Annotated in this window: 51 protein-coding genes (1 of these 51 only partly in view); 35 read left to right on the top strand and 16 right to left on the bottom strand. The window is 62.7% G+C overall.

Annotated elements, in window-relative coordinates:
* Positions 1-77 precede the first annotated feature (77 nt).
* Positions 78-1178: an acyltransferase family protein gene (locus BM438_RS07030; protein ID WP_093633572.1), complete on the top strand. Its 1101-nt coding sequence runs from the start codon at positions 78-80 to the stop codon at positions 1176-1178.
* Between the two features lie 112 nt (positions 1179-1290).
* Here the strand turns inward: BM438_RS07030 and folD are convergent, their stop codons facing one another.
* From folD to fixL, 5 genes are all read right to left on the bottom strand, one after another.
* Positions 1291-2151, bottom strand: a complete 861-nt coding sequence (gene folD / locus BM438_RS07025; RefSeq protein ID WP_093633571.1) for a bifunctional methylenetetrahydrofolate dehydrogenase/methenyltetrahydrofolate cyclohydrolase FolD — start codon at positions 2149-2151, stop codon at positions 1291-1293.
* A gap of 243 nt (positions 2152-2394) precedes the next feature.
* Entirely contained in the window at positions 2395-3336 is a 942-nt protein-coding gene (locus BM438_RS07020) for a DUF2950 domain-containing protein (RefSeq protein ID WP_093633570.1), read from the bottom strand.
* 20 nt (positions 3337-3356) lie between these two features.
* Positions 3357-4673, bottom strand: coding sequence for a DUF3300 domain-containing protein (locus BM438_RS07015; RefSeq protein ID WP_093633569.1), 1317 nt, complete (start codon positions 4671-4673; stop codon positions 3357-3359).
* Positions 4674-5201: 528 nt separating this feature from the next.
* A complete protein-coding gene (gene fixJ / locus BM438_RS07005; RefSeq protein ID WP_011488992.1) occupies positions 5202-5846 on the bottom strand; it encodes an oxygen response regulator transcription factor FixJ in 645 nt (214 codons plus the stop codon).
* Positions 5843-8359, bottom strand: coding sequence for an oxygen sensor histidine kinase FixL (gene fixL / locus BM438_RS07000; protein ID WP_054038009.1), 2517 nt, complete (start codon positions 8357-8359; stop codon positions 5843-5845). Before fixL ends, fixJ begins: the two co-directional genes overlap by 4 nt.
* A 275-nt stretch (positions 8360-8634) precedes the next feature.
* Between fixL and aceE the strand changes: the two genes are divergently transcribed.
* The 3 genes from aceE (at position 8635) to lpdA (ending at position 15127) form a co-directional block, all read left to right on the top strand.
* The gene (gene aceE, locus BM438_RS06995; RefSeq protein WP_093633567.1) at positions 8635-11331 is read left to right on the top strand and encodes a pyruvate dehydrogenase (acetyl-transferring), homodimeric type; all 2697 of its coding nucleotides are present in this window, start codon (positions 8635-8637) and stop codon (positions 11329-11331) included.
* Positions 11332-11417: 86 nt separating this feature from the next.
* Positions 11418-13070 carry a dihydrolipoyllysine-residue acetyltransferase gene (gene aceF / locus BM438_RS06990; protein WP_093633566.1) on the top strand — a complete coding sequence of 551 codons (1653 nt, stop codon included), beginning with the start codon at positions 11418-11420 and terminating at the stop codon, positions 13068-13070.
* A 281-nt stretch (positions 13071-13351) separates the two neighbouring features.
* Positions 13352-15127, top strand: a complete 1776-nt coding sequence (lpdA, locus tag BM438_RS06985; RefSeq protein ID WP_093633565.1) for a dihydrolipoyl dehydrogenase — start codon at positions 13352-13354, stop codon at positions 15125-15127.
* A 339-nt stretch (positions 15128-15466) separates the two neighbouring features.
* On the opposite strand, the gene BM438_RS06980 is transcribed toward lpdA, so the two are convergent.
* Positions 15467-16039 (bottom strand): phasin family protein, encoded by a 573-nt coding sequence (locus tag BM438_RS06980; RefSeq protein WP_054038013.1) that lies wholly within the window; start codon positions 16037-16039, stop codon positions 15467-15469.
* 779 nt (positions 16040-16818) lie between these two features.
* On the opposite strand from BM438_RS06980, the gene pbpG reads away from it, so the two are divergent.
* Positions 16819-18003, top strand: coding sequence for a D-alanyl-D-alanine endopeptidase (pbpG, locus tag BM438_RS06970; protein WP_093633563.1), 1185 nt, complete (start codon positions 16819-16821; stop codon positions 18001-18003).
* Positions 18004-18109: 106 nt separating this feature from the next.
* Here pbpG and BM438_RS06965 read toward each other — a convergent pair whose 3' ends face one another.
* Positions 18110-18916, bottom strand: a complete 807-nt coding sequence (locus BM438_RS06965) for an IclR family transcriptional regulator (RefSeq protein ID WP_093633562.1) — start codon at positions 18914-18916, stop codon at positions 18110-18112.
* Positions 18917-19096: 180 nt separating this feature from the next.
* Between BM438_RS06965 and BM438_RS06960 the strand changes: the two genes are divergently transcribed.
* The gene (locus BM438_RS06960; RefSeq protein ID WP_093633561.1) at positions 19097-19819 is read left to right on the top strand and encodes a (Fe-S)-binding protein; all 723 of its coding nucleotides are present in this window, start codon (positions 19097-19099) and stop codon (positions 19817-19819) included.
* Between the two features lie 157 nt (positions 19820-19976).
* Positions 19977-21392, top strand: coding sequence for a lactate utilization protein B (locus BM438_RS06955; RefSeq protein ID WP_093633560.1), 1416 nt, complete (start codon positions 19977-19979; stop codon positions 21390-21392).
* An 82-nt stretch (positions 21393-21474) separates the two neighbouring features.
* Here the strand turns inward: BM438_RS06955 and BM438_RS06950 are convergent, their stop codons facing one another.
* A complete protein-coding gene (locus BM438_RS06950) occupies positions 21475-22026 on the bottom strand; it encodes a hypothetical protein (RefSeq protein ID WP_093633559.1) in 552 nt (183 codons plus the stop codon).
* A gap of 275 nt (positions 22027-22301) precedes the next feature.
* Here BM438_RS06950 and BM438_RS06945 point away from each other — a divergent pair, with 275 nt between their 5' ends.
* From BM438_RS06945 to iscX, 10 genes are all read left to right on the top strand, one after another.
* A complete protein-coding gene (locus BM438_RS06945; RefSeq protein WP_093633558.1) occupies positions 22302-22541 on the top strand; it encodes a hypothetical protein in 240 nt (79 codons plus the stop codon).
* 119 nt (positions 22542-22660) lie between these two features.
* Entirely contained in the window at positions 22661-23158 is a 498-nt protein-coding gene (locus BM438_RS06940; RefSeq protein ID WP_093633557.1) for a low molecular weight protein-tyrosine-phosphatase, read from the top strand.
* A gap of 142 nt (positions 23159-23300) precedes the next feature.
* Positions 23301-23831, top strand: a complete 531-nt coding sequence (gene iscR, locus BM438_RS06935; protein WP_028199491.1) for a Fe-S cluster assembly transcriptional regulator IscR — start codon at positions 23301-23303, stop codon at positions 23829-23831.
* Between the two features lie 74 nt (positions 23832-23905).
* Positions 23906-25129 (top strand): IscS subfamily cysteine desulfurase, encoded by a 1224-nt coding sequence (locus tag BM438_RS06930; protein ID WP_093633556.1) that lies wholly within the window; start codon positions 23906-23908, stop codon positions 25127-25129.
* 72 nt (positions 25130-25201) lie between these two features.
* A complete protein-coding gene (gene iscU, locus BM438_RS06925; RefSeq protein ID WP_093633555.1) occupies positions 25202-25615 on the top strand; it encodes a Fe-S cluster assembly scaffold IscU in 414 nt (137 codons plus the stop codon).
* Positions 25616-25776: 161 nt separating this feature from the next.
* Positions 25777-26100 (top strand): iron-sulfur cluster assembly protein IscA, encoded by a 324-nt coding sequence (iscA, locus tag BM438_RS06920; protein ID WP_028199494.1) that lies wholly within the window; start codon positions 25777-25779, stop codon positions 26098-26100.
* 188 nt (positions 26101-26288) lie between these two features.
* Complete coding sequence (gene hscB / locus BM438_RS06915; RefSeq protein ID WP_093633554.1) at positions 26289-26816, top strand: Fe-S protein assembly co-chaperone HscB; 528 nt, start codon at positions 26289-26291, stop codon at positions 26814-26816.
* A 113-nt stretch (positions 26817-26929) separates the two neighbouring features.
* Positions 26930-28801 carry a Fe-S protein assembly chaperone HscA gene (gene hscA / locus BM438_RS06910; RefSeq protein ID WP_093633553.1) on the top strand — a complete coding sequence of 624 codons (1872 nt, stop codon included), beginning with the start codon at positions 26930-26932 and terminating at the stop codon, positions 28799-28801.
* 140 nt (positions 28802-28941) lie between these two features.
* A complete protein-coding gene (fdx, locus tag BM438_RS06905) occupies positions 28942-29283 on the top strand; it encodes an ISC system 2Fe-2S type ferredoxin (protein ID WP_012433562.1) in 342 nt (113 codons plus the stop codon).
* A 15-nt stretch (positions 29284-29298) separates the two neighbouring features.
* On the top strand, positions 29299-29496 hold the full coding sequence (iscX, locus tag BM438_RS06900) for a Fe-S cluster assembly protein IscX (RefSeq protein ID WP_007181290.1): 198 nt from the start codon (positions 29299-29301) through the stop codon (positions 29494-29496).
* Positions 29497-29620: 124 nt separating this feature from the next.
* Here the strand turns inward: iscX and BM438_RS06895 are convergent, their stop codons facing one another.
* From BM438_RS06895 to BM438_RS06875, 5 genes are all read right to left on the bottom strand, one after another.
* Positions 29621-30340 carry a glycine zipper 2TM domain-containing protein gene (locus BM438_RS06895; RefSeq protein ID WP_093633552.1) on the bottom strand — a complete coding sequence of 240 codons (720 nt, stop codon included), beginning with the start codon at positions 30338-30340 and terminating at the stop codon, positions 29621-29623.
* Between the two features lie 318 nt (positions 30341-30658).
* Positions 30659-32185 carry a lysine--tRNA ligase gene (lysS, locus tag BM438_RS06890; protein ID WP_093633657.1) on the bottom strand — a complete coding sequence of 509 codons (1527 nt, stop codon included), beginning with the start codon at positions 32183-32185 and terminating at the stop codon, positions 30659-30661.
* A gap of 132 nt (positions 32186-32317) precedes the next feature.
* Positions 32318-33422 (bottom strand): peptide chain release factor 2 gene (prfB, locus tag BM438_RS06885; protein ID WP_143131658.1). Its coding sequence is split into 2 segments (ribosomal slippage): positions 32318-33340 and positions 33342-33422, totalling 1104 coding nucleotides; the frame shifts between segments, so codons are not numbered across the junction.
* Positions 33423-33573: 151 nt separating this feature from the next.
* The gene (recJ, locus tag BM438_RS06880; RefSeq protein WP_093633551.1) at positions 33574-35280 is read right to left on the bottom strand and encodes a single-stranded-DNA-specific exonuclease RecJ; all 1707 of its coding nucleotides are present in this window, start codon (positions 35278-35280) and stop codon (positions 33574-33576) included.
* Between the two features lie 28 nt (positions 35281-35308).
* Positions 35309-36454 (bottom strand): regulator, encoded by a 1146-nt coding sequence (locus tag BM438_RS06875; RefSeq protein WP_093633550.1) that lies wholly within the window; start codon positions 36452-36454, stop codon positions 35309-35311.
* On the opposite strand from BM438_RS06875, the gene BM438_RS45395 reads away from it, so the two are divergent.
* The 10 genes from BM438_RS45395 (at position 36422) to ftsB (ending at position 48552) form a co-directional block, all read left to right on the top strand.
* Positions 36422-36820, top strand: coding sequence for a hypothetical protein (locus BM438_RS45395; protein ID WP_167378305.1), 399 nt, complete (start codon positions 36422-36424; stop codon positions 36818-36820). The two genes, BM438_RS06875 and BM438_RS45395, sit on opposite strands and share 33 nt — an antisense overlap.
* Positions 36821-37191: 371 nt before the next feature.
* Positions 37192-38445, top strand: coding sequence for a lipoprotein-releasing ABC transporter permease subunit (locus tag BM438_RS06865; protein ID WP_093633548.1), 1254 nt, complete (start codon positions 37192-37194; stop codon positions 38443-38445).
* On the top strand, positions 38438-39181 hold the full coding sequence (lolD, locus tag BM438_RS06860; protein ID WP_093633547.1) for a lipoprotein-releasing ABC transporter ATP-binding protein LolD: 744 nt from the start codon (positions 38438-38440) through the stop codon (positions 39179-39181). Before BM438_RS06865 ends, lolD begins: the two co-directional genes overlap by 8 nt.
* Before the next feature lie 56 nt (positions 39182-39237).
* Entirely contained in the window at positions 39238-40026 is a 789-nt protein-coding gene (locus BM438_RS06855; RefSeq protein WP_093633546.1) for a TatD family hydrolase, read from the top strand.
* 121 nt (positions 40027-40147) lie between these two features.
* Positions 40148-42880, top strand: coding sequence for a DNA internalization-related competence protein ComEC/Rec2 (locus BM438_RS06850; protein WP_093633545.1), 2733 nt, complete (start codon positions 40148-40150; stop codon positions 42878-42880).
* A gap of 107 nt (positions 42881-42987) precedes the next feature.
* Entirely contained in the window at positions 42988-43791 is an 804-nt protein-coding gene (locus tag BM438_RS06845) for an alpha/beta fold hydrolase (protein WP_093633544.1), read from the top strand.
* Between the two features lie 152 nt (positions 43792-43943).
* The gene (locus BM438_RS06840; protein ID WP_093633543.1) at positions 43944-45617 is read left to right on the top strand and encodes a CTP synthase; all 1674 of its coding nucleotides are present in this window, start codon (positions 43944-43946) and stop codon (positions 45615-45617) included.
* Positions 45614-46468 carry a 3-deoxy-8-phosphooctulonate synthase gene (gene kdsA, locus BM438_RS06835; RefSeq protein ID WP_093633542.1) on the top strand — a complete coding sequence of 285 codons (855 nt, stop codon included), beginning with the start codon at positions 45614-45616 and terminating at the stop codon, positions 46466-46468. Before BM438_RS06840 ends, kdsA begins: the two co-directional genes overlap by 4 nt.
* A gap of 260 nt (positions 46469-46728) precedes the next feature.
* Positions 46729-48012, top strand: coding sequence for a phosphopyruvate hydratase (gene eno, locus BM438_RS06830; RefSeq protein WP_054038196.1), 1284 nt, complete (start codon positions 46729-46731; stop codon positions 48010-48012).
* Positions 48013-48120: 108 nt separating this feature from the next.
* On the top strand, positions 48121-48552 hold the full coding sequence (ftsB, locus tag BM438_RS06825) for a cell division protein FtsB (RefSeq protein ID WP_093633541.1): 432 nt from the start codon (positions 48121-48123) through the stop codon (positions 48550-48552).
* A 155-nt stretch (positions 48553-48707) separates the two neighbouring features.
* Here the strand turns inward: ftsB and BM438_RS06820 are convergent, their stop codons facing one another.
* From BM438_RS06820 to BM438_RS06810, 3 genes are all read right to left on the bottom strand, one after another.
* Positions 48708-49088, bottom strand: a complete 381-nt coding sequence (locus BM438_RS06820) for a hypothetical protein (protein ID WP_093633540.1) — start codon at positions 49086-49088, stop codon at positions 48708-48710.
* 169 nt (positions 49089-49257) lie between these two features.
* A complete protein-coding gene (hslO, locus tag BM438_RS06815; RefSeq protein WP_093633539.1) occupies positions 49258-50208 on the bottom strand; it encodes an Hsp33 family molecular chaperone HslO in 951 nt (316 codons plus the stop codon).
* Between the two features lie 63 nt (positions 50209-50271).
* Positions 50272-50796, bottom strand: a complete 525-nt coding sequence (locus tag BM438_RS06810) for a gamma carbonic anhydrase family protein (protein ID WP_093633538.1) — start codon at positions 50794-50796, stop codon at positions 50272-50274.
* A gap of 319 nt (positions 50797-51115) precedes the next feature.
* Between BM438_RS06810 and BM438_RS06805 the strand changes: the two genes are divergently transcribed.
* The 8 genes from BM438_RS06805 to dapA form a co-directional block, all read left to right on the top strand.
* Positions 51116-52039, top strand: a complete 924-nt coding sequence (locus BM438_RS06805; protein ID WP_093633656.1) for a ferritin-like domain-containing protein — start codon at positions 51116-51118, stop codon at positions 52037-52039.
* Between the two features lie 85 nt (positions 52040-52124).
* Positions 52125-53009, top strand: a complete 885-nt coding sequence (locus BM438_RS06800; RefSeq protein WP_093633537.1) for an alpha/beta fold hydrolase — start codon at positions 52125-52127, stop codon at positions 53007-53009.
* 103 nt (positions 53010-53112) lie between these two features.
* Positions 53113-53943, top strand: coding sequence for a 3',5'-nucleoside bisphosphate phosphatase (locus BM438_RS06795; RefSeq protein ID WP_093633536.1), 831 nt, complete (start codon positions 53113-53115; stop codon positions 53941-53943).
* Positions 53944-54094: 151 nt separating this feature from the next.
* Positions 54095-54730 (top strand): L-threonylcarbamoyladenylate synthase, encoded by a 636-nt coding sequence (locus BM438_RS06790; protein ID WP_054038207.1) that lies wholly within the window; start codon positions 54095-54097, stop codon positions 54728-54730.
* Between the two features lie 47 nt (positions 54731-54777).
* Entirely contained in the window at positions 54778-55440 is a 663-nt protein-coding gene (locus BM438_RS06785) for a site-2 protease family protein (protein WP_093633535.1), read from the top strand.
* Between the two features lie 6 nt (positions 55441-55446).
* Complete coding sequence (locus BM438_RS06780; RefSeq protein WP_093633534.1) at positions 55447-56649, top strand: tryptophan--tRNA ligase; 1203 nt, start codon at positions 55447-55449, stop codon at positions 56647-56649.
* 16 nt (positions 56650-56665) lie between these two features.
* Positions 56666-57277: a class I SAM-dependent methyltransferase gene (locus tag BM438_RS06775; RefSeq protein ID WP_093633533.1), complete on the top strand. Its 612-nt coding sequence runs from the start codon at positions 56666-56668 to the stop codon at positions 57275-57277.
* 43 nt (positions 57278-57320) lie between these two features.
* Positions 57321-57671 carry the start of a 4-hydroxy-tetrahydrodipicolinate synthase gene (gene dapA / locus BM438_RS06770; protein WP_093633532.1) on the top strand. 564 nt of this gene lie beyond the right edge of the window, so 351 of the gene's 915 nt are visible here — the first part of the coding sequence; it begins with the start codon at positions 57321-57323; the stop codon falls past the right edge of the window.

Below are 57671 nucleotides of genomic sequence, written 5' to 3'. Positions count from 1 at the left end.
CGAACGGTGCAAATTGCTGCCATGCCACATTCTGGCGCGTCGGCACCCATTAGTGACGCTTTCTGTAAGAGGTATCGATGAACCCGCTTTCGCACGCCCTTTCGCGCAACGGCAACAATTTCGATCTCGTGCGGCTCCTTGCCGCCATCGCCGTGGTGTATGGCAATTCATATCTGATACAGGCGCCCGACGGCACGACGGATTGGGTCCGGAACGCGCTCGGTTTCGACGGTTTTGGCGCACTCGGCGTCTATGCGTTCTTTCTGCTGAGCGGCATGCTGGTGACCGCCAGTTTCGACCGGCAACGCTCGGTGCCGCGTTTCGCCGCGTTGCGCATCGCGCGCCTGTGGCCGGCGGTGGCGGGCGGCTCGCTGGTGACCGTGTTCATCGTCGGGCCGCTGTTCACGACACTGCCGCTGCGCGACTATTTTGCTTCCGGCATGACGTGGGCCAACCTCGACAACTTTTCCAGCATCGTGCTGAAAACCGGCTGGGTGGTGCCCGGTGTATTCGAGCACAACCGCTTTCCAGTCGACGTCGCTGCGCCGCTGTGGACGTTGCCGCTCGAAGTGCGCTGCTATCTGATCGTGATGGCGACCGGCATGCTGGGCTTGTTGTCCAGCGCGCGGGGGGCGGCACTGGCGGCGGTGCTCGGGTGCGCCGCGTTCGTTCTGCGCGTGCATCTGCCGCATCTGCAGATCGGCCTGCGTGACTTCAGCGAAACGCCCGGCGGCTATTCATTCTGGCCGGAGCCGTTTTTCATGCTGGGGATGCTGCTGTATGGCTGGCGCGAACGGATCGACATCAACGGCCTGACGGCCGTCGCGCTGGTGATGGTGTTTCTGGTGTTCCGCGACACGGCCGGCGCTCAACCGCTTTTCTATCTGGCGTTTGTTTACGGCGTGCTATGGGTGGGCGCGACGCCGCTCTTGCGGCGCTTCGTGCCGCGCCACGATTACTCGTATGGGATTTATCTGTACGGTTTTATGGTGCAGCAATGCGTCGCGAATATCGCGCCGCAGTTGAGCCATGTGACGGCGGTGCTGATCGCGGCGCCGTTCATCCTGCTGTGCGCGGCGCTGTCGTGGCACTTCGTGGAGAGGCCGGTGCTGAGGTGGTGCCGCGGGCGTCTTGCGCGCCGGTCAACGACGCTTGGCGCTGGGGTAGTGACGCGGTGAGAGTCGTGTTTGACGCCGACGTGTGCAACTGGCGCTGGCTGCCCCGGTTTGACGCCGGGGTTTGACAGTTTGAACGCCGGCGAAATCACTCCGCCGGCATGAACCCTCAGCTTTACGCCTTTGCCGCCGCTTCGCGCTCGGCGGCTTCGATCGTGTTGACGAGCAGCATCGTGATCGTCATCGGACCGACGCCGCCCGGCACCGGCGTGATGTAGCCGGCCACTTCCTTGACACCCGCGAAATCGACGTCGCCGCACAGCTTGCCGGCTTCGTCGCGATTCATGCCGACGTCGATCACGGCCGCCCCCGGTTTCACCATGTCCGCCGTGAGAATGTTGCGCAGGCCCGTCGCGGCGACCACCACGTCGGCGTTGCGGGTATGGGCAGCCAGATCACGCGTCTTGCTATGGCAGATCGTCACGGTAGCGCCCGCTTCGAGCAGCAGCAGCGCCATCGGCTTGCCGACGATGTTCGAGCGGCCGATCACCACCGCGTTCGCGCCTTGCAGCGGAATCTCGTAGGCCGCCAGCATTTTCATCACGCCGTAGGGCGTGCACGGGCGGAACAGCGGGCGGCCGGTCATCAGCGCACCGGCATTGGCGACGTGAAAACCGTCGACGTCCTTTTCCGGGGCGATCGCCTCGATCACCTTGTGGCCGTCGATATGCGGCGGCAACGGCAGTTGCACCAGAATGCCGTGGATGCGCGGATCGCGATTCAGCTCGTCGATGCGCGCCAGCAGCTCGGCTTCCGGCAGATCGGCCGGATAGCGGTCGAACGACGAACCGAGGCCGTTGTCATGGCACGCCTTGACCTTGTTGCGCACATAGACTTCGCTGGCTGGATTGTCGCCGACCAGCACCACGGCGAGGCCCGGCTGATGCCCGCGGGCGGTGAGGGCTGCGGCGCGCGTGGCGACGTCGGCGCGCAGGGTCTTGGAAAGGGCTAGGCCGTCGATCAGTTTGGCTGTCATGGTCGGTCGAGAAGGGCGGTTTGGAAAGCGGAGCAGGGCACAGGCGCGCGTGCGCGGCACGTGCGATGGCGCTTTTCACCGGAAACGGGTCGGCACATGAAAAGCGCGCGGCGCGAATCAGGGATAAGCAGCGCTGCAAAGTCCGTCATTATACCGGCCCGGCTTGCCGTGCCATGTACGGATTCCGGATGCGCCGGCGCGCCGGAATCCGCGATGCCTCCAATCGTCGAGCGACTTTTCCCGCTACTCCTGCACTGCCTGCCAGCTATCGTCCGGGTCGAACGATTTAATGGCGGCCGCGGCACGCGCGGATTGCGGCCCGAGGTTCTTCTGATAGACCTGACCGTCCTGATTGACGATAAAGCTCATCACGCCGGTCTTGCCGTACTCGGCCGGCGAGGCGACCAGACCGAACCCTTTGGTCAGCACGCCGTTCTCGACGTAGTTCTGCGCGCCCCCCTTCGCGTGCGCACCTTGCGCCGTCAGGATCCGGTAGTGATAGCCGTGGTACGCCTCTTTCGGCAGGGTGCCGTTGGGCATGGTGGCGGCGAGCGGTCCGAGCGGGCTTTCCGTTTCGCCGGGCGCCGTTGCCCAATACAGGCCGTCATGCTGGCCCTGCGTACTGACGAAGCGCTGTGCGTAGTGCTGGGTCAGGTTGTGATAATCGTTCTGCGCGTCGAGATAGGCGAGCGAGGTCAGGATCGCCGCGTGTTCGTTGCGGCCGATGCGGCGCGTCAGCATCTCGTCCTGCGCGGCGGGCGGATCGAAACGCCAACCCTTGCCAGCCTGCACGAGCGGAATCGGCAAGGTCCAGCCACTGTCGCCGACGGCCAGATGCGCGGTTGCGCGACCCTTGCTCTTCGCCGGGTCCTCGATGATCTGATGTCCCTTCGACCATGCGCCGAGGAACTGGTAGATGTCGTCCTCGCCGATTCCTTCGGAAGGAATGTAGCGATGAAAATCATTGCCGAGTACGTGCTTGAGTGCACCTTCGTCGTTGCGGGCCAGGGCGTCGACGAACGCATTGGCAGCGTCGTCGGCCGTGGGATAGACCGCCTGCGCGTGTGCGGCGGTCGTGCCAAGCAGAAGTACCGGCGCCACCAGCAAGGTGCCGGTCGTGCCAAGGGCGACGGCGAGTGTCAGAACGTGGGCGCGCAAGGCGCCGCGTGGGAATAAGCGAATCATCAGAAACTCCTCTTGATCGTTCAACGGTTGCGGCCGAGATGGCGCTCACCGCCGCCGCCACCGCCCAGTCTGCCACCACCACCGCCGAAGTTGCCGCCACCGCCGCGCTGGACGCCGCCGCCGTTTGCACCGAGGCCGCCGCCCGTGCGTTGCTGACCGCCGCCATTGGCGCCGAGGCCGCCGCCGGAACGGTTCGCGGCAGCGTTGCGGCTCGCCTCGCCACGCTGCGTATCCTGGCGCGCGGCATTGCCGTCGCCGGCGCCGCGTAACGCGTTATCGCGATTGGCGTTCTGCGCGCGGTTCTCCAAATCGGCGTTCTGCGTGCCACCCTGATGAATCCCTTGCACGCGTTGGCTCGCATTGCCGCTCAGGTTCTGGCCGGTTCGGTTCTGCAAGGTCTGCTGCGCCTGGGCACGCGCGGCGTCGTCACGTCCGCGATAGGCATCACGCTGTGCGCCGCTGATATTGTTATTGACGTTGCGGTTGATGTTCGCGTTGTTGACGTTGCGATTGACGTTGGTGTTGCGGTTCCAGTTCGTCGTGCTGCTATTCACGTTGAGCCGGTTGTTCACATTGATGTTGTTGTAGTGGTTCACGTTGATGTTGACGTCGTGCGTGTTCCAGTTGAAGCCTCCCCACAGCGAATTGGCAACCGCGACACCGGCGCCGAACGCGAGGCCGGCCGCCAACCCGCTTGCGATTGCATAACCGGGCGGCGGTGGCACATACACGGGTGGGTAGGCGGGATAGGGCCATGTGCCGTAGACCACAGTCGGGTTATAGGTAGGCACGTAGACCACTTGTGGATTGGCCGGCACGATCTGAATCGTGCTTTGCTCGACCACAACCTTTTGTTGCGAGCTCGTCTTCAGATTGCCTGCTGCTTGCGCCTGTTTGCGCAGGCGTTGCACGGAGTCCATCACGTCATTCGACTGGCCAAGAAAGGCCGTGCCGAGTTGCGCGACCCAATCGGGTTTCGACGCCATCGTTGCGAGGACCTGCGGGAAGGCGACGAGTGACTGCACGCTCGGGTCCCAGGGCTCCGACGCGACCGCTTTGACGGCGTCGTCGCCTTGCAACTTCGAGTTTGCTTTCGACCACGCGGCTGCGGCCTGCACGTCTTGCGGGAAGGTGGCGGCCATCAGCACTTGCGCAAGCAGTGCATCGGGATAAAGCGCGATGGGCGCAGTCAGCGAATCGAGTTGCTGGTTCGACAGCTTCGCGGCGCTTTGCGCATAGACCGCGCTCGGCATGGTCAGACCGACGAAGAATGGTGCGCCCGCAAGTGCGGCGCACACAAGCAACACACGCGAACGGTGTGTTCCGGATCGTTTCACGATGAAATCCTCCCGGCTGCGTTAGACGCGCGAGATCGATGCGCAGCGCATGCTGCGTTGCTTTCGCGCGATGGAATGGAGAAGGCAGCGAATAAAGCGAGTAAAGGTCGGCGCAGCTTCGCTTGAACCGTTCGATAAGACTGATGCCTCAGCAATGCGGTCGAATCGCTTCAACTGATTTGAGCCGCAAGGCGACGCCGCATACGACAACGACAGCACATGTGTCCTGCGTTCATCGGGCATCAAAGATTCCTGCTAAGGAGTTCTTTATAAATTAAGGGGCGCAGTGAAGCTTGTCAATCTTGTCGGAGGAAAGAAGTTATTGCTGCGCAGCGTAAGCGTTTGCTGAGTAATGCGTAATGATTACGGGATAAAAATGCGGTGCGGATGCGCACGCGTCGAACTATGCCGCGCATCGCTGTAGCGAAGCGGGAGAAGGGGGAAGGAGAATGGAACAGACCGGACTTTTCGACAGTCCGGCCGTTGAAACTCAGTAACGAGCCGCGGGCCGCGCCGCGGTCGTTAAGTTTATTGCGCCGGTTGCGGCTTGTTCGACAGCGCCAGTCGCAGCAGATCGGCGACCGTGTTGACGTTGAGCTTTTCCATGATGTTCGCGCGGTGCGCTTCAACCGTCTTGATGCTGATGCCGAGGTCGTCGGCGATCTGCTTGTTCAGGCGGCCGGCGATGATGCGCTCAAGCACCTGGTGTTCACGCGCGGTCAGCTTGCCGAGACGTTCGGCCGCTGCGCGTTGCTGCTGCACGCTGGTGCTTTCGCTGCGTGCCTTGTCGAGCATGCGCTCGACCAGCTTGCGCAGTTCGGCTTCGTCGAAAGGTTTTTCGATGAAGTCCATGGCGCCTTTTTTCATCGTCGACACAGCCATCGGCACGTCGCCATGGCCCGTCACGAAGATGATCGGCAGCGACGCGTTGTCGGCGATCAGGCGTTCCTGCAACTCGAGCCCGCTCATGCCGGACATCCGCACATCGAGAATCAGACACGCGATCTGGCCCGGATGCGTATGCGGCTGCCATGCGTCGATGAACTGCTCGGCGCTGGAGAAGCATTGCACGCGGTAGCCGTTCGCCTCCAGCAGCCAGCGCAGCGAATCTCGCACGGCCTCGTCGTCGTCGACAACAAATACCGTTTCCTGTGTGGTGACTGGGCTGTTCATATCTCTCCCGTAACGGTTTGTGGTTTCGGCGCCTCTGACCCGCCGTTGCTCGGGCCGTCAGGCTCTCCAATGGGCAGACTGCAATGGAACGTGGCGCCTGTGATGTGGCCGTCAGATTCGACGTTGTTAACCACCCACAGACGGCCGCGGTGCGATTCGATAATCGAACGGCAAATGTTCAGCCCCATGCCCATACCATCGGACTTGGTGCTGTAAAACGGTTCAAACAGACGCTCGGCTGTCGCTTCGTCGACACCCGGTCCCTGATCGACGACGCTGATGCAGACAAACCCGCTCTCCAGCCGCACGACGACGCGAATCACCGGGTCGACCGCATTCGGACGCGCATCGTGCATGGCCTCGACGCCGTTCTTCAGCAGGTTCACCAACACCTGCTCGATCAGCACCGGGTCGACGTAAATCACCGGCAGGCGCGAGCGCAGATCGGTCACGATGCGAATCTTGCGCTTGCGCGCTTCGAGTTCGGCGAGACCCACGGCATCGGCGACGATATCGGCCACGCGCGTAGCCTGGCGTTTCGGCTCGCTGCGTTTCACGAACTCGCGAATGCGCTTGATGATCATGCCAGCCCGCACTGCCTGTTGGGCGGTTTTCTCGAGCACGGGCAGAAGATTGTCAGGCGTCGTTCGACCGGATTTAACCAGTGCCACGGTTCCAGAGCAATAGTTATTGATCGCGGCGAGCGGCTGATTCAGTTCGTGCGCGAGCGAGGAGGCCATTTCACCCATCGTCATCAGGCGGCTGGTGAACTGCAGCTTCTCGTCCTGCTGACGCGAGAGTTCCTGAGCCTGCTTGCGGGTGGTGATGTCGGTCGCGATCTGCATCTGCGCGAGGTGGCCGTCCACCCATTGGATGTACTGGCGGCGCACTTCGAACCATTTCTGAATGCTTTGCACGTAGACTTCCTGCGCGTCGGCGGTGCTTTCGGTCAATGCGGCGGCCGGCAGACCCGCGTATGCATCCACCATATCGATCGAATCAGACGACGCCTGTGCGCTATCGAACCCGCCGCCCGCCAATTCCAGATGGCCGTCCGGGCGAATGCCGAAGAGATGCCGGTAGTAGCGGTTAGCGAACAGTAGCTCGGCTTCGTCGGCGGCCAGCACGGAGACGGCGGCGTCAAGACTTTCGAGGACGGTTGTGAAGCGTTCGTGTGCTGCGGCGAGCTCCTCGCGCGCGCGCTTCGGTTCGGTAATGTCGGTCATCGACGACATCCAGCCGGTCTGGCGGCCCGAACTGTCGATCAGCGGCGACACATAGAGGCGCGCATGGAAGAGCGATCCGTCCTTGCGGCGCACCCGCAATTCGAAGCCCGAAGAGGGTGCTTTGCCGCGCAGCGTCATGTCGAGCTGACGTTGCATTTCAGGGTAGGCGTCGCGCGGCCAGTAAGCGAACGGCGCGTTCTTGCCGACCAGATCGCTTTCGTCCCAACCGGTCATGCGGCAGAAGGCCGGATTGACGTGAGTGATACGGCCGTGCATGTCGAGCACGCGCATACCGATCAGCACCGAGTTTTCCATTGCGCGGCGAAAGAACGCTTCGGCGTAGAGCGCCTGCTGCGCCTCGAAACGTTGCCGCGTGTGCTTCCACAAGCTCCACAGACTCCACAACACGAAGCACGACAGGCCGGCCACCAGCCATACCAGTGTGTTGTTGGTGAAGTTGGTCATCTGCGGGAACGCGTAGACGCGTACCGAGACGCCCTGGCCCGGCGGGTCGAGCGGCAGATCGTAGAACATGTCGCGCGGCAGGCGCGGGCGGGTCGACGTGGTGGTCAACTCGCGGTTGTTCACGTCGATGATCGAGATTTTGTATTTCGCCGACAACTCGGGCGGAATGTCGTGTTTCAGGATGCCTTCCACCGAGAACACCGCGGCAATCGTGCCGAGGAAGTCACGGTCGCGGTAGACCGGCGTCTGCAGCGTGATGTAGCCGTTGCCGAGGTCGTCGTAGATCAGCGGTGAGTACACCTGGCGGCGCGTATTGCGCGCCTCGTTGAAGGCGGCTTTGACGGCCTCGTCCATCTGCGCGTCGTTCGGCTTGGCAAGACGCTGGCCGAACACGGGGAGTGCGGTATTGGGCCAGCGGGGTTGCTGCAGGCTCGTGTACCAGTTCATGTAGAGGATCTCGGGATGCCCCTGCATGATGTCCGTGGTGGACACCTGGAATGAATGCGGATCGGCGTGGCCGGCGACGAGATCGCGGGCGAGGGCCTGAATCTGTTCCTGCGCGCCCGTCATGGACAGGCGGATCTGCTGCTGCGCCCACGCGACGTTGCGATAGAGCGTGTCTTCCTGCTGCTGCTGTTCGCGCCGGTTCAGGCTCCACAGAATCAGGCTCATGACGACCAGGAAAACCAGGATCGACAGCAGCGGCGTGAGCAAATAGGAGTTCGACCACCACGGTCCGTGGTGCCAGCGGGAGGACGGCGTCGAATCCGCCGGCGAACCAGCGGTGCGCGCCGAGCGAGCGAAAAGCCGTTCGGTCAACATGCGTGGCATTGTAGCGCAGCGAGTCACTAGCAAATGGCGCAAAAAAGCGCTGAAAGAACCGTTATTCGGCGCAAACTAGCCGACGTATCGGTCGATCGGCAGTCAAATCAGGTTGCGCCGCAACAATTTTCCGCATTATGAGATTCGATCTCGTGATTCGAAATTTTTGTTGCGCAGACGTCGGGACCCCTTTTACAATCGGCCGAAGCTGCCGCGGCCGTGCTTCGTCCGCGTCGTCTGTTCAAAGAGCGTTCCTCTATATCCAGGAGACGAGCATGTCCGCTGTACCCGACGAAGTCATGAAATATGTCGCTGCCGAAAAAGACGACGATCCCCAGGAAACCGGCGAATGGCTGGAAGCGCTGGATGGCGTGATTTCTGCTGTGGGCCCCGATCGCGCTCACTACCTGATCGAGAAACAGATCGAATTCGCCCGCGTACATGGCGAACATCTCCCGTTCTCTGCAAACACCCCCTACATCAATACGATTCCCGTGTCGCGTCAGGCGCCGATTCCCGGCGACCAGGACCTCGAACACCGGATTCGCTCGTACACGCGCTGGAACGCCATCGCCATGGTGCTGCGCGCGGGCAAGGACACGAACGTCGGCGGTCACATCGCTTCGTTCGCGTCGGCTGCCACGCTGTACGACGTCGGCTACAACCATTTCTGGCACGCACCGTCGGCTGAACACGGCGGCGACCTCGTGTTCGTGCAGGGCCATTCGTCGCCGGGTGTCTACTCGCGCGCGTTCCTGCTCGGCCGTCTGACCGAGAACCAGCTCGACAACTTCCGTCAGGAAGTGGGCGGCGAGGGCATCTCGTCGTACCCGCACCCGTGGCTGATGCCGGACTTCTGGCAATTCCCGACCGTCTCGATGGGCCTTGGCCCGATCATGGCGATCTATCAGGCGCGCTTCATGAAGTACCTGCAGGCGCGCGGCATTGCGAAGACCGAAGGCCGCAAGGTCTGGGCCTTCCTCGGCGACGGCGAAACGGATGAACCGGAATCGCTCGGCGCAATCGGCATGGCCGGTCGCGAACGCCTCGACAACCTCGTGTTCGTGATCAACTGCAACCTGCAGCGCCTCGACGGTCCGGTGCGCGGTAACGGCAAGATCATCCAGGAACTCGAAAGCGAATTCCGCGGCGCCGGCTGGAACGTCATCAAGGTCGTCTGGGGCAGCCGCTGGGATGCGCTGTTCCAACGCGACAAGTCGGGCGCGCTGATGCGCCGGATGATGGAAGTCGTCGACGGCGAATATCAGACGTACAAGTCGGAGTCGGGCGCGTATGTTCGCGAACACTTCTTCAATACGCCTGAACTGAAGGCGCTGGTTGCCGAGTGGTCCGACGAAGAAATCTGGAACCTGAACCGCGGCGGCCACGATCCGCACAAGATCTACGCAGCGTTCTCGGAAGCTTCGAACTCGCAGGGCCAGCCGACCGTCATCCTCGCGAAGACGATCAAGGGCTACGGCATGGGCGAAGCCGGCCAGGCGATGAACATCACCCACCAGCAGAAGAAGCTGCACGTCGATCAGCTGAAGAAATTCCGCGATCAGTTCCGTCTGCCGATTCCCGACGAAGACCTCGTCAACGTGCCGTACCTCAAGTTCGAAGAAGGTTCGAAAGAACTCGAGTACATGCGCGCTCGCCGTCAGGACCTCGGCGGCTATCTGCCGGCGCGTCGTCAGAAGGCCGAGTCGCTGCCGGTGCCGGCGCTCGACGCGTTCGAGCCGCTGCTGAAGGGCACGGGCGAAGGCCGCGAGATCTCCACGACGATGGCGTTCGTGCGGATCCTGAACATCCTGCTGAAAGACAAGGCGCTCGGTAAGCGCATCGTGCCGATCGTGCCGGACGAGTCGCGTACCTTCGGTATGGAAGGCCTGTTCCGTCAGATCGGTATCTGGAATCAGGAAGGCCAGAAGTACGTGCCGGAAGATTCCGACCAGCTGATGTTCTACCGCGAATCGGAAACCGGCCAGATCCTGCAGGAAGGGATCAACGAAGCCGGCGGTATGTGTGACTGGATCGCAGCCGCGACGTCGTACTCGACGCACGGCGAGATCATGATCCCGTTCTACATCTTCTACTCGATGTTCGGCTTCCAGCGTATCGGCGACCTGGCATGGGCGGCGGGCGACATGCGTTCGCGCGGCTTCCTGCTGGGCGGCACCGCTGGCCGCACGACGCTGAACGGCGAAGGTCTGCAGCACGAAGACGGCCACTCGCTGCTGTGGGCGGCCTCGGTGCCGAACTGCATCAGCTACGACCCGACGTTCGGTTATGAACTCGCGGTCATCATGCAGGATGGTCTGCGTCGCATGGTTGCTGACCAGGAAGACGTGTACTACTACATCACGGTGATGAACGAGAACTACGAGCACCCGGCGATTCCGCAGGGCGATGCTGTAGCGGCCGACATCATCAAGGGTATGTACTCGTTCAGGAAGGCCGATGCCGATAAGAAGGCACCGCGCGTTCAGCTGATGGGCGCAGGCACGATCTTCAACGAAGTGATCGCCGCTGCGGATCTGCTGAAGAACGACTGGGGCGTCGCTGCTGACCTGTGGAGCGTGCCGAGCTTCACCGAACTCGCTCGCGAAGGTCACGAAGTGCAGCGCTGGAACCTGCTGCATCCGACGGAAGAGAAGAAGGTCTCGCACGTCGAGAAGCTGCTGAAGGACGCACAAGGTCCGGTCATCGCTTCGACCGACTACGTGCGCGCGCTGACCGAGCAGATCCGCGCGTTCGTGCCGCAGAAGTTCGTCGTGCTGGGCACGGATGGCTACGGCCGTTCGGACACGCGCGAAAAGCTGCGTCACTTCTTCGAAGTCGACCGCTACTGGGTCACGGTTGCCGCGTTGAATGCACTGGCAGATGAAGGCACGATCGAACGCAAGGTCGTCGCCGAGGCGCTCAAGAAGTACAACCTTGATCCCGCCAAACCCAACCCGATGACCGTCTAAGGCATCATTCCCCGTGTGCCACGGCGTGCGCGCCTGCTCCTGATCGACAGGAGCGGGCGGCGTGCGCGGCCCAGGAGACACTAACAATGAGTCAAGCGATCGAAGTCAAGGTGCCGGACATCGGCGATTACAAGGACATTCCTGTGATCGAGGTGCTGGTGAAGGCGGGTGACACCGTCGAGAAAGAGCAATCGCTCGTTACGCTGGAGTCCGACAAGGCGACCATGGACGTGCCGAGCTCGGCTGCCGGCGTCGTCAAGGAAGTGAAGGTCAAGGTTGGCGATAACGTGTCGGAAGGCTCGCTGATCGTCGTGCTGGAAGGCGCGGGCGCGGCGGCTGCCGCACCGGCTCCGGCGCCTGCTGCTGCACCGGCTCCGGCTGCTGCGCCTGCCCCGGCTGCCGCACCCGCTGCTGCCGGCGGTGGCCTGCAGGAAGTCAAAGTGCCGGATATCGGCGACTACAAAGACATTCCCGTGATCGAAGTCTCGGTGAAGGTCGGCGATCGCGTCGAGAAAGAGCAGTCGCTGGTGACGCTCGAATCCGACAAGGCGACCATGGACGTGCCGAGCTCGGCCGCCGGTGTCGTCAAGGAACTGAAGGTCAAGGTCGGCGATACCGTGTCGGAAGGCTCGGTCATCGTCGTGCTGGAAGCGGATGGCGCGGCTGCGCCGGCTGCGGCTGCCGCACCTGCGGCGAAGCAGGAAGCGCTCGAGAAGCCGTCGGATGCGCCGGTTGCTCCTTCGCCTGCGCCGGCTTCGCCGTCTGCGCTTGCACAAGCGCCGCTGATTCAAGCTGGCGAGGGTGGTGCTCGCCGCGCGAGCCACGCTTCGCCGTCCGTGCGCAAGTTCGCGCGCGAACTCGGTGTCGACGTGACGCAGGTACAGGGCACGGGTCCGAAGGGCCGTATTACGCAAGCGGATGTGACCGGCTTCATCAAGGGTGTGATGACGGGTCAGCGTGCTGCACCGGCAGGCGCTGCTGCGCCGTCTGCTGCGGGTGGCGGCGAATTGAATCTGCTGCCGTGGCCGAAGGTCGACTTCACCAAGTTCGGCCCGGTCGATCCGAAGCCGTTGTCGCGCATCAAGAAGATCTCGGGCGCGAACCTGCATCGCAACTGGGTCATGATTCCGCACGTCACGAATAACGACGAAGCGGATATCACCGATCTCGAAGCGCTGCGCGTGCAGTTGAACAAGGAAAACGAAAAGGCCGGCGTGAAGTTCACGATGCTGGCGTTCGTGATCAAGGCGGTGGTTGCTGCCTTGAAGCAATTCCCGACGTTCAATGCGAGCCTCGACGGCGACAACCTGGTGTTCAAGCAGTACTACCACATTGGGTTTGCTGCTGATACGCCGAACGGCCTGGTCGTTCCGGTGATTCGCGACGCGGACAAGAAGGGCTTGATCGATATCGCGAAGGAAATGACCGAGCTGTCGAAGGCTGCGCGTGACGGCAAGCTGAAGCCGGATCAGATGCAAGGCGGCTGCTTCTCGATTTCTTCGCTGGGTGGGATTGGCGGGACTAACTTCACGCCGATTATCAATGCGCCGGAAGTCGCTATTCTCGGCTTGTCGCGTGGCGCGATGAAGCCGGTTTGGGATGGCAAGCAGTTTGTGCCGCGTCTGATTCTGCCGCTGTCGTTGTCGTATGACCATCGGGTGATTGATGGTGCTGCGGCGGCGCGGTTCAATGCGTATCTGGGTGCGATTCTTGCCGATTTTCGGCGTGTGATTCTTTGATCGAGTGACGTCGCTGTAGCGCCGGGAGCGTGGGGTTTGTTGGTAATCCACGTCTCTCGTTGAACTTGTTTTCGTGTCGGTCTATTAGCGTCGCCCCTGTGCGGGGCGGCACTTACTTTTCTTTGTCTTCCAAAGAAAAGTAAGCAAAAGAAAGGCGCGTCCTTGGGCGGACGGCAAAGGATGTTTCTGTCCAGCTCGCTGCCAGTTTTTGCGCTGTTTTTAGACTGCATGGTTCCGTTCGCGCTGCTTCATCATCACGATCAATAAGAGAAGGGGACACTATGAGTCTCGTCGAAGTAAAAGTGCCGGATATCGGTGACTTCAAGGACGTCGATGTCGTCGAAGTCAATATCAAACCGGGTGATGTCATCGAGAACGAGCAGGCGCTGATGACGCTCGAGTCCGATAAGGCCTCCATCGAAGTGCCAAGCGACACCGCCGGCACCGTCAAGGAAGTACGCATCAAGGCCGGCGACAAAGTCTCGCAAGGTACAGTCATCGCGCTAGTCGAAACGTCCGCAGACGCAGCACCGGCTAAGGCGCCTGAGAAAGCGCCAGCTCCGGCAGCAGCGCCTGCACCGGCGCCGGCGCCTGCGTCCAAAGCGGCAGCGCCCGCGCCGCAAGCCGGTAGCTTCTCCGGCAGCGCGGATATCGAGTGCGACATGCTCGTGCTTGGTTCGGGCCCCGGCGGTTACTCGGCTGCGTTCCGCTCGGCCGATCTCGGCATGAAGACGGTGCTCGTCGAACGTTATTCCACGCTCGGCGGCGTCTGTCTGAACGTCGGTTGTATCCCGTCGAAGGCGCTGTTGCACACGGCCCTTGTTATCGATGAAGCGGAAGCGCTCGGCTCGCATGGCATCACGTTCGGCAAGCCGCAAATCGATCTCGACAAGCTGCGCGACTTCAAGTCGGGCGTCGTCAAGAAGCTCACCGGCGGTCTCGCCGGCATGGCCAAGATGCGCAAGGTCGAAGTCGTGACGGGTACCGGCTCGTTCGTCGATCCATATCACATGGAAATCGTGACGGACGGCGGCAAGAAGGTCGTCAAGTTCAAGCAGGCCATCATCGCCGCAGGCTCGGAAGCGGTGAAGCTGCCGTTCATTCCGGAAGATCCGCGTGTGGTCGATTCGACCGGCGCGTTGGAGTTGCGTCAGATTCCGCAACGCATGCTGGTGATCGGCGGCGGCATCATCGGCCTGGAAATGGCAACGGTCTACGCCACGCTCGGCGCCAAGATCGATGTGGTCGAAATGCTCGACGGCCTGATGGCCGGCGCGGACCGCGATCTGGTCAAGGTCTGGGAGAAGTACAACAGCAAGCGTTTTGCCAACGTCATGCTGAAGACCAAAACCACCGCGGCGGAAGCGAAAGACGACGGCATCTACGTGTCGTTCGAAGGCGAAAAGGCCCCGGCCGAAGCGCAACGCTATGACCTCGTGCTGGTCGCTGTCGGCCGTACGCCGAATGGCAAGAAGATCGGGGCGGACAAGGCAGGCGTGGCCGTGACGGATCGCGGCTTCATCGACGTCGACAAGCAGATGCGCACCAACGTGCCGCATATCTTCGCTATCGGCGATATCGTCGGTCAGCCGATGCTCGCGCACAAAGCCGTGCATGAAGCTCACGTCGCTGCGGAAGTCGCTCATGGCGAGAAGGCGTACTTCGATGCACTGCAGATTCCGTCAGTGGCCTACACCGATCCGGAAGTGGCGTGGGCCGGCAAGACGGAAGATCAGCTGAAGGCCGAGGGCATCAAGTACGGCAAGGCGGTGTTCCCGTGGGCAGCCTCGGGCCGCGCTATCGCCAACGGCCGTGACGAAGGCGTCACCAAGCTGCTGTTCGACGAAGAAACGCATCGCGTGATCGGCGGCGGGATTGTCGGTTTGAACGCCGGCGACCTGATCAGCGAAGTGTGCCTCGCAGTCGAGATGGGAGCGGACGCAACGGATATTGGTAAGACGATTCATCCGCACCCGACGCTTGGCGAGTCGATCGGTATGGCCGCCGAGTTGTACGAAGGCGTCTGCACTGACTTGCCGCCGCAGAAAAAGAAGTAATGCTGCTGACCCCGCCTGCATGCAGACAGGCGGGGTCGAAAAAGTAGAGGCAAAAAAAACGGCGCGCCCCGCAAGGGGCGCGCCGTTTTTTTGTGCAGCAAGCAGCGTAGAGCGTTTATCGCGAAGCGACGCATGTAACATGCGCCGCGCATCTCAGGCAGCGGGAAAAAAAATCCCGGCCTTTCGCCGGGCAAACGATACGTCATTCAACGTATCGGAGCGTTCGGCCAGATGAAACCGTGTGAGCGGCAACGGCACGACGCAGTTGCTTGCATGTTGTTGCTGCAATCGCGCCGGCCCTGCCATGAGGCGGGGCCGGCGTGATGTGCGGCTTGAAACTTAGACTGCCTTCTTTGCCGAGCGCGATGCTTGTGCAGCGGCTTGCGATGCTGCCTTCGATGCGGCCGTTGCGGCTGCATTGAAGTTGCTTTCAGCGATTTCGACAGCTTGCTTGGTTGCCTTGTGGACCGTTTCGTACGTGGTGTTGGCGGCGGTGATTGCCGACTTCAGCACGGCGACAGCGGTTTCCGAACCGGCCGGGGCATTCTTCGCAACGTTTTCGACGAGCGACTGGACCTTGCGGTTTTGCTCTTCGAATTGGGCTTCTGCGACGCGGGTGAACTCACCTTGCGTTGCCGAAACGATCTCATACACGTGACGGCCGTACGACAGCGCCTTTTCAGCCACCGGCTGTGCGAGGCTAGCTTGCAGTGCCAGCAGTTCCTGCGCGTCCTTTACCGACAGGGCGCGTTGGGCATTTTCCTGGCTTTCCGCGAGCGTCGATTTCACGACTTGCAGGTTCAGTTCAACCAGCTTTTCGACGCCTTCAAATGCTTTGGTCGTCAGGCCGAACAGCGTTTCAAAGTTGGCTTTCTGGGCTGCAGCGAATTGCTCAGGGGTCAGCAGAGTCATGGTTTACGCTCCTGGATCGCGGTCTGTCTGTGCGGACCGCATTGGGTTGGTGGCGAGACGCTCTCAGATCGTCTCCCCGGACCGCGATGTTTTGTGCATCGCAGCAATGGTTCCCATTTTAGGATGGTGTTAACGAATGTCAAGTGTTTTTTGTGCGTCGCACAATATTAAGAAATTACTGATAAAACAATACCTTATGCGGTGGGCATGACATTCGTTTGACGCAGGTTGATTTGTCCGTCGCACCGCTCTGGTGCAGAATAAATCTGCATTTGTTACCGATTTCAGGAGGGATTTTGACCGCGCGATGCGACCCGGTGCGGGTGGAATGGCAAATCGGCGTTTGACAAAAAACCCGTCGATTGCCCTTCCCGATGTAAACCAGAAAGTGTCACGGAACGTTAATGCTCTATGCCGGTCGAATGCGCGTTGGCGGTCTCCAGCAGGTGTTTAACAGCCTGCGGCAGGACTCGCTCGATGTCCCGGCGTGCCGGCAAGGCTTTACGTGCCTGCGCTCTGACCGTATTTCCCCTGATCAAGGTTGTCTCGAAATTGCCGTTATGCTGAAAGAATCGGTACGATTCCGGCATTTGGCGGCAAAGGCGAGGTGAAGCGCGTTGGCGATCGTTTTTTTCGATCGGAACGTGGCACTTATTTGTGTTTTTGCGATCGGAGCTTACAAGCCGGTTTAAGGAGCGCGTATAAGTGCTTCAAATTGCTAATTTTTCGTTGTTTTACTACACTTGCGGAAACCTCTTGCCGCTCCCTACTGAACACCCATGAAAACCGACATGTTTTCGTCGCTAAAAGTGATCCACGGCGCGGCTCGCAGCACCGCTCTGTCGGTGGCCGTCTCCATGGTCATCGCAGCGGCGTTCGCTACGCCTGTCAGCACTTTTGCCGCCACGCCCGCCACCACGGCAAAAACCTCCAAACACGCGAAAGCGGCCAAAAAGCCCGCCGCGGCCCCGGCTGACAAAGTGTCGAGCAAGAAGGCCGCCAAAGGCGCCGCTGCGAAGACCGTGGCCGCTGCAGATGACGACGCGCCGCGCGCGAGCGTCAAGCGCAAGCGCGTGACGTACTCGTCGAACGGTCGTCACCACTCGGTGATGCGCCGCGTCGCGTACGAACCGCGTCCGCCTACCGTCGGCCAGGCTTTCGGTCTGCACGACACGCCGGACGCGCTGATGCTGCGTTCGAGCGTTGCCTACGTAATCGATCAGAACACCGGCGAATCGCTGTTCGACAAGAATTCGCGCGCCGTGGTGCCGATCGCGTCGATCACCAAGCTGATGACCTCGATGGTGGTGCTCGACTCGAAAGAGCCGATGACCGACCAGATCGAAGTCACTGACGAAGACCGCGATTACGAGAAGAACACCGGCTCGCGTCTGTCGGTGGGCTCGGTGCTCTCGCGTGAAGACATGCTGCACATCGCGCTGATGGCCTCGGAAAACCGTGCCGCCGCCGCGCTGTCGCGCTACTTCCCGGGCGGCCGTCCGGCGTTCCTCGCGGCAATGAACGCGAAGGCCAAGCAACTTGGCATGACCGATACGCACTTTGAAAACCCCACGGGTTTGACGAGCCAGAACGTTTCGAGCGCGCGCGACCTCGTGAAGATGGTCAACGCGGCGTATCAGTATCCGATGATCCGCAAGTTCTCGACCGACCACAGCTACGAGGTGTACACCGGCAAGCGTTCGCTGGCGTACAACAGCACGAATGCACTGGTGCGTAACCCGACGTGGGACATCGGTCTGCAAAAGACCGGGTTCATCAACGAAGCGGGCGAGTGCCTCGTGATGCAGGCGACCATTCACGGCCGTCCGATGATCATCGTGCTGCTCGATTCGTCGGGTAAGTACTCGCGCTTTGCGGATGCGACGCGTCTGCGCACGTGGCTCGACAACGGTGGCGATCAGCCGCGCATCACCAGCGCGGATGCTGGCGGCTCGGGTACCTGAAGCCGCCCTGGCATCATCTCGCGGCCGGTTTTCGAACCGGCCAGAAAAAAAGCCTCGCTGATGCGAGGCTTTTTTATTACGTCGGAGGACGCGCGCGACCGCCCGCTTAAGCGTGCTGGGGATGCGTATGCTCCTGCGGCGTCTGAGGGCGATAACCCAGCGACGCGGAAATCAACAGCGCCGTTTGGCTGAGCTGCCCCAACCACGAGTCCTGCAAGCGATCCGCCGGAGCCGACAGCGACAGGCCCGCAACCAGTTTGCCGGTGTCGTCGTAAATCCCCGCTGCGATGCAGCGCACGCCCAGTTCCAGTTCTTCGTTATCGCGCGCGCAGGCCTGCTGGCGCACGTGCGACAACTCACGTTCGAGCTTGGTCAGATCGGTGATGCTGTTCTGCGTGTGGCCGGACAGTCCGGTACGCGTGGCGTAGGCGCGCACGCGGGTTGATTCGTCCGCAGCGAGGAAGAGCTTGCCCACCGAGGTCAGATGTAGCGGCGCCCGCCCGCCAATCGCCCGCACCACCTGCATGCCGGAGCGCTCGGAGTAGGCGCGTTCTATATAGACGATCTCATCGCCCTGGCGCACCGACAGGTTAACGGTCTGCCCGGTTTGACGGTGCAGTTCGCGCATCGGCGTGAGTGCCGCGTCGCGTACCGAGAGCCGCGCCTTCACCAGATTGCCCAGTTCGAGCAGGCGCATACCGAGGCGGTAAGTGCCGGGATCCGACCGGTCGACCAGCCGGCACATCACCATGTCGTTCAGGATGCGGTGCGCGGTGGACGGGTGCAGCTCCGTGCGGATGGCGAGTTCTTTCAGGCTGACCGGGTCGCTATGCGCAGCGAGTGCATCGAGCAAGCGCATCATGCGTTCGATCACCTGGATCGAAGTTTTGGGATCCGGGTTCGTATCGCTCATGGGGAGGAATCGGTTGACGCGTCAAACAGCGGAAATTGATTGTATCCCGTATTGTGAAAAGATGGAAAGCAGTTGGAACGTCTATTCCAATTTAACGTGGCATTCGTCTTATGCCTTCCGGCCGTTGGTATTGTGCGGCAAACAGCGGATAATCAGGGACGTTTTCCCGAAGGAGGGCTCATGCGAGTCGGATTGTTCGTCACCTGCCTGATCGACCTGATGCGTCCGGAAATCGGTTTTTCGGTCATCAAGCTGATCGAAGGCGCCGGTTTCGAGGTGGTGGTGCCGCTCGCGCAGACCTGTTGCGGGCAGCCCGCGTACAACTCGGGTGAGCGGCGCATCGCGCGCGATCTGGCCGAGAAAACCCTGCGTGAATTCGAACAGTTCGACTATGTCGTGGTGCCGTCCGGTTCGTGCGGCGGGATGATCCGCGCGCATTACGGCGACCTGTTTGCCGACGATCCGGAGTTGATGAACCGCTTCGGCCGCTTGCGCGCCAAAGTGTTCGAGTTGACTGATTTCCTTGTCAACGTGGCCAAGGTGCAATTGCAACCCGGTGAGTTCGCGGGCCAGGTGACGTACCACGATTCCTGTTCGGGGCTCCGCGAACTGGGTGTCAAAACGCAGCCGCGCGCGCTGCTGGCGCAGGTGGGCGTGGCGGTGACTGAAATGAAGGATTGCGAGCATTGCTGCGGCTTCGGCGGCACCTTCGCGATCAAGTACGGCGACATCTCCACGGCAATCGTCGATGAGAAATGCGCGAATATCGGCGCGAGCGGCGCCGGCACGGTGGTGCTCGGCGACCTCGGCTGCATGCTGAATATTGAAGGCCGCTTGCGACGCACCGGCGATACCGCTACACGCGTGCTGCACATCGCCCAGGTGCTGGCCGGCGACGCGTAACGATCGTCGCAGCATCCAGAACGCGCAGTTGATTCGGTACACGCCATTTCGCGCGCTTCACTCGTTCATTTGATTCGCTTTTCGCTCGCGCATTTCAACAGCGCATTTCACTTGCGCTTTTCATTCGCGCTTTCACTCGAATACGCTCAAGGCCGCCATGCAAGTCCAATCGATGCATTTCAAGGCCCGTGCGGGCCAGAAACTCGCCGACCAGCGTCTGCAGCAGAACCTGACCAAGCTGTCGACCAAGTTCGTGTCCGCCCGCGCCGCGGCCATGACCGCGATCGATTTCCCCGCCACCCGCGCAGCGCTGAAGGAGCGCCGCAATCGCGCGCTGGAAAATCTCGACGTCTGGCTTGAAACCTTCGAACGTGAAGCGACCCGGCGCGGCGTCACGGTCCTGTTCGCCGAGACGACGCAGGAGGCCGCGCGCCTTGTCGGCGATATTGCGCGCCGGCACGAGGTGAAGAAGGTGATCAAGACCAAGTCGATGGTCACCGAGGAAATGCGCCTGAACGAAGTGCTCGGGCAGATGGGCGTGCAATCGATCGAAACCGATCTGGGCGAATACATTCTCCAGATCAACGACAACGAGCCGCCCAGCCACATCATCGCGCCGGTCGTCCATAAGGATAAGGACGAGATCGCCGACCTGTTCGCGAAGACGCATGGCCGGCCGCGTCTGACCGAGATCACCGACATGACCCGCGAAGCGCGCGAGATGCTGCGTCCGCACTTCATGACCGCGGACATGGGCGTGACCGGCGGCAACTTCGTGGTGGCGGAGACGGGTTCGGTTGTGCTGGTCACGAACGAGGGCAACGAGGGCATGTGCACGGTGATGCCACGCGTGCATGTGGCGGTGACCGGCATCGAAAAGGTGTTGCCCACGCTGGAAGATCTCGCGACTGCAATGCGTTTGCTGCCGCGCTCGGCAACCGGTCAGGCGACGTCCAACTATTTCTCCGTGCTGACCGGGCCGCGCGGCGCCGGCGATCAGGACGGCCCCGAGCATATGTACGTGGTGCTGGTCGACGGCGGGCGCACGGGGCTGATCGGCGGCGACTTCCAGGACATGCTGCGCTGTATCCGTTGCGGCGCATGCATGAATCACTGCCCGGTGTATCAGAAGGTGGGCGGTCACGCCTACGGCTGGGTTTATCCGGGGCCGATGGGGTCAGTGCTGACGCCGAGCTACGTCGGGATCGACAAGGCACTGGATCTGCCTCAGGCGGCGACGTTGTGCGGCGAGTGCAACAGCGTGTGTCCGGTAGGCATTCCGTTGTCCGATCTGCTGCGCAAGCTGCGCGAGAAGCAGGTCGAGCGGCATCTGCGACCATGGCGCGAGCGGGCAGGGTTCGCAGTGTGGGGCTTCCTCGCATTGCACCCGGACGCTTATGCGCTCTTCACCAAGCTGGCGGTTCGCGTGCTTGAAAGAATGGGCGGGCGAAATCGTTCGATTGCCAGGTTGGCGCTGGGTGGAGCGGGCTGGACCAACACGCGGGATATGCCGGCGCCGGTCGGCCGGACGTTCAGAGAGTTGTACGCCGCGCAACGCAGCCATATTGGTTGAGCGAGCAGCGCAGCGTTGAGGTTTTGCGCGGCTCATACAGGAGGCGCGACGCGAGACTACGCCCGCGTCGCTCCCCGCCGGATCAATGGTCCGTCATCCCTGGCTGGCGGCCGTTATTGCTTCTGGCCTGCGAATTCCCGCCATTGCCGCGACTACCGTTGTTGCCTGCCTGTTGTGGCGGAGGCGGCGGTGGGTTGCCTGCTCCCGGCCGCGGAGCATTCGATCCACTCGGTCCTCTCGGCCCGCCAACCGCACCTTGAGGGGGCGGCCCCCCATGCTGCCCGCCGCCGTTCGGCTGACCATGCCAGCCGTTATCTCCCCGGTTGTTGTTTCCATCGTTGCCGTTATTCGGCCGCCCGCGGTCCGGATAACCCGGGTAGCCCCGATAGCCGGGCCCGGGCCCGTAATAGCGGCCGGGCCCATCGTAGTAACCGGGGCCCCCGTAATTGCTGTAGCCCATGTAGACGTTGGTCTGCGGCACAACCGGCACGCCGGTGGCATAGCCATCGTAACCGTCATAGCCGCTGTAACCGCCGCCGTAGCCGGCCATCGGCGAGCCGTCCGGATAGACCGCGCAGCCGGCTAGCAACGCAGCAGCGACCATCAAACCGGCGAGTGGAGCAATACGTTTCATTGGAACGACCAGTGCGAAGATTTCATATCTGTAAGACAGCTATTATCGCTAAGCGTCGCACCAGCTTTGTATTCGTTTGTAAGGAATTCTTTTTCATGCCATGACGCAGGTCAGCGTCGTACGCGGCAGAGACAGGCCAGTTAATGGACTGTTCCACCCAGCGCAACGCTGTATCTCGCGCCAGTAGGTTTTTCCCGATTGTAAATTCCTATAGCATTTCGACTGGGCATAGTGGGTCACGAACTCACGAGCCCCTAATCGGAAGAAAACACATCATGAAAAAGACAATATCGGTGTACTGGCCCCTCGCCATCGTTGTGCCGCTTGCTGCGGCTGCCTATCTGCACATTTGCGGCGACGCGGCTTCGCGCGCCTCGCAGGCTCCGCTCGCGGCTGACCAACTGACCGCGGAACTGGCGCGCGCCGTCTCGTACGGCATGGTCGACAACACGACGACGTTGCCGGCCAAACCCATGCACGCTGTCACGGCAATGCCGGCGGCTGAAGCGTCTTAAGCGTCTTAGCGGCGCCCTGAGCGCGCGTAGCCTCCGGCGCGATCTGGTCGACCTTTGTATAATCGCGCCACCGTTTCCTAACTGCCGATCCGCGGGCGTTCAGCGTCCGAAAGCCTCTGATGAAAACCGTGTCTGTCTGCTTTGTCTGCCTGGGGAACATCTGCCGTTCGCCGACCGCGGAAGGCGTGATGCGCCGTCTGGTCGACGAGGCGAAGCTGGCGGAGCGCATTCTGATCGATTCCGCCGGCACGGGCGACTGGCACATCGGCCAACCGCCTGACGACCGCGCGCAGCATGCGGCCGAACAGCGGGGTTATGAGTTGGCCGCCTTGCGCGGCCGCCAGGTCGCGGCAGCCGACTTCGAGCGCTTCGATCTGCTGATCGCAATGGACGACAAAAACGTCGCCGCGCTGCGCCAGATCTGCCCGGCGGAGCAGCGCGACAAAATCCGTCTGTTGATGGAATTCGTGCCTGAGACGGACGGCCGCTGGGGCGGCGCCCGTGAAGTCGTCGACCCTTATTTCGGTGGCGCCGAAGGGTTCGAGCAGGTACTGGATCAATGCGAAGCAGCCTGCCGTGGACTGATCGCAGCGTTGCGTCCCCAATTGATCACGTAAGACTGGCGGGTCATCGCCGAAGTCTGGACCGGCTTATCCAGCAATTAAGCAAATGACCCAAATCACGATAGGGATACTTGACTAATTCAGTCATGTATTTATACTTGACCAAACTTGTCGAGAATTGCGGTCCCCACACCATATGAGACTCACCACGAAAGGCCGTTTCGCCGTCACGGCGATGATTGACCTGGCGCTGCGCCAGGAGCAGGGCCCGGTGACGCTTGCAGGTATCAGCCAGCGCCAACATATCTCCCTGTCCTATCTCGAGCAGCTGTTTGGCAAGCTGCGTCGTCACGAAATCGTCGAGTCCGTGCGCGGACCGGGCGGCGGCTACAATCTGGCCCGCCGTGCTGAAGACGTGACCGTCGCCGACATCATCATCGCGGTCGACGAACCGCTCGACGCCACCCAATGCGGCGGCAAGGGCTCGTGCGAGGGCACCAAACAGCACGATGGCCACTGCATGACGCACGAATTGTGGTCCACGCTGAACCAGAAAATGGTCGAGTACCTCGATTCGGTGTCCCTGAAAGATCTGGTCGATCAGCAGCGTTCGCGCGAAGGCGCGCCGGCGGTGTTGCGCGACCGGCGCAACGAGGCGCCGGCGGTCGAACCCGCACGCGTCGTGCCGAAAGGGCCTAATTCAGTTTTCAACATGGCCGGTTCCTAGGCGCGGCAATCTGAACGCACCGCAGCCTGATCAGGAAACCAGAAGCCAGAGCAATGACGTCCCCGGAGCAATTGATGAACAACGACACTCTCCACCTGCCCATTTACATGGACTACAGCGCGACGACGCCGATCGATCCGCGCGTGGTGGACAAGATGATTCCGTACCTGCGCGAGCAGTTCGGCAACCCCGCGTCGCGTAGCCACTCGTATGGCTGGGCCGCGGAGCGCGCGGTCGAAGAAGCGCGCGAGAACGTCGCCGCACTGGTGAATGCCGATCCGCGCGAGATCATCTGGACCTCGGGCGCAACGGAATCGGACAACCTCGCGATCAAGGGTGCGGCGCACTTCTACAAGAGCAAGGGCAAGCACATCATCACGGTGAAGACCGAGCACAAGGCTGTGCTCGACACCTGCCGCGAACTCGAGCGCGAAGGCTTCGAAGTCACGTATCTGGACGTGAAGGACGACGGCCTGATCGACCTCGAAAAGTTTAAAGCCGCGCTGCGCCCGGACACGATTCTGGTGTCGGTCATGTCGGTGAACAACGAGATCGGCGTGGTCCAGGACATCGAGGCGATCGGCGAGATCACCCGTGAAAAGGGCATCATTTTCCACGTCGACGCGGCGCAAGCCACCGGCAAGATCGCGATCGATCTGCAAAAGCTGAAGGTCGACCTGATGTCGTTCTCGGCGCACAAGACGTACGGTCCGAAGGGCATTGGCGCGCTGTACGTGCGTCGCAAGCCGCGTATCCGTATCGAAGCGCAGATGCACGGCGGCGGTCACGAGCGCGGCATGCGTTCGGGCACGCTGGCTACGCACCAGATCGTCGGTATGGGCGAAGCGTTCCGTATCGCGCGTGAAGAAATGGCAACGGAAAACGAACGCATCCGCATGCTGCGCGACCGTCTGCTGGCCGGCCTGTCGGAGATGGAAGAAACGTATGTGAACGGCGACATGGAAAAGCGTGTGCCGCACAACCTGAACATCAGCTTCAATTTCGTCGAAGGCGAATCGCTGATCATGGCAGTGAAGGACGTGGCGGTGTCGTCGGGTTCGGCGTGTACGTCGGCTTCGTTGGAACCGTCGTATGTGCTGCGCGCACTGGGCCGTAACGACGAACTGGCGCATAGCTCGATCCGCTTCACGGTGGGCCGTTTCACGACCGAGCAGGATGTCGACTACGTGATCAACCTGCTGAAGACCAAGATTTCGAAGCTGCGCGACTTGTCGCCGCTGTGGGAAATGCACAAGGACGGGATCGATATTTCGACGATCCAGTGGGCAGCGCACTGACGCGCCAGTTTGGACGACGTCGAATTTATCGAATTGCAAATTGCAGGTTGAAACGGATCAAGGAGTGTCATCATGGCTTATAGCGACAAGGTTCTGGACCACTACGAAAACCCGCGCAACGTTGGTTCCTTCGCGAAGGACGACGATGCAGTCGGCACCGGCATGGTCGGCGCGCCGGCATGCGGCGACGTGATGAAGCTGCAGATCCGCGTGGGCGCGGACGGCATCATTGAAGACGCGAAGTTCAAGACGTACGGCTGCGGTTCGGCGATTGCGTCGAGCTCGCTCGTCACCGAATGGGTGAAGGGCAAGACGCTTGATCAGGCAATGTCGATCAAGAACACGCAGATCGCCGAAGAACTGGCGCTGCCGCCGGTGAAGATCCACTGCTCGATCCTCGCGGAAGACGCGATCAAGGCAGCGGTCGCCGACTACAAGCAACGTCACGGTGAAGCAGTCGTCGAAAGCGACAAGCAACACGCGTAAGCGGCGAGTGGGTGCTCGTTAGAGTGCGCATTTGGGTAAGTCGAAGCGGACGGTGCGAGCAAAAAACACCGTCCGGCATGAGCGATATTTGAAGCAGGCAGGGTAGCAGCGCGTCAGTAGGCACAGGAGTGACGAACACGCGCGGCGCAATGAGAAACGCTATGGCAATTACGTTGACCGAAAAGGCAGCACAGCACGTCCAGAAGTATCTGACTCGCCGCGGCAAGGGTGTCGGGCTGCGCGTAGGCGTGCGCACCACGGGATGCTCGGGTTTGGCCTACAAGCTCGAGTACGTGGATGAACTCGCGCCCGAAGACGAAGTGTTCGACTGCAACGGCGTGAAGATCATTGTTGACCCGAAGAGCCTCGCTTATATCGACGGTACCGAACTCGACTTCGCACGCGAAGGGTTGAACGAAGGCTTCAAGTTCAACAACCCGAACGTGAAGGACGAGTGCGGTTGCGGCGAATCGTTCCGCGTGTAAATCGGCTCACTCCGCGTGCAGCGGATCAAAGGCGGCGCGTGCCGCCTTTTTAGTTTCATCCGCGCATCCGGGTTGGTTTTTTCGGCTGACTTAGTCGCTGAATCCGCAGGCGAGTCTCCACAGCGCTTTCGATCCGCGTTTTTAGCCTGCACTCCGGTGCGCTTTCCTGAACGGACTCCTTTTATCCGATGGCCTCGCTGAACGACAGCCACTTCGACCTGTTCGATCTACCGGCGCAATTCGCGCTCGACGCAGCGGCACTCGATCACGCCTACCGCACGGTGCAGGCGCAAGTGCATCCGGACCGCTTCGCGGCGGCCGGCGACGCGCAAAAGCGCATCGCGATGCAATGGGCGACGCGCACCAACGAGGCATATCAGACGCTGCGCGATCCGTTGAAGCGCGCGACCTATCTGTTGCACCTGCGCGGCATCGACGTCGGCGCGCATGACAACACGGCGATGGAGCCGGCGTTCCTGATGCAGCAGATGGAGTGGCGCGAAGGCATTGAAGACGCGGCCGCGGCGAAGAACGTCGACGCGCTCGACGCCTTGCTGACCGAACTGCGCGACGAAGAGCGCATGCGGTTCGACAAGCTCGGCGCGCTGCTCGACAGCGGCGCAAATCAGGCGGCGGGCGAGGCAGTGCGGCAGTTGATGTTCATCGAGCGGGTGGCGTCGGAAATCGGCACGCAGATCGAGCGGCTCGAGAACTAGCGGTTAGGCGGCCCGGTGCCGCCGCGCATGAATACGCAGCGATAACAGCCGTAGCAATACATCCAGCAACGCAAAAATTCAGGACGGGGCCCAGCGGCTCCGAGAAGATCCAGATGGCCCTACTGCAAATCTCTGAACCCGGCATGGCGCCGGCGCCCCATCAGCGGCGTCTGGCGGTCGGTATCGATCTCGGCACCACCAATTCCCTCGTTGCCGCCGTGCGCAGCGGCGTGCCGGACGTGCTGCCCGACGAAGACGGCTATGCGCTGCTGCCGTCGGTGGTGCGTTACCTGGAAAAGGGCGGCCGCCGCATCGGCCGCACGGCCAAGGCCGAAGCCGCGACCGATCCGCGCAACACGATCGTGTCCGTCAAGCGCTTCATGGGCCGCGGCAAGGCGGAAGTAGAAGGCGCCGAGAACGCGCCGTACGATTTCATCGACGCGCCCGGCATGGTGCAGATCCGCACCGTCGACGGCGTGAAGAGCCCGGTCGAAGTCTCGGCGGAAATTCTTGCGACGCTGCGCCAGCGTGCCGAAGACACACTCGGCGACGAACTGGTCGGCGCCGTCATTACCGTGCCCGCCTATTTCGACGAAGCGCAGCGCCAGGCGACCAAAGACGCCGCGCGTCTCGCTGGCCTGAACGTACTGCGTCTCCTGAACGAGCCGACCGCGGCCGCGATCGCCTACGGCCTCGATAACGGTTCCGAAGGTCTCTACGCGGTCTACGACCTCGGCGGCGGCACCTTCGATCTGTCGATTCTGAAGCTCACCAAAGGTGTGTTCGAAGTACTCGCGGCGGGCGGCGATTCCGCGCTCGGCGGCGACGATTTCGACCATGCCCTGTATCGTCACGTGCTGGAGCAGGCGGGCATCGCGCCGCAAACGCTCGCACCGGAAGACGTCCGCCTGCTGCTCGACAGCGTACGCGTGACCAAGGAGGCGTTGTCCGACACACCGAATGCGAAGGTGCAGGCAACGCTCTCGAACGGCACCCAGATCGATCTGACGGTCGACGAGGCCACTTTCGAGGCCATCACTCAGGCACTGGTTCAGCGCACGCTTGGGCCGACGAAAAAAGCACTGCGCGACGCGAAGGTTGTGACCAAGGACATCAAGGGCGTGGTGCTGGTCGGCGGCGCGACGCGCATGCCGGTGATCCGCCGCGCGGTCGAGTCGTTCTTCGGCCAGCCGCCTTTGATCAACCTCGACCCAGATCAGGTCGTCGCGCTCGGCGCGGCAATCCAGGCCGATCTGCTCGCGGGCAATCGCGGCGCCGACGGCGACGACTGGCTGCTGCTCGACGTGATTCCGCTGTCGCTCGGCGTCGAAACAATGGGCGGTTTGACCGAGAAGATCATCCCGCGCAATTCGACGATTCCGGTCGCTCGCGCGCAGGATTTCACGACCTTCAAGGACGGCCAGACGGCCATGGCGATCCACGTCGTGCAAGGCGAGCGCGAGCTCGTCAGCGATTGCCGTTCGCTCGCGCGTTTCGAGCTGCGTGGCATTCCGCCGATGGCGGCCGGTGCGGCGCGGATTCGCGTCACGTATCAGGTCGACGCGGACGGCCTGCTGTCCGTGTTCGCACGTGAACAGGGCTCGGGCGTGGAAGCGTCGGTGGTGGTCAAGCCGTCCTACGGCCTCGCCGACGACGACATCGCCCGCATGCTCGAAGAAAGCTTCTCGACCGCCGAAGTCGACATGCGTGCTCGCGCGCTGCGCGAAGCGCAAGTCGAAGCGCGCCGTCTCGTCGAAGCCACCGACGCGGCCCTCGCCGCCGACGCCGAATTGCTCGACGACAGCGAACGCGCCGAACTCGACACGCTGCTCACCGCATTGCGCAACATCGCCGGAAGCGACGACGCCGACGCAATCGAAGCCGCGACCAAAACGCTTGCCGAAGGCACCGACGAATTCGCCGCCCGCCGCATGAACAAGGGCATTCGCCGCGCGCTGGCCGGCCGCAAGCTCGACGAGATTTGAGCGTCTTGCGGCGTGGCCGCGCGATGCGCGCCAGCCGGCAATGAACCGCGCCGCACGGACTTAAAAAGTCCGCGTGGCGCCAGTAAAATGGTACGGAGCCTGTTTGCGGCCGCCGTGCCGCAGACCCAAACGGAAAATGTATGCCTCAAATCGTTGTGCTGCCCCACGTCGAACTGTGCCCGGAAGGCGCGGTGATCGATGCCGTGCCCGGCAAGAGCATCTGCGACAATCTGCTCGAACACGGCATCGAAATCGAGCACGCGTGCGAGAAGTCCTGCGCGTGCACGACTTGTCACGTGATCGTGCGTGAGGGTTTCGCCGCCTTGACGCCGTCCGAGGAAGACGAGGACGATCTGCTGGACAAGGCGTGGGGGCTCGAACCGGCCTCGCGTCTGTCGTGCCAGGCGATGGTGCCGGCCGAGCAGGATCTGGTTGTCGAGATCCCGCGCTACTCGATCAATCACGCGAAGGAAAATCACTAACTGGAGGATGCAGCCATGAAGTGGACCGATACGCAAGACATCGCGATGGCCCTGACTGACAAGCACCAGGACATCGATCCGCAGCAGGTGCGCTTCACTGATTTGCACCGTTGGGTCACCGAGCTGGAAGGTTTCGACGACGATCCTAACCGGTCGAACGAAAAGATCCTCGAAGCGATTCAGGCTGCATGGATCGAAGACGCGGATTACTGAGCGGGCAGTATGCTCGGTGGTTCCGTGGCGGCGGGGCGCGATTGATTCCGCTCCGACTGCGGCAAAGAAAAAGGCGATTCCATTGGAATCGCCTTTTTTTAACGCCTGGAGAATCTTCAGGTGGTCAGCTTGCCACGAGCGTGCCGTTTTCGACCCGCACGCGCTGGCCCTGCTGGAACGGCGGCGCTTCGTGATACGTGAAGTAGCGCGTCTTGCCGCTTTCCATCCGCACCCGCACCGAATACGACGTCGTGCTGCGGATGTGCTTTTCGACCGAGTTACCGGCCAGGCCGCCACCGAGGGCGCCCAGCACCGTCATCGCGGTACGGCCGTTGCCACTGCCGAACTGGTTGCCGACTACGCCGCCGGCCACGGCGCCGCCGACCGCACCGATACCCGTGCCATGGCCTTCCTGACGGACCGCCGAGATGCCTTCGACCGTGCCGCAGGTCGAGCAGTAGGCCGGTTGCGACGGCTGTTGCTGGGCGTACTGCGGTGCCGGCTGTGCCTGCTGCTGTTGAGCGTACTGTTGTTGCTGCTGTGTCGGCGCCGGAGCGCGTTGAGGCGCCTGTTGCTGCGCTGCCTGCTGTTGCGCTTCGGCCTGCGCGGCTGCCTGTTGAGCGGCCGGATTTGCCGGCGCCGCCGAATCGACCACACCCGGTTGGGCGCTCACTTGCGCAGCCTGGGTCTGATCGGTTTGCGAGCCGCTGCTCGACGCCTTCGGGAACAGGCCCGTGACGGCCGCTGTCGCGGCAAGACTTGCGATGATCACTGCGCCCGCAGCAGTAGCGACGAGCGGGTGAAGACGACGTTGTTGCGTGGGCTTGGTATCTGGATTATCCATATTGGCCTCCGTCTGGAGCAGAGTCGACTGTTATTGAGACTGAGTGTCGGGCAAATCGATCCCGCAAGGGTTTCAATTTGTAACCATTTCCGGGCAATCATCGCAGCGCTTTCGCGTCAAAGCGCGCGCAGCGCAGCGGGGCGCCTGATTCCTTGCGGGTCCGCAGCAACTTAAGAAAACCCCGGCCCAGCGGGGAATACGCGCTTTTTACCGATGGTTACAAACTGTCAGCTTTCGGCTGCCAGTGTTTTTCACGCACCGCAAGAAAAAACGCCCGACATCAAGCCGGGCGTTTTTCTTTTACGAACCACGCAACGATCAGTCTTCGCGGCGCAGATGCGGGAACAGAATCACGTCGCGAATGCTCGGGCTGTCGGTCAGCATCATGACCAGACGGTCGATGCCGATGCCGCAACCGCCAGCCGGCGGCATGCCGTACTCCAGCGCGCGGATGTAGTCGGCGTCGTAGAACATCGCTTCTTCGTCGCCGGCGTCTTTCTGGTCGACCTGCTTCTTGAAGCGGGCGGCCTGGTCTTCCGGATCGTTCAGCTCCGAGAAACCGTTGGCGATTTCACGGCCCGTGATGAACAGCTCGAAACGCTCGGTGATGCCATCGAACTTATCCGACGCGCGTGCCAGCGGCGACACTTCGATCGGGTAGTCGATGATGAAAGTCGGCTCCCACAACTGCGATTCGGCGGTCTCTTCGAACAGCGCCAGTTGCAACGCGCCCACGCCTGCGTTCAGGAACTGCGGCTGCGAAGCATCGACGCCGAACTTCTTCAGTTCCGTACGCAGGAATGCGTCGTCGCCAAGTTGCGCGTCTGTGTACTGCGGCGCGTACTTCTGGATCGCCTGGCTGATCGTCAAGCGATGGAAGGGCTTGGCCAGATCCAGTTCGCGACCCTGGTAGCTGATCGTCGCGCTGCCGAGCGCATCGACCGCCGCCTGGCGGATCAGCTGCTCGGTGAAGTCCATGATCCACTTGTAATCGGTGTACGCCGCGTAGAACTCGATCATCGTGAATTCCGGATTGTGGCGGACCGACACGCCCTCATTGCGGAAGTTACGGTTGATCTCGAACACGCGCTCGAAGCCGCCGACCACGAGGCGCTTCAGATACAGTTCCGGCGCGATGCGCAGGAACATCTGCATGTCGAGCGCGTTGTGGTGCGTGGTGAACGGCTTGGCCGCGGCGCCACCCGGAATCGGGTGCAGCATCGGCGTCTCGACTTCCATGAAGTCGGCGTCCGCCATGAACTTGCGGATCGACGACATCGCCTTGGTGCGCGCGACGAAGGTCTTGCGCGTTTCCGGCGTGACGATCAGGTCGACGTAGCGCTGGCGGTACTTCATTTCCTGGTCGGCGAGGCCATGGAACTTGTCCGGCAGCGGACGCAGCGACTTCGACAGCAAACGCAGTTCGGTACAACGCACCGAGAGTTCGCCCTTGTTGGTGCGGAACAGCACGCCGCGCGCCGCGACGATGTCGCCCATGTCCCACTTCTTGAAGGCGTCGTACGTTTCCTGACCGACGTCGGCGGGCGTGATGAAGAACTGGATCTGACCCGAACCGTCACGCACGGTTGCGAAGCTCGCCTTGCCCATCACGCGCTTGAGCATCATGCGGCCGGCGATCGCGACTTCGAGGGGATTCGCTTCGAGCGCTTCCTTGTCGATCTCGGCGTATTTCGCTTGCAGATCTTCGGCGTGATGCGTGGGGCGGAAATCGTTCGGATAGGCGACGCCTTGCTCACGCAGTTCGCGCAGCTTTTCGCGGCGCTCGGCCATGATCTTGTTGTCGTCGCCCTCGGGCGCGGCATTAGGCTGGGTCGGTTCGGTCATGATGGTTTGGTATTCGGTGGCCCGCACCAGGATGGTCCGCATGCGGGTGGCCAGTCAGTAAAAACCTCAGGCGCTATAACAAAGATGCAAGGATACGGCGCGGCGATGTCAGGCATGCCGCGCCGGTTGCGCTTAGACGCCCTGTTTCAGGCTGGCGCTGATGAACGGATCGAGGTCGCCGTCGAGCACGCTCTTGGTATTGCTGATTTCGACGTTTGTGCGCAGATCCTTGATACGGCTGTTGTCCAGCACGTACGAGCGGATCTGATGACCCCAGCCCACATCGGTCTTGCCGGCTTCGAGCTTGTCCTGCTCGGCCTGACGTTTGCGGATTTCCGCTTCGTACAGGCGCGATTTCAGCATGGCCATGGCTTCGGCGCGGTTACGGTGCTGTGAACGGTCGTTCTGGCACTGCACGACGATGCCCGACGGCATGTGCGTAATCCGCACGGCCGAATCGGTCTTGTTGATGTGCTGACCGCCCGCGCCGGACGCGCGGTACGTGTCGATGCGCAGATCGGCCGGATTGATGTCGACTTCGATCGAATCGTCGATTTCCGGATACACGAACACCGACGAGAACGACGTGTGGCGGCCGCCCGACGAATCGAACGGCGACTTGCGCACGAGGCGGTGCACGCCGGTTTCGGTGCGCAGAAAGCCGTATGCGTATTCGCCTTCGATCTTGATCGTGGCGTTCTTGATGCCCGCGACATCGCCTTCGGTCTGTTCCAGCACTTCGGTCTTGAAGCCCTTGCGCTCGCAGTAGCGCAGGTACTGGCGCAGCAGCATGGACGCCCAGTCGCACGCTTCGGTGCCGCCGGCGCCGGCTTGGATGTCGAGGAAGGCGTTGTTCGGGTCGGCCGGATTCGCGAACATCCGGCGGAATTCCATGTCGGCGACACGTTGTTCGATGCCTTGCGCGTCTGATTCGCAGGCGAGGAGGGTTTCCTCGTCGCCTTCTTCGCGGGCCATGTCGAACAGGTCCTGCGCGTCGCGCAAGTCGTTATCGAGTGACGTGAGTTTGCCGACGGTGTCGTCGAGCAGTTTTTTTTCCCGGCCGAGGGCCTGGGCGTGCTTCGAGTCGTTCCAGACGTCCGGGTCTTCGAGTTCCCGGTTGACTTCGATCAGACGTAATGCCTTGTCGTCGTAGTCAAAGATACCCCCGTAGCGAGTCCGCGCGCGTGCGCAGGTCCGCCAGTGAGGCTTCGATCGCGTTGAGACGTTCCGCTTCCATGTCGATCTTTTATAGCTTCGTAAAAAGGGGAAATTATAGCCGATCGGCGCCCCGCGCCGGAGGCTCTTGAGCGATCCGGCGCGGGTTTGGGGTTGATTTTGCGGTGATTTTCGACGCCGTTGCGCATCCTGCGGGCGTCTCGGGCAACGTGCTAACTCGCCGCGTGCTCGACGATCAATTGCACTCGCGACACGCCATTCCACGTGTCGCTGGCCAACCGGTAAGCAACGGTGGTGCGCGCAGGCAGTGTATCGGTGTGATTGAACCAGATCGCGTTGAAGCGCTGGCGGCCGCGCACGAGTTGCAGCTTCAGATGCTTGTCCTTCACCAGCGCCTGCGACGCAATGTCGAATTCGCCGGAAAACACCGGCGCCGGGAAGCCCTGGCCCCATACGGCGGCGTCGAGCATTTCGACGAATTGCGGCGTGAAGTAGGCGTCTTCGAGTTCGCCATCGGTTTCGACCGTGCGCGAGAGCGCCTCTTCAGAGAGCCATTCCCGGCCCACGGCCTCGAACGCGGCGGTGAAGTGCGGCACGTCGGCGGCGGCCATCGTCAAACCCGCGGCCATTGCGTGGCCGCCGAATTTGACGATCAGGCCTGGCTCGCGCTTCGAGATCAGATCGAGCGCGTCACGCAGATGGAAGCCCGAGATCGACCGGCCCGAGCCTTTGACGAGCAGGCCGCTATCGTCGGCGAGCGCGAATGTGAACGACGGCCGGTGGAATTTCTCCTTCAACCGTCCGGCGACGATGCCGATCACGCCCTGGTGCCAGCTCGGATTGAACAGGGTGATGGTGGTCGCGCCCTCAGGATTGATCGCCGAGAGGTCTTCGAGCGCCTGCTGCTGCATACCGGCTTCGATTTCGCGGCGCTCGCGGTTCATCGTGTCGAGCTGCTGTGCGAGATCCCATGCGCGGCCGATGTCGTCGGTGGTCAGGCACTCGATGCCGAGCGACATGTCCGACAGGCGGCCGGCCGCATTCAGACGTGGCCCGAGCGCGAAACCGAGGTCGAAGCCCGACGCGCTGCGGGCGTCGCGCGCGGCGGCGCGAAAGAGGGCGGCGATGCCCGGCTGCATCTTGCCTTTGCGAATCCGCTGCAGTCCTTGCGCGACCAGCACGCGGTTATTGCCGTCGAGCTTGACCACGTCGGCCACCGTGCCGAGCGCGACCAGATCGAGCAGGCCGTCCAGACGGGGCTCGGGGAAGTCGTCGTTGAAGGCGCCGCGGCGGCGCAATTCCGCGCGCAATGCCAGCAGCACATAAAACATCACGCCGACGCCGGCGATGCATTTGCTCGGGAACGTGCAGCCCGGCTGGTTCGGATTGACGATGGCGCGGGCTGCCGGCAGTTCGTCGCCGGGGAGGTGATGGTCGGTGACGAGCACGTCGATGCCGAGCGCGTTCGCCGCTTCCACACCGTCGACGCTGGCGATGCCGTTGTCGACCGTAATCAGCAGTTCCGGCTTGCCCGATGCACTGCGGGCGGCCAGTGCGACGATCTCAGGCGTGAGGCCATAGCCGTATTCGAAGCGGTTCGGCACCAGATATTCGATCTGGCCGCCGAACATGCGCAAGCCGCGCACCGCGACCGCGCAGGCGGTGGCGCCGTCGCAGTCGTAGTCGGCGACCACCAGCATGCGGCGCTTGTTCTGAATGGCATCGGCGAGCAGCGCGGCGGCGTCGTCGCAGCCTTTGAGCCCGGCGGGCGGCACGAGCCGCGCGAGACCGGTTTCGATTTCATCGGGCATGCACACGCCGCGCGCGGCGTACAGGCGCGCAAGCACCGGATGCAGGCCGTGGCGGGTGAGGACTTCGGCGTCGACGGGTGACGAGGCGCGCGTAACGATTCGAGTCATTCGGAGAGGCCGTGGATCATTCGATAGGTCATTCGATAAACAGCGAGGCGAACACGCGCCGTCGCCAGAATTTGCGCAGGTCGCCGCGCGTGATCGTGAGCGTCACCGAACCGGTGTCGCCGCACAGCGTCAGGGCGAGTTCGTTTAACTGGCCGGATTGCAGCGCTTGTAGTGCCGGCTCGAACCAGTCGGTTTGCAATGCGGCGAAGGCGTCGTTCCAGCGCGCCCAGTCCTGCTCGATGTAGGGCGTGGAGAAAGGATCGAGTTCTACCAGCGTGGCGCCGTTGGCATGTGTGTCGGCGGACGTGCCAACCGACGCGTTGCCTGAGGCGCCGTTTGCCGCCGTAGCGGCCTGGAACGCCGCAAACGACGCCGGCGGCGCCGCGGTCTGGACGCCCGAAGTCATGGCGAGGCCACGCGTGGCCGCCGCGTCGGAAAATACCCGCGCGAACGGGCTCGTCACCGGCTGCGCCGCGCCTTGCGCGTGAAACCAGATCGAGTTGACAGCCGGCAGGCCACGCGCTTCGCGCGCTTCATTGACGGGATGTTCGAACCACGCCATCTGCACCTCGTTCTGCAGCTTCATCCAGGCGCGTGAACGGTCGCCGGAATGGGCCTCGTGCGGCAGCCAGATTTCGATGTTGCGGCCGCTCGCGCGCAACGGCGACGCTCCGGCCAGTGTGCCGAAGCCGTCGCCCGACAGGTACCAGCGTGCGGGCTTGGGCGCTTCGATGCGCACGCCGAGCTCCTCGATCAACGGCCGGGCGATCTCCAGCAGCACGCTGGCTTCGCCGTCGGACAGTTCGAGCGAGGCCGGATCGATCAGCACCAGATGGTCGTGAGCGATACGCACGTGCACCGGTTGCACGCAGGCCCACGTGGCGTTGCCGGGTTCGCCGCCGTCTGCGCGCAGCATGTACGGGGCAAGCGGCGCTTCGTCGGCGGCAGCTGCGCCGCTCGGCAGCGCGCCGAACTGGCGCGCCACCCAGCGCTCGTGCGGCAGCGTGCGCTGAAAATCTTCACCGACCACCCGTTCGACCAGCGTCGCACGGGCGATCAGCCGGTCGAGGGCTGGACTCTGAATATCGTGCAGGGCGGTGGAGGCGTCCGCTGCGGCGGGCAGCGCGAAGGGCAGGAGAAGATGAAGACGGTTGGCGTGCATGATGCTGCGCATTGTAGGGCAAAGAGTGCGAGTATTCAGACCATATCGGCGGATTCGGGCACCCCCATCCGGGCCTCGCCGATGGCAGCAGCCGCGCGCGGCGGCACCGCGCCCATGACGAGGGAGACCGACATGTCGCGTGAACTGAAAACCGAGCAGGAACTGCTCGGATTGGTCGTGCAGGCGCTCGACGCCAATCCGGCCACGGCCGGCTGGATCCCGACCGGATTCCACGAGACCGTCGAGGATGAGGACGGCTGCAACTGGGATATCACCCATCTGCATCGCGACCGTAAGGATGCGGAAGTGCGCGACGTGGCGGCCAGCGAGGCGGCCGGGATCATCAATGGTCTTAGGAGTCGCTACAACCTGCGCTAGGGTGTGGGCGGCTCGAGGCGGCGGGCGGGCCGGTTGTCGCCGCGAGCGTTGTGCTCGATGCCGCCGGCAGGCCTGTGCGTTCGCCGTGAACCCCGCGTGCAAGGCCTTTGCGTGTGTTCGCGGCATTGTATGGCAAACTTCGCGCTTGATTGACGGCAGTGGCGGCAGGGACGGGGCGATGGCTCCGGTGGCGCGGGGGTTGCTTGGGGCACTGGAGCGCACCGGAACGTCATACCGGAACCATCCGGGTTGCCGCGACACCAATGATCACGACGCTCGGGGCCGCATGACAGGCGTGACAGCCGCAAGCTGCCGCCGCCATGCGCGGCAAAAGGCCCGCGAGCAGACGAAGAACGCAGAAAAGGATTCGCTTGAAATTTCCCTACGAATGGCAGATTGGCTGGCGCTACACCCGCGCCGGCAAACGCACGACCGGTAACGGCTTCATTTCCTTCATCGCGCTCGTGTCGATGTCGGGCATTGCGCTCGGCGTCGCGGCGCTGATCGTCGTGTTGTCCGTGATGAACGGCTTCCAGAAAGAGGTGCGCGACCGGATGCTGTCGGTGCTGGCGCACGTCGAAATCTTTTCGCCGACCGGTTCGATGCCCAACTGGCAATTGACCGCCCAGGAAGCGCGCCAGAACAAGGAAGTGATCGGCGCGGCGCCGTACGTCGAAGCGCAAGCGCTGCTCACGCGCCAGGACGCCGTGAGCGGCGTGGCGCTGCGCGGCGTCGAGCCGACGCTCGAACCCGAAGTGTCCGACATCGGCAAGGAAATGAAGGGCGGCAAGCTGACCGACCTCGTGCCGGGCGACTTCGGCATCGTGCTGGGCGCGGACCTCGCCACCAATCTCGGTGTGGCGGTCAACGACAAGATCACGCTGGTCGCGCCCGAAGGCACTATCACGCCCGCCGGCATGCTGCCTCGGCTGAAACAGTTCACCGTGGTGGGCATCTTCGAGTCGGGGCATTACGAATATGACAGCACGCTCGCGCTGATCAATATCAAGGACGCGCAGGCGCTGTTCCGGCTATCCGCGCCAACCGGCGTGCGGCTGCGCCTGACCGATATGCAGCGGGCGCCGGAGGTCGCGCATCAACTGGCGCGCAGCCTGTCCGGCGATTTGTATATTCGCGACTGGACCCAGCAGAACAAGACCTGGTTCTCGGCGGTGCAGATCGAAAAACGCATGATGTTCATCATTCTCACGCTGATCATCGCGGTCGCGGCGTTCAATCTGGTGTCGTCGCTGGTGATGACGGTGACCAACAAGCAGGCTGACATCGCGATTCTGCGCACGCTCGGGGCGCAGCCCGGCTCGATCATGAAGATATTCGTGGTGCAGGGCGTGACGATCGGCTTTATCGGCACGGCGACCGGCGTCGCGCTCGGCTGCCTGATTGCTTGGAGCATTCCGTGGCTCGTGCCGATGATCGAGCATCTGCTCGGCGTGCAGTTCCTGCCGCCGTCTGTGTATTTCATCAGCGAACTGCCGTCTGAACTGATTCCCGCCGACGTGGCGCGGATCGGCATCATCGCGTTCGTGATGTCGGCGCTGGCGACGCTTTATCCGAGCTGGCGTGGTGCGAAAGTCCGTCCTGCGGAGGCACTGCGCTATGAATGACCGTTCCACTAGCCTGGCCATGGCCGATCAAAATAACGCGCTGCATCCCTATGTGCTGGAAGCGACCGGCATTTCGAAGTCGTTCGTGCAGGGCGGCCTCAATGTGCAGGTCCTCAACAACGCGCAACTGAATGTCCGGCGCGGCGAAAAGCTGGCGATCGTCGGCGCGTCGGGGTCCGGCAAGAGCACGCTGCTGCATGTGCTCGGCGGCCTCGACGACCCAAGTGCCGGTCATGTTTCGGTAATGGGCAAGCCCTTTACGAAGCTCTCCGAGCGCGAACGCAACGATCTGCGTAATCGCGCGCTCGGTTTCGTGTATCAGTTCCACCATCTGCTGCCCGAATTCACCGCGCTCGACAACGTCGCCATGCCGCTGCGGATCCGCCGGATGACGACCGAAGCCGCGCGGCGCGAAGCGCTCGCGGTGCTGGAGCGCGTCGGCATGGGACATCGGGCGAAGCATCGTCCAGGTGAGCTGTCGGGCGGCGAGCGTCAACGTGTCGCGATCGCGCGGGCGCTGGTGACAAAACCCGCTTGCGTACTCGCCGACGAACCCACCGGCAATCTGGACGGCGGCACCGCCGACACCGTGTTCAACCTGATGCTCGAACTGTCGCAAACGCTCGACACCAGCTTCGTGATCGTCACGCACGATCCGGAACTGGCCGGACGTTGCGACCGGATCATGCGCTTGCGCGACGGCGTGTTGTACGAAGAGCCGCCGGTGCCGGTTTAAGCACCGCGCGGAACGTAAGCGTTGCTCCGCCACCTCTGTCACTAACGAGGCGCGCCATGTGGATCGATACGCACTGCCATCTCGACGCTTCGGAATTCAACGCCGATCGCGACGAAGTCGCCGATGCGGCGCGTCGAGTGGGCGTGGGGCGTATCGTGATTCCCGCGATCGGTCGCGAGAACTTCACGATGGTGCGTGAACTCGCGCACCGCGTCGACGGCGGCGCGTATGCGCTGGGCATCCATCCGCTCTTCACGCCGGGCGCAGAGGAGAGCGATCTCGACCTGCTGCGCATGGAAATCGAGGCGAGTCTCGACGATCCGCTGTTCGTCGGCATCGGCGAGATCGGTCTCGATTATTTCGTCGAAGGTCTCGACGATGTGCGCCAGCAGTTCTTCTACAACGGTCAACTTCAACTGGCGCGCGAATTCGATCTGCCGGTGATTTGCCACGTGCGCAAATCGCAGGATCAGGTGATCAAAGGGCTGCGGCGGCATCAGATCCATCGCGGCATCGCACACGCTTTCAACGGTAGTTTCCAGCAGGCTCAGGCGTATATCGACCAGGGCATGCATCTCGGTTTCGGTGGCAATCTGACCTTCGAACGGGCGCGGCAAATCCGCCGTCTTGCCGAGCAATTGCCGTTCGATGCGCTGGTCGTCGAGACCGACGCGCCGGACATCGCGCCTTCCTGGATGTACAAACAGCGCAACTCGCCGGATCAGATTCCAGCCATCGGCGCGGGCCTCGCGCAACTGCGCGGCATGAGCGCCGACGAAACCGCCCTAGGCACAACGGCTAACGCGCTCGCCGCGCTGCCGCGGCTCGCACTTTCCTCTGCATAATTGAACGCGATGGTTTGAGTGATTCGCGCCGGGCGGAACACGTGCCTGGCGGGATAGCTGACGCCTGCTCGCTGTGCGTTGCGCCGTCCGGCGATGGTTGGGCGGAAGGGGCGGAGGGCGGATGCGGGCATGGTGGTGCGGGTTTGCGTTGGGCGTGTTCTGGCTGCAGCGGCAGGCGGTGTTGCCGGATGGGGGTGGATGGTGCGCGCTGATCCTACTGGGGTGCGTTGCGCTACTTACAGCGGTGTGGGGATTGCGTCGCGGCGCTTCTGGCGAAGGGAGCAGCGGTCTTTCGGGCGGATTGCGCTGCGGTGCTTCTCTGATTGCCGACACGCGTGCGGTGGTTGCAAATCCGCGCGTGAGCCATGTCTTGTTCAGCGCACGCTTGCGTTCGCATGTCGGCTGGAGCGCGGTGTGGATCGCGGCCTTATGTGTGGGCTTCGGTTACGCCGCCTGGCGCGCTGAGACCCGGCTCGCGGTGAGCTTGCCCGGCGCCTGGGAAGGCCGCGATATCGACGTCGTCGGCAGTATCAAGGGTCTGCCGTCACGCGATGAAAAGGGCGCGCGTTTTCTCTTCGCAGTCGAGTCGGCGGATGCGCCGATCACCGCTTTTCCGCGCGTGATTCAACTGTCGTGGATTGCTGAAGATGCGCCTGCGCCGTTGCTCGAACCGGGCGAGCGCTGGCAGCTGACCGTACGGCTCAAACGCCCGCACGGCAATGCGAACTTCGGCGTGCGTGATGCCGAAGCCAGTTTGCTGGCGCGCAATGTACGCGCCACCGGCTATGTGAGCGCACCGGGTCACGCCGTGCGTTTGCCGGGCAACGCGCGCGGCGTAGGCGTGACGGTCGATCGCTGGCGCGCCGCGCTGCGTGCGCGCATCGGCACGGTGCTCGCCGATGCGCCACATCGTGGGATCGTTGTTGCGCTCGCCATCGGCGCGCAGGACGAAGTTAGCGCGGCCGACTGGCTGTTAATGCGTGGCACCGGCACCAGTCATCTGGTGGCGATTTCTGGTTTGCATATCGGCTTTGTTGCGGGACTGGCGGCGTGGCTCGCCGGTGCGGTGTGGCGGCGTTCGGGGTTCATCGGCCGCAACTGGCCATTGCTGCTACCCGCTCAGGTAGTTGCGGTGGCGGGCGGCGCGTTGTTCGCCGGGCTGCATGCGGCGTTGGCCGGTTTCAACGTGCCGGCCCAGCGTGCGCTATGGATGGCGGGTGTCGTTGCGCTCGCGTTTATCAGCGGGCGCAACGTCGCGCGATCGGTGGTGCTGGCGTGGGCACTGGGGTTGGTGCTGCTGATCGATCCTTGGGCGGTCGTATCGGCGGGATTCTGGCTGTCGTTCTGCGCGGTGGCGGCGATTCTGTTCGCGATGTCGGGACGGCCTCGTGTGCAGGATCATGAGCAGCGCCGTGACGAAGAGGGTGAAGGCGTCGTGACGCCGACAAGGCTCTCGCGCCTGTGGTCCGGCCTGTGCCGTCGCGTTCGCGCTTTCGGTGAGCGCCTGCGCAGCGCCGCGCATGTGCAGTTCGCGGTAACGGTCGCGCTTGCGCCGCTCACCGTTTACTGGTTCGCGCAGATTCCACTAATCGGCCCGCTTGCGAATGCTTTCGCGATTCCATGGGTGAGCCTGCTGGTGACGCCGGCGGTTTTGGCGGGCGTCGCGTTGCCCGCGCCATTCGATGCCTACGCCTTTCGCGCCGCGCACACCTTGCTCGACCTGCTCGCTGCGGGCTTGCAGATGCTGTCCGGCCCGGCATGGACACTTTGGCGATTGCCGCAGCCGGACGCGTGGACCCTTGCCGCGGCGGCGGTAGGCGTTCTCTGGTGTCTGGCGCCGCGCGGCTGGCCGCTGCGCTGGGCCGCACCGCTGACGTGGCTGCCACTGCTGCTACCGGCGCCGCCCGGCCCGCCGAATGGCAGCTTCCGTCTGACGGCGCTCGACGTCGGTCAAGGCACCTCCGTGCTGGTCGAAACCGCGCACCATGCGCTGTTGTTCGACGCCGGGCCGGGGCCTGAATCGACGCGCGCTGGAGAACGGGTTGTCGTGCCGTTTTTGCAGGCGCATGGCGTCAGGACGCTCGATACGCTGCTCATCAGCCACGCCGACTCCGACCACTCGGGCGGCGCGCCGGCTGTGCTGGACGCGATCGAGGTGCGTCAAATGGTGGCGGCATTGGCGCCGACGAATCCGTTGTGGTCGAACGCAAAGCAGCGCGCCGCGGATACGTTGCCCTGCGCGGCGGGGCAGCGCTGGCAGTGGGACGGCGTCGAGTTCGCAATACTCTGGCCCGATGCCGGACCGCTGCAAGGCAAGCCGAATGCGCATTGCTGCGTGTTGCGGGTGAGTACGGTGTCTGCTGAGACGAGGGCGTCAGCCGGAAATGTTAAACCGACGCCATTACGCATAACCGCCTTGCTGACGGCCGACATCGAAGCGCCGGTCGAACGCATCCTGCTCGCGCGCGATCGCGACGCGTTGCGCGCCCAGGTGCTGGTCGTTCCGCATCACGGGAGCAAGACCTCGTCGACCGAGCCGTTCCTCGACTCTATCGACCCGCTCGTCGCGCTATTTCAGGTAGGCTATCGCAACCGATTTCATCATCCGAATACGGGTGTGTTCGAGCGTTACAAGGCACGGCACATCGAGCTTGCGCGCAGCGATGCGGACGGCGCGGTGCGGGTCGATGTGAGCCCGGATTCCAAAATGGATTTCGGCCCAGGTCTCAACCTGAGCGTCGCGCCCGAGGGAAGCCCGGGAGTCAGCACGGGAACCGCCCCAGACCTGAACAGCGCCGCACTGACGCTCGAACGCTATCGCGACACGCAACGCCGCTACTGGATGGATCGCTGATGGATCACTGACCGTACAGATAGAACAAACGCGCCGCTGGACTTGGAACCAGGATGAAAAGCCAGGCGCCATTCCGGCGTGCCAAAACAGAACGGAGATAGTCGCAGTTGAAAAACATCATCCACTTCTCGCACGCGAACGGTTTTCCGGCGTCGACCTACCGGACGATCTTCGCCGAACTCGCCGACGACTATGAACTGCGCTCGATCGAGCGCATCGGTCACGACGCGCGTTATCCCGTCACGCAAGACTGGCCGCATCTGGTCGAGCAATTGCTCGACGACATCGGCCGCTCGTACGAGCAGCCGGTGTGGCTGGTCGGCCATTCGCTCGGCGGCTATCTGTCGCTGATGGCCGCGCTGAAAAAGCCGCAGTGGGTGAGGGGCGTGGTGATGCTCGATTCGCCAGTAATCGCGGGCTGGCGCAGCAGCATGCTGCGCGTGTCGCAATGGACCGGACTCGACGAGCGCCTGTCGCCCGCGGCCGCCACCCGCACACGCCGCACGCAGTGGGCGAGCCGGGACGAAGCATGGCGGCATTTCCACTCGAAGCCGGCGTTCGCGCGCTGGGACGAGCGCATGCTGTCCGACTACATCGACTTCGGCATCCCGCAGAGCTCACTCGACGGCGGCCGTTCGCTCGCTTTCGACCGGCGCACTGAGTATCAGATCTACAAGACCTTGCCGCATACGCTCGGCCCCCGGCTTGCGCGCGGCGCCCCGGTGCCGGTGGGCTTCATCGCCGGCACGCGTTCGAAGGAGGTGCGCCAGGCGGGTCTGGACGCCACGCGCCGCGCGACTGGCGGTCATGTGGAATGGATCGAAGGCAGCCATCTGTATCCGATGGAAAAACCACTCGAAACCGCGCGCGCGGTGCAGCGGATGCTGCGCGAACTGGAGCGGGGCGCCTGACCGCACGCCTCGCCGGGGCAAAAAAACGGTGCATGATCGGCGCACGGCAATTGCTGCCGCCGTAGCATCGGTACGTGCAGATGTCGCTCGGATTTTGCTGGGTTGAGACCCTGCTTTACGGTATAATCCGTTTTTCCCGCGAGCATCCAGCGATGACCAAATATGTTTTCGTCACCGGCGGCGTAGTATCTTCCCTCGGCAAGGGTATTGCCGCCGCTTCCCTCGCCGCGATCCTCGAATCGCGCGGTCTTAAAGTCACCCTCCTCAAGCTCGATCCCTACATCAACGTCGACCCCGGCACGATGAGTCCGTTTCAACACGGCGAAGTGTTCGTGACGGAAGATGGAGCGGAGACTGACCTCGACCTTGGCCACTATGAGCGCTTCATCAGCACGAAGATGCGCAAGGCCAACAACTTCACCACAGGCCAGATTTACGAATCGGTGATCCGCAAGGAACGCCGCGGCGACTATCTTGGCAAGACGGTGCAGGTCATTCCGCATATCACGAACGAAATCCAGGCGTTCATCGAACGCGGCGCGGCTTCCGCGACGTGCGGTGAACCGGACGTCGCCATCGTCGAAGTGGGCGGCACCGTGGGCGACATCGAATCGCTGCCGTTCCTCGAGGCCGCGCGTCAGATGAGTCTGCGTATGGGCCGCAACAGCGCGTGCTTCGTGCACCTCACGCTGGTGCCCTGGGTCGCCACCGCCGGCGAGCTGAAAACCAAGCCTACCCAACACAGCGTGCAAAAGCTGCGCGAAATCGGTATTTCGCCGCACGTGCTGCTGTGCCGCGCCGACCGTCGCATTCCGGACGACGAGCGCGCGAAGATCTCGATGTTCTCGAACGTGCCGGAAGACGCGGTGATTTCCGTGTGGGACGCCGACAGCATCTACAAGATCCCGCAAATGCTGCACGACCAGGGTCTGGACGCGATCATCTGCGAAGAGCTCAAGCTCACGCCGAAGCCGGCCGACCTGGCAATGTGGTCCGATCTCGTCGAAAAGCTCGAGAACCCGAAGCACGAAGTCACGATCGGCATGGTCGGCAAGTATGTCGATCTGACCGAGTCGTACAAGTCGCTGATCGAAGCGCTGCGCCATGCGTCGATGCATACGTCGACCAAGGTCAACATCGAGTACATCGATTCGGAAGAGATCGAGACGCAAGGCGTCGAGAGCCTCAAGCATCTGGATGCGGTGCTCGTGCCGGGTGGCTTCGGTCGTCGCGGCACCGAAGGCAAGATCGCTGCGATCCGCTACGCACGCGAAGCGAAGGTGCCGTATCTCGGCATCTGCCTCGGCATGCAACTGGCTGTGATCGAATTCGCCCGCGACGTGGTCGGCCTGAAGGACGCGAACAGCACCGAGTTCGATCAGGAAACCGAAAACCGCGTGGTCGCACTGATCACCGAGTGGTACGACCGCGAAGGCAAGGTCGAGAAGCGCACCGAAGAATCGGATCTGGGCGGCACGATGCGCCTCGGTTCGCAACGCTGCCCGATCAAACCCGGCACGATGGCCGAAGAGATCTATGGCAAGGATGTGAACGAACGCCATCGTCACCGTTATGAAGTCAATAACCGCTTCGTGCCCCAGCTCGAAGCCGGTGGCCTTATCATCAGCGCCCGTACCCCGAGTGAAGATCTGCCGGAAATGATGGAATTGCCGCGCAGCATGCACCCGTGGTTCGTCGGCGTGCAGTTCCACCCGGAATTCACGTCCACGCCGCGTGACGGCCATCCGCTGTTCAAGTCGTTTGTCGAAGCGGCGCTCGCGCATCAGCAGCCGCGCGTGGCGACGGAAGTTGGGGAGAAAGCATGAAACTGGGCGATTTCGAAATCGGGCTCGACAAGCCGTTTTTCCTGATCGCGGGCACCTGTGTCGTCGAATCCGAACAGATGACGATCGACACGGCGGGCCGGCTGAAGGAAATCTGCGCGAAGCTGAACATTCCGTTCATCTACAAATCGTCGTACGACAAGGCCAACCGCAGCAGCGGCAAGTCGTTCCGCGGTCTGGGCATGGACGAAGGTTTGCGCATTCTGTCGGAAGTGAAGCGTCAGCTCGGTTTGCCGGTGCTGACCGACGTGCACGCCGAGCACGAGATCGAGCAGGTTGCGTCGGTGGTCGACGTCCTGCAAACGCCTGCTTTCCTGTGCCGTCAAACGGACTTCATCCACGCTTGCGCGCGTTCGGGCAAACCGGTCAACATCAAGAAAGGCCAGTTTCTCGCACCGCACGACATGAAGAACGTGATCGACAAGGCGCGTGATGCGGCGCGTGAAGCCGGTCTCTCGGAAGACCGCTTCATGGCGTGCGAACGCGGCGTGTCGTTCGGCTATAACAACCTCGTGTCGGACATGCGATCGCTTGCGATCATGCGCGAAACCAACGCGCCAATCGTGTTCGACGCCACCCACTCGGTGCAGTTGCCGGGCGGGCAGGGCACGAGCTCGGGCGGTCAGCGCGAATTCGTGCCGGTGCTGGCGCGCGCCGCGGTTGCCGTCGGCGTCTCGGGTCTCTTCATGGAAACCCATCCGAAGCCTTCGGAAGCCAAGTCGGACGGCCCGAACGCGGTGCCGTTGCATCGCATGGCCGATCTGCTCGAAACGCTGGTGACGCTCGATCAGGCCGTCAAGCGCGCGCCGTTCCTCGAAAGCGATTTCAACTGATTCAGGCGTTCGCGGGGTGTCACGATCGGCGCGCATAATTGGCCCGATCGGCTCAGTTGGCACGCGGCGAATGCACGCAATGGTCGTCGAAAGCATCGGGGTGCAGGCAGTCTGCAGGGGAGACCAGTGCTCTGCATGGGACCAGAGTAGCGCGCTAAAGCGCGAACTCTGGTCGACAGCTAAAGCACTAACTCCGGATCGACACAGGCGTCCGGTGCAGTTTCACAGTAAAGAATTCAACGTCATTTCTTGAGGAAACCATGAGTGCTATCGTAGATATCATCGGTCGAGAGATTCTCGATTCGCGAGGCAACCCCACCGTCGAATGCGACGTGCTGCTCGAGTCGGGCACGATGGGCCGCGCTGCGGTGCCGTCGGGTGCATCGACGGGCTCGCGCGAAGCGATCGAACTGCGCGACGGCGAAGCCGGCCGTTACGGCGGCAAGGGCGTGCTGAAGGCTGTCGAGCACATCAACACCGAAATCTCCGAAGCGATCATGGGCCTCGACGCTTCCGAGCAGGCTTTCCTCGACAAGACCCTTCTGGAACTCGACGGCACGGACAACAAGTCGCGCCTCGGCGCGAACGCGATGCTGGCTGTGTCGATGGCCGTCGCGAAGGCTGCTGCTGAAGAAGCCGGCCTGCCGCTGTACCGCTACTTCGGCGGCTCGGGCGCGATGCAACTGCCGGTGCCGATGATGAACATCGTCAACGGCGGCGCGCACGCGAACAACAGCCTGGACATCCAGGAATTCATGATTGTGCCGGTCAGCCAGCCGACCTTCCGCGAAGCACTGCGCTGCGGCGCTGAAGTGTTTCACGCGCTGAAGAAGATCCTGAGCGACCGCGGCATGAGCACGGCCGTGGGCGACGAAGGCGGTTTCGCACCGAACTTCGGCAGCAACGACGAATGCCTGTCGACCATCCTGCAAGCTATCGAAAAGGCGGGCTACCGCGCCGGTGAAGACGTGCTGCTCGCGCTCGACTGCGCAGCGAGCGAGTTCTACCACGACGGCAAGTACCAGCTGGCGGGCGAAGGCCTGCAACTGTCGTCGACGGAATTCGCTGACTATCTCGCGAACCTCGCCGACAAGTTCCCGATCGTTTCGATCGAAGACGGCATGCACGAAAGCGACTGGGCCGGCTGGAAGATCCTGACCGACAAGCTCGGCAAGAAGGTGCAACTGGTGGGCGACGACCTGTTCGTCACCAACACGCGCATCCTGAAGGAAGGCATCGAGAAGGGCATCGCCAACTCGATCCTGATCAAGATCAACCAGATCGGTACGCTGACGGAAACCTTCGCGGCGATCGAAATGGCGAAGCGCGCCGGCTACACGGCCGTGATCTCGCACCGCTCGGGTGAGACCGAAGATTCGACGATCGCGGATATCGCGGTCGGCCTGAATGCCGGTCAGATCAAGACGGGTTCGCTGTCGCGTTCGGACCGGATCTCGAAGTACAACCAGTTGCTGCGCATCGAAGAAGACCTCGGTGATATCGCCAGCTATCCGGGCAAGTCGGCGTTCTACAATCTGCGCTAAATGGATTGTTCGCTAGCGCTGACCGATGAACCGGTTATCTTTCGTTTCTGATTGACCCCGCCGCCCTGCGTATAGCGCAGGGCGGCGTGTATTTATTGTGCTTACTTCATGCGGCTTGTCACTGCTGTCCTGATCGTTCTGCTGGCGCTCATCCAGTATCCGCTCTGGTGGGGGCATGGCGGCTGGTTGCGCGTGCACGAGTTGCAGCAGCAACTGGCGCAGCAACTGCAGAAGAATGCCGACTCGAAGCTGCGCAATGAGCGTATCGAAGGCGAAGTCCAGGATTTGCAGAACGGCACCGCGGCGGTGGAAGAGCGGGCGCGTTACGAAATGGGCATGGTGAAGGACAGCGAAGTGTTCGTGCAGTTCGTTGCGCCGAACGCGCCGTTGCCGGCTGCGAACACGCCTTCGGTTACCACGTCTACGCGTGGCGTGGTGTCGGCGGCGCCGCTGCATATGGTGCCGAACCCGGAGTCGCGCGCGAAGCCGGATCGCAAGCATGGCGGCAAAGCGTCGGCAGAGAAGAAGCCCGCGCACTGAGCGCAGAAACGAACGAAAACGCGAGCGTAAAAGCGCGTAGAAAGAAAAAAAGCCGCCCGTGGGGCGGCTTTTTTATCGGCATTGGAATAAGAAGAACGGCATACCTCTCAATCGCCGCATCGTTAATGCCTCACTTTAGGCGTGCCAGTTTCGGCTTACCAGCCCCAATACGGCGAGTAGCCTACGCCGACACCCGTACCCCAGCCGTGCCCCCAGCCCCCGCCGTAATAGCTGCCGTACACGCTGACAGGCGGCGAGTAATAACGCGAGTACGCTTGAGCCGCGTTCTCGGCGGCAATGGCCTGATTCTGATCGGAGAGCACCTGACGGTCGATCGCATCATAGCGCTGGCGTTCTTCCGGCGTGAGCGGGCGGGCGGTGCTGGCCATACCCGACTGGTCGGCCGGCAGGCGGCTATAAATCGGCGATGGCCCCGGTGGGTCCATCACGCAACCCGTAAGCGCGGCGCTGCCGGCGATGACTGCCAGCACGGTCAACGAGCGTATGCAATGCTTGAGCGAAGTAGGAATGTTCATTTTTGATCTCCATCGGTCGGATGCCTAAGCAAAACTTGCGCAACGCGCACCGCCCGGGATCCAACTCAACGATCGACGATAACGCGCCGCCCAAGCCCCAAAAAAAGCAGCAGGCGACGCGTCATTTTACTGCCTGTAAAGCACGTTTAACGCGCAGCCGCTGGCCGCTTCAGTGCCGCTGGTCGGCCGCCGGTGTCACGCCTTGTGAGAGCGCATTCGCGACGAAAAGTTGCGCCACATCGACCGGATCGAATTCGTACCTTTGATTACAGAATTCGCAATGAATCTCGACGTGACCACGCTCTTCGATCACTCCGTCCACTTCTTCGCGGCCGAGCATCTTCAGCATCGCGCCGACTTTTTCGCGCGAACAGCTGCATTCGAAGCGCGTCGTGGCCGGTTCGAAATGCTGCACGTTCTCCTGCCAGAACAGACGGCGGAAAATCGTTGCCGGTTCTTCTTTCAGCAGCTCGTCTTGCGACATCGTGCCGCCGAGCGTGCAGACGCGCTCCCACGTGTCCGCATCCAGATCGCCCGGATGCGGGACGATGCCGCCGTCGCCCGGCAGCTTTTGCAGCAGCATGCCGACTGCGCGTTCGGTGTTCGCTGCGAGCCACAGGCGCGTGTCGAGCTGCTCCGAGTGATGCATGTAGTGCTCGAGCACTTCGGACATCGACTTGAGCGGGCCGTCCACACCCGAGAGCGGCACGATACTTTGATACGGCTGCTGGCCGGGCTGCTTGTCGCGCGGGTCGAGCGTGATCACGCAACGGCCATGGCCGCTCGCGTTGACCAGGTCGATCATCGAGGTGGTGTCGTCGATCGTATTGCCTGCTTCGCCGGAGAGCTTGGCGGTGGCGCGCATCGACAGGTCGGAGCTGCATTGCACCACCAGCATCTTGGCCGGGCCGTCGCCGAAAATCTGCATGACAAGCGTGCCGTCGAACTTGAGGTTCGCCGAAAGCAGCGCGCACGCGGCCATCATTTCGCCCAGAATCGTCCGGACGGGCGCAGGATAATCCCGGCGCGTCAGCACTTCCTGCCACGTATTGCGCAGCGAAACGATCTCGCCGCGTACCGGCGCCGCGCTGAACATGAATTTTTGCAACTGGTCGCTCACAACTTTTCCTCGGTCGAATGACGCAGCCTGATGCTGCGCCGTGCGCGCCGCGCGCCCGGCTGACTAGCCGATGCGCACGAGCTGCGCCTTGAAATATTCGCGGCGCTCGGCATAGCTTGCCGTGCCGCGCTGCACATTGGCGATATCCGTCTCGGTCAGTTCGCGCACCACTTTGGCGGGCGCGCCGAGAATCAGCGAATTGTCGGGAAACACTTTGCCTTCAGTGACGATGGCGCCCGCTCCGACCAGACAGTTGCGGCCGATTACCGCTCCATTCAAGACCACGGCCTGAATTCCGATCAACGAGCCCTCCTTGATCGTGCAGCCGTGCAGCATGACCTGGTGGCCGATCGTCACATTCGGCTCGATCGTCAGCGGGAAGCCCGGGTCGGTGTGCAGCACCGCGTTTTCCTGGACGTTGCTGCCGGCGCCGAGGGTGATCGGCTCGTTGTCGCCGCGAAGCGTCGCGCCGAACCAGACGCTTGAGTTTTCCTCGAGCGTCACGTTGCCGATAATGTTCGCCGAATCCGCGACGAACACGCTTTCATGGATGGTCGGGGCTGCTTCGCCAAGCTTGTAAATTGTCACGCTGTCTCCTCTTGATCGGTCGCTACATGCTGTGCGGGCGGGCCGGGGCTGCGAAACCGGTTACGAAGTGGGGCCGTTAAATGAGGCAGCTAAATAGGGCATAAAGCTAAACGCCCAAAAAGCGGTCAAAAGGCCCCCGATGAACCGGGCTGTCCTGCCGGCCCCGCGCCATAGGCACGCGAGATGGTCGAATCGAGTATTGTAAACGGTTGTGTGCTTAGGCCGCTCGGAGGTGCTGCGAGCCGTCAGGCGCCGAGCTTCGGCAACCGTCGCGCCTTTCGTCCTGCCTGTTGCCATTCCCTTTGCCAACCTGGTTGCCATGATTTCCGCTGCTTCGTCTGTTCCGCCCGCTCTGCCGATGTCGACGAATCCTGAGCATTGCCCAAATCGCGCGAACTGCGCGCGCAGCGCGGCGCTGGCCGCATTGCGCGAAATCGATCCGGCAAGCAAGGCAGCCGCAGCACGCGCCTTATATGCAGCGGTGCTCGAAGGCAGCCTCGCATGCTCCGCGGACCTCGAACTCGCGGAGCCGACCGACCTGCCGGGCCGTCCTTCACGTCCGGAACTGGTCGATCCGCGCAAACTGAAGCGCCGCAGCATGCAATCGCCCGAAGGGCGAGCCGTCTTGCTGCACGCGCTGGCGCACATCGAATTCAACGCCATCAACCTCGCGCTCGACGCCGTCTGGCGCTTTGCCGGCATGCCCGCTGCGTTCTACACCGACTGGCTCAAAGTCGCCGCCGAAGAGGCCCATCACCTCTCGCTGCTGGTCGCGCGGCTTGCGGAATTCGGCCATGCCTACGGCGATTTTCCCGCACACGACGGCCTCTGGGACATGTGCGAGCGCACCCGTGCCGACGTGCTGGCGCGCATGGCGCTGGTGCCGCGCACCCTCGAAGCACGCGGTCTCGACGCCTCGCCGCCGATTCGCGCCCGCCTGCAGCAAGCGGGCGACCAGGCGTCCGCAGCGATTCTCGACGTGATCCTGCGCGACGAAATCGGTCATGTGCTGATCGGCAATCGCTGGTTCCGCCATCTGTGCGACGCGGGCGGCCTCGATCCGCACGCCACCTACGCGCGTCTCGCCGATCAGTATCACGCACCGAAATTACGCGGTCCGTTCAATTTCGAGGCGCGTCGCGACGCCGGTTTTGACGAAGCCGAACTGACCGCGCTGGTCGCCCTGGCCGGCCTCGAGGCTGAACAGTCGGCCCCGCCGGCCACTCAGGCCTCGGGTAACTGAAGCCTTTTTCCACAGCCGGACGCCATGCATCGTCCGGCTATCTCGTTATAATCGAACGACCATTCTTTTTTCGGGCGCGCCGTTCATGAATACATCCAGGTCTGAATTCGTCGCCGTGCGCGGCATCCGTCTGCACGTGCGGCGCTGGGGCAATCCGGATGCGCCGATGCTGTTCATGCTGCACGGCTGGATGGACGTGGCGGCATCGTTCCAGTTCGTCGTCGACGCATTGGGCGGCGACTGGCAGGTGATTGCGCCCGATATGCGCGGCTTCGGCCTGTCGGACTGGCCGGTCGCCGAACGCGGCGGCGGCAACTACTGGATTCAGGATTACCTCGGCGACCTGGACGCGTTGCTCGACCACTATGCGCCGACCGGCGAAGTCAATCTGGTCGGCCACAGCATGGGCGCGAATATCGTCTGCCTGTATGCGGGCGTGCGGCCGGAGCGGGTGCGGCGCGTGGTCGATCTGGAGGGCTTCGGTCTCGCGCCGTCGCACTCGGCGCAAGCGCCCAAGCGTCTGCGCAACTGGCTCGATGAGTTGCGCGATCCGCCCCAGTTGAAGCGCTATGCGTCGCTGGACGACGTCGCCGGCCGTCTGATCAAGACCAACCCGCGCCTCGCTCCGCAGCGTGCGGAGTTCCTCGCCCAGCATTGGTCCAAGCCGGACGGAGAAGGGCGCTTCATGCTGCTCGCCGATCCGGCGCACAAACTGCGCGGGCCGACGCTGTACCGCCTCGACGAAGTGATGGCCGTCTGGCGCAAGGTCACGGCGAAAGTGCTGCACGTCGAGGCCGCCAACTCGCCCACGCTCGCCCAGATTGCTGGCGAGATTCCGCTCGACGAGTTCAAGGCGCGCTTCCAGGCTTTTCCGAACTGGCGCGAGAAGATCATCGATGAGGCGGGGCATATGGTGCATCACGACCAGCCCGAGCAGGTAGCCGCGCTGATCGAGGGCTTCTGCGCCTGAACCTTGCAAAAGGGTTTCGGCGCACGGGCCATTATCGCGAGATAGCGCTGCGGCCATTTACTGCGTTGCAGTAAAATGAGTGCAGAACCTTCTCAAGACAAAGATGAACGCCGACCTCCATTGCCACTCCACCGTTTCCGACGGCCAGTTCGCGCCGGCCGATGTTGCGCGCCGCGCGCACGCGGGCGGCGTGACGCTGTGGGCGCTGACCGACCACGACGAACTGGGTGGCCAGCACGAAGCGCGCAGCGCCGCTGAGGCGCTCGGCATGGACTACCTGAGCGGCGTGGAGATTTCGGTTACGTGGGCGTCGCGCACCGTGCACATCGTCGGGCTCGGCATCGATCCGACCAGTTCGATCCTGATCGACGGCCTCGCGCGAACCCGTAACGGCCGCGCCGCGCGCGCCGAAGCGATTGGCGAGCAGTTGGCCACGCTCGGCATCCCCGACGCCTATCAAGGCGCGCTCAAATACGTCTCGAACCCGGACATGATTTCGCGCACGCACTTCGCGCGCTTCATGGTCGAAAACGGCTACGCCAGCTCGACACAGGACGTGTTCACCCGCTATCTCGGTGACGGCAAGCCCGGCTACGTGTCGCATCGCTGGGCGAAACTGGCGGACGCGGTCGGCTGGATTCAGGCGGCCGGCGGCGAGGCGATCATCGCGCACCCGGGGCGCTATGCGTACTCGCCGGTGGAATTCGACGCGTTCTTTGCCGAATTCATCGACCTCGGCGGTAAAGCGATCGAAGTGGTGACAGGCAGCCACACGCCGGATCAGTACCGCGAATACGCGGACGTCGCGCGCCGCTTTGGCTTCGAAGCTTCGCGCGGTTCCGACTTCCATGCACCCGGCGAAGGCCGTGTCGATCTCGGCACGCTGCCGCCGCTGCCTGCCGATCTCAAGCCCGTCTGGGAACGCTGGCTGTGATCGCGCGCCGTGCCGCGGCGGCACGATATGCGCGACTGTCCCCGTCCGAGGGGCGGGCTTTCGCCCGATCTTCCGCCCGGCTTTCCGTCTGCTTTCTCGGCCGCTTTTTCGCCCGTAGCCACGCCGTCACCCGCAGCCACCGTTAGTCAAAATGTCCCAATACTTTCGGCTTCATCCGGATAACCCGCAGCCACGCCTCGTCAAACAGGCCGTGCAGATCATCAATGACGGCGGCGTCGTCGCGTTGCCGACGGATTCGAGCTACGCGCTCGCCTGCCACCTCGACGACAAGGACGCAGTCGAGCGCCTGCGGCGGATTCGCGGACTCGACGAGAAGGCCCTGTTGTCGCTGCTGGTGCGCGATCTCTCGGAGCTGTCGAACTTCGCGATGGTCGACAACCGCCAGTACCGCCTGATCAAGTCGGTCACGCCGGGCCCGTACGTGTTTGTGTTGCAGGCCACCAAAGAAGTGCCGCGCCGCCTGTCGCACCCGTCGCGCAAGACCATCGGCCTGCGGGTGCCGGAGCACGCGATCACGCTGGCCATCCTTGAAGAACTCGGCCAGCCGCTGCTCGGCTCCACACTGATCATGCCGGGCGAAACCCAGCCGCTGAACGACCCGGAAGAAATCCGCGAACGGCTCGAGAAACAGTTGGACCTGGTGATCGACGGCGGCCCGTGTGTGTGCGAGCCATCCACCGTGATCGATCTGACCGGCGCCGAACCGGTGCTGGTGCGGGCAGGGCGCGGTTCTCTCGCGCCCTTCGGTCTCGAAGAGACGGCATGAGTGAAAGCGGACAGACGCACGCAATCGCGTTGTTACAATAGCGAGTTATGGATTCTTCCCTGATACAGACCATTGCGGTTTACGCGTTGCCGGTGATTTTCGCGATCACGCTGCATGAAGCCGCGCATGGCTACGTCGCGCGCTGGCTCGGCGACAACACCGCGTACGTGCTCGGCCGCGTCTCCGTCAATCCGATGCGGCACATCGATCCGCTCGGCACGATCGCGATTCCCTTGCTGTTGTACTTCGCGACCAGCGGCGCGTTCATGTTCGGTTATGCGAAGCCCGTGCCGGTCGCTTTCGGCAATCTGCGCAATCCGCGCTGGGGCAGCCTGTGGGTCGCGGCCGCCGGACCGGGCTGCAATTTCGTGCAGGCGCTCGTGTGGGGCCTGATCGGCGTTGCACTTGCCGTGGGTGGGGTTGATGAGCCTTTCTTCACGCGCATGGCGGCAGCCGGCGTCGGCGTGAACCTCGTGCTCGGCGTGCTCAACCTGTTTCCGCTGCCCCCGCTCGACGGCGGCCGCGTGCTGATGGCGCTGTTGCCGCCGCGGCAATCGATCGCGTTGTCGCGCCTCGAACCGTACGGCTTTTTCATCGTGATGGCGCTCGTCATGACGGGCACGCTCACGCGCTATTGGCTGAGCCCGCTCGTCACGCTCGGCTACGGTGCGATTACCGCAATTCTGACTCCACTTGTTTCGCTTTTCTAAATAACCATGTTCCCAGACCGTATCTTCTCCGGCATGCGGCCCACCGGGTCGCTGCACCTCGGCCACTATCACGGCGTGCTGAAAAACTGGGTGCGGCTGCAGTCCGAGTACCCGTGTTTCTTCTGTGTGGTCGATTGGCACGCTCTGACGACGCACTACGAAACGCCCGAAGTGATCGAAAAGAACGTGTGGGACGTGCTGATCGACTGGCTCGCGTCGGGTATCGATCCGGCGCAGGCTACGCTGTTCATCCAGAGCAAGGTGCCCGAACATGCGGAACTGGCGCTGCTGCTTGGCATGAGCACGCCGCTCGGCTGGCTTGAACGCGTGCCGACCTATAAGGAGCAGCAGGAAAAGCTGAAGGACAAGGACCTGTCCACCTACGGTTTCCTCGGCTATCCGGTGCTGATGGCGGCAGACATTCTGCTGTACCGCGGCTCGCTCGTGCCGGTTGGCGAAGACCAGGTGCCGCACGTTGAAATGACGCGTGAAATCGCGCGCCGCTTTAACTATCTGTACGGCCGCGAACCGGGCTTCGAAGAGAAGGCGAATGAAGCCGCGAAGAAGCTGGGCGGCAAGCGCGCCAAGCTTTATCACGAGTTGCGCAACGCCTATCAGCAGGAAGGCGACGACGAAGCGCTCGAGCAGGCGCGGGCGATGCTGCAGGAATCGCAGAGCCTGTCGATGAGCGATCGCGAGCGTCTGTTCGGCTACCTCGAAGGCTCGCGCAAGATCATTCTGGTCGAACCGCAGGCTATGCTGACCGAAGCGTCGCGCATGCCGGGTCTGGACGGCCAGAAGATGTCGAAGTCGTACGGCAACACGATCGGCCTGCGCGAAGACGCGGAAACGATCACGAAGAAGGTCCGCACCATGCCGACCGATCCGGCACGCGTACGCCGCACCGATCCGGGCGATCCGGACAAGTGCCCGGTGTGGCAGCTGCATCAGGTGTATACGGACGAAGCCACCCACGAGTGGGTGCAGAAGGGTTGCCGAAGCGCGGGTATCGGTTGCCTCGAGTGCAAGCAGCCGGTGATCGAAGGCATTCTGCGCGAGCAGCAGCCGATGCTCGAGCGCGCGCAGAAGTACATGGACGATCCGTCGCTGTTGCGCGCAATCGTCGCCGACGGCTGCGACAAGGCCCGCAAGTTCGCCACGGAAACGATGCGCGACGTGCGTGAGGCAATGGGCCTGTCGTACAACTGAGCGCGGCGCTGAAGCGATGAGCACTTCAGTTGCCACGTCGGACGGTCCCTCGCACGGAAACGGCGAACCGTCGCGCTGGGTGCGCCACTGGGCGCATCTGGTCGCGCCGGGCGGCGCGGTGCTCGACGTGGCGTCGGGGGCCGGGCGGCATGCGCGCTTCTTTGCATCGCTGGGCCATCCGGTGACCGCGCTCGACCGCGATGCGGCCGCGCTGGACCTGATGTGCGACGATCCGCGCATTACCACGCTCGCGGCCGACATCGAAGGCGCCGCATGGCCCTTGCCTGCCGACGCGAAATTCGCCGCGATCGTGGTCACGAACTACTTGCACCGGCCGCTGTTTCCTCAGCTGTTGAGTTCGCTCGCGCCCGGCGGCGTACTGGTTTACGAGACCTTCGCGCAAGGCAACGAAAGGGTCGGCAAACCGTCTAATCCGGCGTTTTTGCTTGCGCCGGGCGAGCTGCTCGAGGTGGTGCGCGGCCACCTTCGCGTGGTCGCATTTCAAGACGGATTTCTCGCGCAGCCGCGCCCGGCCTACGTCCAGCGGATATGCGCAATTATGGAGGCGGATCGCTCAGCCGAGCGTGCAGATGCGGCACCCCCGCGTTGTTACGAGCTGGCTGGCTAATCCGCTACAATCGCGGTTTACCTGATCAAATTCATGGCGTTTCATGACTAACGGCAATCAAAGCAGCACTGGCGGCGTTCAGATTCGCGGCAGCATCCCTGCCATCATTACTCCGATGCTCGAAGACGGCGGCCTTGATCTGCCGGCGTTTCGCAAACTGATCGACTGGCATATCGCAGAGGGCACGAACGCACTGGTCGTGGTCGGCACGAGCGGCGAGTCGGCCACGCTGTCGGTCGAAGAACACGTGCTGATGGTCAAAACCGCAGTCGAGCACACAGCGGGCCGGATTCCGGTGATCGCGGGCTCGGGCGGCAATTCCACCACTGAAGCCATCGAGCTCACGCAGCAGGCGAAAGACGTCGGCGCGGACGCTACGCTGCAGGTCGTGCCG

Source organism: Paraburkholderia aspalathi, from assembly GCF_900116445.1.
Lineage (GTDB): Bacteria > Pseudomonadota > Gammaproteobacteria > Burkholderiales > Burkholderiaceae > Paraburkholderia > Paraburkholderia aspalathi.
The sequence above is the reverse complement of the archived record's forward strand: the minus strand, read 5'-3'. Positions and strand labels throughout refer to the sequence as shown.

What these genes read in the sequence shown, in the direction of transcription:
- BM438_RS07030 (WP_093633572.1), top strand. Translation starts at nt 78, where the DNA reads ATGAACCCGCTTTCGCACGCCCTTTCGCGCAACGGCAACAATTTCGAT.
- folD (WP_093633571.1), bottom strand. Translation starts at nt 2,151, where the DNA reads ATGACAGCCAAACTGATCGACGGCCTAGCCCTTTCCAAGACCCTGCGC.
- BM438_RS07020 (WP_093633570.1), bottom strand. Translation starts at nt 3,336, where the DNA reads ATGATTCGCTTATTCCCACGCGGCGCCTTGCGCGCCCACGTTCTGACA.
- fixJ (WP_011488992.1), bottom strand. Translation starts at nt 5,846, where the DNA reads ATGAACAGCCCAGTCACCACACAGGAAACGGTATTTGTTGTCGACGAC.
- fixL (WP_054038009.1), bottom strand. Translation starts at nt 8,359, where the DNA reads ATGTTGACCGAACGGCTTTTCGCTCGCTCGGCGCGCACCGCTGGTTCG.
- aceE (WP_093633567.1), top strand. Translation starts at nt 8,635, where the DNA reads ATGTCCGCTGTACCCGACGAAGTCATGAAATATGTCGCTGCCGAAAAA.
- aceF (WP_093633566.1), top strand. Translation starts at nt 11,418, where the DNA reads ATGAGTCAAGCGATCGAAGTCAAGGTGCCGGACATCGGCGATTACAAG.
- lpdA (WP_093633565.1), top strand. Translation starts at nt 13,352, where the DNA reads ATGAGTCTCGTCGAAGTAAAAGTGCCGGATATCGGTGACTTCAAGGAC.
- BM438_RS06980 (WP_054038013.1), bottom strand. Translation starts at nt 16,039, where the DNA reads ATGACTCTGCTGACCCCTGAGCAATTCGCTGCAGCCCAGAAAGCCAAC.
- pbpG (WP_093633563.1), top strand. Translation starts at nt 16,819, where the DNA reads ATGAAAACCGACATGTTTTCGTCGCTAAAAGTGATCCACGGCGCGGCT.
- BM438_RS06965 (WP_093633562.1), bottom strand. Translation starts at nt 18,916, where the DNA reads ATGAGCGATACGAACCCGGATCCCAAAACTTCGATCCAGGTGATCGAA.
- BM438_RS06960 (WP_093633561.1), top strand. Translation starts at nt 19,097, where the DNA reads ATGCGAGTCGGATTGTTCGTCACCTGCCTGATCGACCTGATGCGTCCG.
- BM438_RS06955 (WP_093633560.1), top strand. Translation starts at nt 19,977, where the DNA reads ATGCAAGTCCAATCGATGCATTTCAAGGCCCGTGCGGGCCAGAAACTC.
- BM438_RS06950 (WP_093633559.1), bottom strand. Translation starts at nt 22,026, where the DNA reads ATGAAACGTATTGCTCCACTCGCCGGTTTGATGGTCGCTGCTGCGTTG.
- BM438_RS06945 (WP_093633558.1), top strand. Translation starts at nt 22,302, where the DNA reads ATGAAAAAGACAATATCGGTGTACTGGCCCCTCGCCATCGTTGTGCCG.
- BM438_RS06940 (WP_093633557.1), top strand. Translation starts at nt 22,661, where the DNA reads ATGAAAACCGTGTCTGTCTGCTTTGTCTGCCTGGGGAACATCTGCCGT.
- iscR (WP_028199491.1), top strand. Translation starts at nt 23,301, where the DNA reads ATGAGACTCACCACGAAAGGCCGTTTCGCCGTCACGGCGATGATTGAC.
- BM438_RS06930 (WP_093633556.1), top strand. Translation starts at nt 23,906, where the DNA reads ATGAACAACGACACTCTCCACCTGCCCATTTACATGGACTACAGCGCG.
- iscU (WP_093633555.1), top strand. Translation starts at nt 25,202, where the DNA reads ATGGCTTATAGCGACAAGGTTCTGGACCACTACGAAAACCCGCGCAAC.
- iscA (WP_028199494.1), top strand. Translation starts at nt 25,777, where the DNA reads ATGGCAATTACGTTGACCGAAAAGGCAGCACAGCACGTCCAGAAGTAT.
- hscB (WP_093633554.1), top strand. Translation starts at nt 26,289, where the DNA reads ATGGCCTCGCTGAACGACAGCCACTTCGACCTGTTCGATCTACCGGCG.
- hscA (WP_093633553.1), top strand. Translation starts at nt 26,930, where the DNA reads ATGGCCCTACTGCAAATCTCTGAACCCGGCATGGCGCCGGCGCCCCAT.
- fdx (WP_012433562.1), top strand. Translation starts at nt 28,942, where the DNA reads ATGCCTCAAATCGTTGTGCTGCCCCACGTCGAACTGTGCCCGGAAGGC.
- iscX (WP_007181290.1), top strand. Translation starts at nt 29,299, where the DNA reads ATGAAGTGGACCGATACGCAAGACATCGCGATGGCCCTGACTGACAAG.
- BM438_RS06895 (WP_093633552.1), bottom strand. Translation starts at nt 30,340, where the DNA reads ATGGATAATCCAGATACCAAGCCCACGCAACAACGTCGTCTTCACCCG.
- lysS (WP_093633657.1), bottom strand. Translation starts at nt 32,185, where the DNA reads ATGACCGAACCGACCCAGCCTAATGCCGCGCCCGAGGGCGACGACAAC.
- recJ (WP_093633551.1), bottom strand. Translation starts at nt 35,280, where the DNA reads ATGACTCGAATCGTTACGCGCGCCTCGTCACCCGTCGACGCCGAAGTC.
- BM438_RS45395 (WP_167378305.1), top strand. Translation starts at nt 36,422, where the DNA reads ATGAAGACGGTTGGCGTGCATGATGCTGCGCATTGTAGGGCAAAGAGT.
- BM438_RS06875 (WP_093633550.1), bottom strand. Translation starts at nt 36,454, where the DNA reads ATGCGCAGCATCATGCACGCCAACCGTCTTCATCTTCTCCTGCCCTTC.
- lolD (WP_093633547.1), top strand. Translation starts at nt 38,438, where the DNA reads ATGAATGACCGTTCCACTAGCCTGGCCATGGCCGATCAAAATAACGCG.
- BM438_RS06855 (WP_093633546.1), top strand. Translation starts at nt 39,238, where the DNA reads ATGTGGATCGATACGCACTGCCATCTCGACGCTTCGGAATTCAACGCC.
- BM438_RS06850 (WP_093633545.1), top strand. Translation starts at nt 40,148, where the DNA reads ATGCGGGCATGGTGGTGCGGGTTTGCGTTGGGCGTGTTCTGGCTGCAG.
- BM438_RS06840 (WP_093633543.1), top strand. Translation starts at nt 43,944, where the DNA reads ATGACCAAATATGTTTTCGTCACCGGCGGCGTAGTATCTTCCCTCGGC.
- kdsA (WP_093633542.1), top strand. Translation starts at nt 45,614, where the DNA reads ATGAAACTGGGCGATTTCGAAATCGGGCTCGACAAGCCGTTTTTCCTG.
- eno (WP_054038196.1), top strand. Translation starts at nt 46,729, where the DNA reads ATGAGTGCTATCGTAGATATCATCGGTCGAGAGATTCTCGATTCGCGA.
- ftsB (WP_093633541.1), top strand. Translation starts at nt 48,121, where the DNA reads ATGCGGCTTGTCACTGCTGTCCTGATCGTTCTGCTGGCGCTCATCCAG.
- BM438_RS06820 (WP_093633540.1), bottom strand. Translation starts at nt 49,088, where the DNA reads ATGAACATTCCTACTTCGCTCAAGCATTGCATACGCTCGTTGACCGTG.
- BM438_RS06805 (WP_093633656.1), top strand. Translation starts at nt 51,116, where the DNA reads ATGATTTCCGCTGCTTCGTCTGTTCCGCCCGCTCTGCCGATGTCGACG.
- BM438_RS06800 (WP_093633537.1), top strand. Translation starts at nt 52,125, where the DNA reads ATGAATACATCCAGGTCTGAATTCGTCGCCGTGCGCGGCATCCGTCTG.
- BM438_RS06795 (WP_093633536.1), top strand. Translation starts at nt 53,113, where the DNA reads ATGAACGCCGACCTCCATTGCCACTCCACCGTTTCCGACGGCCAGTTC.
- BM438_RS06790 (WP_054038207.1), top strand. Translation starts at nt 54,095, where the DNA reads ATGTCCCAATACTTTCGGCTTCATCCGGATAACCCGCAGCCACGCCTC.
- BM438_RS06785 (WP_093633535.1), top strand. Translation starts at nt 54,778, where the DNA reads ATGGATTCTTCCCTGATACAGACCATTGCGGTTTACGCGTTGCCGGTG.
- BM438_RS06780 (WP_093633534.1), top strand. Translation starts at nt 55,447, where the DNA reads ATGTTCCCAGACCGTATCTTCTCCGGCATGCGGCCCACCGGGTCGCTG.
- BM438_RS06775 (WP_093633533.1), top strand. Translation starts at nt 56,666, where the DNA reads ATGAGCACTTCAGTTGCCACGTCGGACGGTCCCTCGCACGGAAACGGC.